Source organism: Marinospirillum alkalitolerans (assembly GCF_045055655.1).
Lineage (GTDB): Bacteria > Pseudomonadota > Gammaproteobacteria > Pseudomonadales > Halomonadaceae > Marinospirillum > Marinospirillum alkalitolerans.
Genome location: NZ_JBANFI010000004.1, coordinates 1 through 57671, shown reverse-complemented (window position 1 = coordinate 57671; position 57671 = coordinate 1). Strand labels below are relative to the sequence as shown.

At 52.6% G+C, this 57671-nt stretch carries 54 protein-coding genes, 1 tRNA gene and 1 pseudogene (1 of these 56 running past the window's edge); 17 read left to right on the top strand and 39 right to left on the bottom strand.

The features are described from left to right. Window positions 1-822, top strand: partial view of a tyrosine-type recombinase/integrase gene (locus V6U78_RS07135; RefSeq protein ID WP_405338882.1) — the 3' portion only. It extends 405 nt beyond the left edge of the window; only the last 822 of its 1227 coding nucleotides appear in the window; its start codon lies off the left edge, out of view; the stop codon is at window positions 820-822. 76 nt (window positions 823-898) lie between these two features. Here V6U78_RS07135 and V6U78_RS07130 read toward each other — a convergent pair whose 3' ends face one another. Further along, window positions 899-3100, bottom strand: a complete 2202-nt coding sequence (locus V6U78_RS07130) for an OsmC domain/YcaO domain-containing protein (protein WP_405338880.1) — start codon at window positions 3098-3100, stop codon at window positions 899-901. Window positions 3101-3267: 167 nt separating this feature from the next. On the opposite strand from V6U78_RS07130, the gene V6U78_RS07125 reads away from it, so the two are divergent. After that, window positions 3268-3690 carry a hypothetical protein gene (locus tag V6U78_RS07125; RefSeq protein ID WP_405338878.1) on the top strand — a complete coding sequence of 141 codons (423 nt, stop codon included), beginning with the start codon at window positions 3268-3270 and terminating at the stop codon, window positions 3688-3690. A gap of 114 nt (window positions 3691-3804) precedes the next feature. Next, window positions 3805-4170, top strand: a complete 366-nt coding sequence (locus tag V6U78_RS07120) for a SufE family protein (protein WP_405339509.1) — start codon at window positions 3805-3807, stop codon at window positions 4168-4170. Here the strand turns inward: V6U78_RS07120 and yidD are convergent. The 8 genes from yidD to V6U78_RS07080 form a co-directional block, all read right to left on the bottom strand. Beyond that, the gene (gene yidD / locus V6U78_RS07115) at window positions 4132-4503 is read right to left on the bottom strand and encodes a membrane protein insertion efficiency factor YidD (protein ID WP_405338876.1); all 372 of its coding nucleotides are present in this window, start codon (window positions 4501-4503) and stop codon (window positions 4132-4134) included. The two genes, V6U78_RS07120 and yidD, sit on opposite strands and share 39 nt — an antisense overlap. Window positions 4504-4507: 4 nt before the next feature. Further along, window positions 4508-4954, bottom strand: coding sequence for a phosphoribosyl-AMP cyclohydrolase (gene hisI / locus V6U78_RS07110; protein WP_405338874.1), 447 nt, complete (start codon window positions 4952-4954; stop codon window positions 4508-4510). Window positions 4955-5044: 90 nt separating this feature from the next. After that, on the bottom strand, window positions 5045-6379 hold the full coding sequence (locus V6U78_RS07105) for a dihydroorotase (protein WP_405338872.1): 1335 nt from the start codon (window positions 6377-6379) through the stop codon (window positions 5045-5047). Window positions 6380-6440: 61 nt separating this feature from the next. Further along, complete coding sequence (locus V6U78_RS07100; RefSeq protein WP_405338870.1) at window positions 6441-6908, bottom strand: transcriptional repressor; 468 nt, start codon at window positions 6906-6908, stop codon at window positions 6441-6443. A 54-nt stretch (window positions 6909-6962) separates the two neighbouring features. Continuing rightward, window positions 6963-8036: an alpha-L-glutamate ligase-like protein gene (locus tag V6U78_RS07095; RefSeq protein ID WP_405338868.1), complete on the bottom strand. Its 1074-nt coding sequence runs from the start codon at window positions 8034-8036 to the stop codon at window positions 6963-6965. Window positions 8037-8039: 3 nt separating this feature from the next. Beyond that, a complete protein-coding gene (locus tag V6U78_RS07090; protein WP_405338866.1) occupies window positions 8040-9575 on the bottom strand; it encodes a UUP1 family membrane protein in 1536 nt (511 codons plus the stop codon). Then, on the bottom strand, window positions 9572-10498 hold the full coding sequence (locus V6U78_RS07085) for an ATP-dependent zinc protease family protein (RefSeq protein ID WP_405338864.1): 927 nt from the start codon (window positions 10496-10498) through the stop codon (window positions 9572-9574). Before V6U78_RS07085 ends, V6U78_RS07090 begins: the two co-directional genes overlap by 4 nt. 63 nt (window positions 10499-10561) lie before the next feature. Further along, window positions 10562-11359 carry a DUF599 domain-containing protein gene (locus V6U78_RS07080; protein ID WP_405338862.1) on the bottom strand — a complete coding sequence of 266 codons (798 nt, stop codon included), beginning with the start codon at window positions 11357-11359 and terminating at the stop codon, window positions 10562-10564. Window positions 11360-11570: 211 nt separating this feature from the next. Between V6U78_RS07080 and V6U78_RS07075 the strand changes: the two genes are divergently transcribed. The 3 genes from V6U78_RS07075 to V6U78_RS07065 all read left to right on the top strand — a co-directional run bounded on the left by V6U78_RS07075 (window position 11571) and on the right by V6U78_RS07065 (window position 14534). Then, window positions 11571-12185 carry a TetR/AcrR family transcriptional regulator gene (locus tag V6U78_RS07075; RefSeq protein ID WP_405338860.1) on the top strand — a complete coding sequence of 205 codons (615 nt, stop codon included), beginning with the start codon at window positions 11571-11573 and terminating at the stop codon, window positions 12183-12185. Window positions 12186-12269: 84 nt separating this feature from the next. Then, window positions 12270-12359, top strand: a tRNA-Ser gene (locus V6U78_RS07070). Between the two features lie 267 nt (window positions 12360-12626). Further along, window positions 12627-14534, top strand: a complete 1908-nt coding sequence (locus V6U78_RS07065; RefSeq protein ID WP_405338858.1) for a methyl-accepting chemotaxis protein — start codon at window positions 12627-12629, stop codon at window positions 14532-14534. Window positions 14535-14720: 186 nt separating this feature from the next. Here the strand turns inward: V6U78_RS07065 and V6U78_RS07060 are convergent, their stop codons facing one another. Next, window positions 14721-15302, bottom strand: coding sequence for a DUF4303 domain-containing protein (locus V6U78_RS07060; RefSeq protein ID WP_405338856.1), 582 nt, complete (start codon window positions 15300-15302; stop codon window positions 14721-14723). Window positions 15303-15559: 257 nt separating this feature from the next. Between V6U78_RS07060 and V6U78_RS07055 the strand changes: the two genes are divergently transcribed. From V6U78_RS07055 to V6U78_RS07045, 3 genes are all read left to right on the top strand, one after another. Further along, the gene (locus V6U78_RS07055; protein ID WP_405338854.1) at window positions 15560-16015 is read left to right on the top strand and encodes a hypothetical protein; all 456 of its coding nucleotides are present in this window, start codon (window positions 15560-15562) and stop codon (window positions 16013-16015) included. A 197-nt stretch (window positions 16016-16212) separates the two neighbouring features. Continuing rightward, window positions 16213-16761 carry a glutathione peroxidase gene (locus tag V6U78_RS07050; RefSeq protein WP_405338852.1) on the top strand — a complete coding sequence of 183 codons (549 nt, stop codon included), beginning with the start codon at window positions 16213-16215 and terminating at the stop codon, window positions 16759-16761. A 1-nt stretch (window position 16762) separates the two neighbouring features. Continuing rightward, on the top strand, window positions 16763-17848 hold the full coding sequence (locus tag V6U78_RS07045) for a DUF3080 family protein (protein ID WP_405338850.1): 1086 nt from the start codon (window positions 16763-16765) through the stop codon (window positions 17846-17848). Here V6U78_RS07045 and V6U78_RS07040 read toward each other — a convergent pair. Then, a complete protein-coding gene (locus V6U78_RS07040; RefSeq protein WP_405338848.1) occupies window positions 17845-18243 on the bottom strand; it encodes a hypothetical protein in 399 nt (132 codons plus the stop codon). The two genes, V6U78_RS07045 and V6U78_RS07040, sit on opposite strands and share 4 nt — an antisense overlap. A 45-nt stretch (window positions 18244-18288) precedes the next feature. Then, the gene (locus V6U78_RS07035; RefSeq protein WP_405338846.1) at window positions 18289-19863 is read right to left on the bottom strand and encodes a methyl-accepting chemotaxis protein; all 1575 of its coding nucleotides are present in this window, start codon (window positions 19861-19863) and stop codon (window positions 18289-18291) included. A gap of 260 nt (window positions 19864-20123) precedes the next feature. On the opposite strand from V6U78_RS07035, the gene V6U78_RS07030 reads away from it, so the two are divergent. Next, a complete protein-coding gene (locus tag V6U78_RS07030) occupies window positions 20124-20561 on the top strand; it encodes a YchJ family protein (protein ID WP_405338844.1) in 438 nt (145 codons plus the stop codon). Window positions 20562-20625: 64 nt separating this feature from the next. Here the strand turns inward: V6U78_RS07030 and V6U78_RS07025 are convergent, their stop codons facing one another. From V6U78_RS07025 to V6U78_RS07010, 4 genes are read right to left on the bottom strand one after another with little or no spacing between them, the layout of a single operon-like run. Further along, window positions 20626-21897, bottom strand: a complete 1272-nt coding sequence (locus V6U78_RS07025) for a class I SAM-dependent methyltransferase (RefSeq protein WP_405338842.1) — start codon at window positions 21895-21897, stop codon at window positions 20626-20628. 60 nt (window positions 21898-21957) lie between these two features. Then, window positions 21958-22710 carry a DUF1365 domain-containing protein gene (locus V6U78_RS07020; RefSeq protein WP_405338840.1) on the bottom strand — a complete coding sequence of 251 codons (753 nt, stop codon included), beginning with the start codon at window positions 22708-22710 and terminating at the stop codon, window positions 21958-21960. Continuing rightward, the gene (locus V6U78_RS07015; protein WP_405338838.1) at window positions 22710-24014 is read right to left on the bottom strand and encodes an NAD(P)/FAD-dependent oxidoreductase; all 1305 of its coding nucleotides are present in this window, start codon (window positions 24012-24014) and stop codon (window positions 22710-22712) included. The genes V6U78_RS07020 and V6U78_RS07015 overlap by 1 nt, the downstream gene beginning before the upstream one ends. A 23-nt stretch (window positions 24015-24037) precedes the next feature. Then, window positions 24038-24469, bottom strand: a complete 432-nt coding sequence (locus V6U78_RS07010) for a nuclear transport factor 2 family protein (protein ID WP_405338836.1) — start codon at window positions 24467-24469, stop codon at window positions 24038-24040. Window positions 24470-24727: 258 nt separating this feature from the next. Here V6U78_RS07010 and V6U78_RS07005 point away from each other — a divergent pair, with 258 nt between their 5' ends. Genes V6U78_RS07005 through V6U78_RS06990 form a run of 4 tightly spaced genes read left to right on the top strand, consistent with a single transcriptional unit; the run spans window position 24728 to window position 32962 of the window. Then, entirely contained in the window at window positions 24728-25246 is a 519-nt protein-coding gene (locus V6U78_RS07005; protein ID WP_405338834.1) for a hypothetical protein, read from the top strand. Window positions 25247-25279: 33 nt separating this feature from the next. Then, on the top strand, window positions 25280-29038 hold the full coding sequence (locus V6U78_RS07000) for a hypothetical protein (RefSeq protein WP_405338832.1): 3759 nt from the start codon (window positions 25280-25282) through the stop codon (window positions 29036-29038). A gap of 15 nt (window positions 29039-29053) precedes the next feature. Further along, on the top strand, window positions 29054-29374 hold the full coding sequence (locus V6U78_RS06995) for a hypothetical protein (protein WP_405338830.1): 321 nt from the start codon (window positions 29054-29056) through the stop codon (window positions 29372-29374). A gap of 9 nt (window positions 29375-29383) precedes the next feature. Next, window positions 29384-32962, top strand: coding sequence for a hypothetical protein (locus tag V6U78_RS06990; protein WP_405338828.1), 3579 nt, complete (start codon window positions 29384-29386; stop codon window positions 32960-32962). A gap of 1 nt (window position 32963) precedes the next feature. Here V6U78_RS06990 and V6U78_RS06985 read toward each other — a convergent pair whose 3' ends face one another. From V6U78_RS06985 to V6U78_RS06925, 13 genes are all read right to left on the bottom strand, one after another. Next, complete coding sequence (locus tag V6U78_RS06985) at window positions 32964-33482, bottom strand: hypothetical protein (RefSeq protein ID WP_405338826.1); 519 nt, start codon at window positions 33480-33482, stop codon at window positions 32964-32966. After that, on the bottom strand, window positions 33479-34030 hold the full coding sequence (locus V6U78_RS06980) for a chemotaxis protein CheW (RefSeq protein ID WP_405338824.1): 552 nt from the start codon (window positions 34028-34030) through the stop codon (window positions 33479-33481). Before V6U78_RS06980 ends, V6U78_RS06985 begins: the two co-directional genes overlap by 4 nt. Continuing rightward, window positions 34014-35714: a diguanylate cyclase gene (locus V6U78_RS06975; protein ID WP_405338823.1), complete on the bottom strand. Its 1701-nt coding sequence runs from the start codon at window positions 35712-35714 to the stop codon at window positions 34014-34016. The genes V6U78_RS06980 and V6U78_RS06975 overlap by 17 nt, the downstream gene beginning before the upstream one ends. 21 nt (window positions 35715-35735) lie before the next feature. Continuing rightward, window positions 35736-36086: a response regulator gene (locus V6U78_RS06970; RefSeq protein ID WP_405338821.1), complete on the bottom strand. Its 351-nt coding sequence runs from the start codon at window positions 36084-36086 to the stop codon at window positions 35736-35738. A 2-nt stretch (window positions 36087-36088) separates the two neighbouring features. Beyond that, a complete protein-coding gene (locus tag V6U78_RS06965) occupies window positions 36089-38338 on the bottom strand; it encodes a hybrid sensor histidine kinase/response regulator (RefSeq protein ID WP_405338819.1) in 2250 nt (749 codons plus the stop codon). Next, entirely contained in the window at window positions 38338-39882 is a 1545-nt protein-coding gene (locus tag V6U78_RS06960; protein ID WP_405338817.1) for a CheR family methyltransferase, read from the bottom strand. The genes V6U78_RS06965 and V6U78_RS06960 overlap by 1 nt, the downstream gene beginning before the upstream one ends. Before the next feature lies 1 nt (window position 39883). Beyond that, on the bottom strand, window positions 39884-40960 hold the full coding sequence (gene cheB, locus V6U78_RS06955; protein WP_405338815.1) for a chemotaxis-specific protein-glutamate methyltransferase CheB: 1077 nt from the start codon (window positions 40958-40960) through the stop codon (window positions 39884-39886). Beyond that, complete coding sequence (locus tag V6U78_RS06950) at window positions 40957-43020, bottom strand: methyl-accepting chemotaxis protein (RefSeq protein ID WP_405338813.1); 2064 nt, start codon at window positions 43018-43020, stop codon at window positions 40957-40959. The genes cheB and V6U78_RS06950 overlap by 4 nt, the downstream gene beginning before the upstream one ends. A gap of 131 nt (window positions 43021-43151) precedes the next feature. Continuing rightward, the gene (locus V6U78_RS06945; protein WP_405338811.1) at window positions 43152-44066 is read right to left on the bottom strand and encodes a cation diffusion facilitator family transporter; all 915 of its coding nucleotides are present in this window, start codon (window positions 44064-44066) and stop codon (window positions 43152-43154) included. A gap of 93 nt (window positions 44067-44159) precedes the next feature. Next, window positions 44160-44582, bottom strand: coding sequence for a VOC family protein (locus tag V6U78_RS06940; protein ID WP_405338809.1), 423 nt, complete (start codon window positions 44580-44582; stop codon window positions 44160-44162). A gap of 118 nt (window positions 44583-44700) precedes the next feature. Continuing rightward, entirely contained in the window at window positions 44701-46167 is a 1467-nt protein-coding gene (locus tag V6U78_RS06935; RefSeq protein WP_405338807.1) for a DASS family sodium-coupled anion symporter, read from the bottom strand. A 99-nt stretch (window positions 46168-46266) separates the two neighbouring features. Then, a complete protein-coding gene (locus tag V6U78_RS06930; protein ID WP_405338805.1) occupies window positions 46267-47193 on the bottom strand; it encodes an alpha/beta fold hydrolase in 927 nt (308 codons plus the stop codon). A gap of 11 nt (window positions 47194-47204) precedes the next feature. Beyond that, window positions 47205-47783 (bottom strand): TetR/AcrR family transcriptional regulator, encoded by a 579-nt coding sequence (locus tag V6U78_RS06925; protein ID WP_405338803.1) that lies wholly within the window; start codon window positions 47781-47783, stop codon window positions 47205-47207. A gap of 100 nt (window positions 47784-47883) precedes the next feature. On the opposite strand from V6U78_RS06925, the gene V6U78_RS06920 reads away from it, so the two are divergent. Beyond that, window positions 47884-48369 carry an HPP family protein gene (locus tag V6U78_RS06920; protein ID WP_405338801.1) on the top strand — a complete coding sequence of 162 codons (486 nt, stop codon included), beginning with the start codon at window positions 47884-47886 and terminating at the stop codon, window positions 48367-48369. Here the strand turns inward: V6U78_RS06920 and V6U78_RS06915 are convergent. The 9 genes and pseudogenes from V6U78_RS06915 to V6U78_RS06875 form a co-directional block, all read right to left on the bottom strand. Next, window positions 48366-48941 (bottom strand): O-methyltransferase, encoded by a 576-nt coding sequence (locus V6U78_RS06915; protein ID WP_405338799.1) that lies wholly within the window; start codon window positions 48939-48941, stop codon window positions 48366-48368. The genes V6U78_RS06920 and V6U78_RS06915 overlap by 4 nt on opposite strands. A 271-nt stretch (window positions 48942-49212) precedes the next feature. After that, entirely contained in the window at window positions 49213-49701 is a 489-nt protein-coding gene (locus V6U78_RS06910; RefSeq protein ID WP_405338797.1) for a DoxX family protein, read from the bottom strand. Between the two features lie 186 nt (window positions 49702-49887). Continuing rightward, window positions 49888-50502 (bottom strand): DNA-3-methyladenine glycosylase I, encoded by a 615-nt coding sequence (locus tag V6U78_RS06905; RefSeq protein ID WP_405338795.1) that lies wholly within the window; start codon window positions 50500-50502, stop codon window positions 49888-49890. A 182-nt stretch (window positions 50503-50684) separates the two neighbouring features. Continuing rightward, the gene (locus V6U78_RS06900) at window positions 50685-50897 is read right to left on the bottom strand and encodes an IS3 family transposase (protein ID WP_405339507.1); all 213 of its coding nucleotides are present in this window, start codon (window positions 50895-50897) and stop codon (window positions 50685-50687) included. A gap of 67 nt (window positions 50898-50964) precedes the next feature. Beyond that, a complete protein-coding gene (locus V6U78_RS06895) occupies window positions 50965-51384 on the bottom strand; it encodes a GFA family protein (RefSeq protein WP_405338793.1) in 420 nt (139 codons plus the stop codon). 102 nt (window positions 51385-51486) lie between these two features. Further along, window positions 51487-51891, bottom strand: a complete 405-nt coding sequence (locus tag V6U78_RS06890; RefSeq protein WP_405339505.1) for a pPIWI-associating nuclease domain-containing protein — start codon at window positions 51889-51891, stop codon at window positions 51487-51489. Next, window positions 51877-52227: pseudogene (locus V6U78_RS06885) on the bottom strand (pPIWI-associating nuclease domain-containing protein); the annotation flags it as partial. The gene V6U78_RS06890 and the pseudogene V6U78_RS06885, both read right to left, overlap by 15 nt. A gap of 198 nt (window positions 52228-52425) precedes the next feature. Continuing rightward, window positions 52426-52884, bottom strand: a complete 459-nt coding sequence (locus V6U78_RS06880; protein WP_405338791.1) for a hypothetical protein — start codon at window positions 52882-52884, stop codon at window positions 52426-52428. 113 nt (window positions 52885-52997) lie between these two features. Continuing rightward, on the bottom strand, window positions 52998-54230 hold the full coding sequence (locus tag V6U78_RS06875; RefSeq protein WP_405338789.1) for an NADH:flavin oxidoreductase/NADH oxidase family protein: 1233 nt from the start codon (window positions 54228-54230) through the stop codon (window positions 52998-53000). 149 nt (window positions 54231-54379) lie between these two features. Here V6U78_RS06875 and V6U78_RS06870 point away from each other — a divergent pair, with 149 nt between their 5' ends. Together V6U78_RS06870 and V6U78_RS06865 are read left to right on the top strand one after the other, a co-directional pair. Continuing rightward, entirely contained in the window at window positions 54380-55393 is a 1014-nt protein-coding gene (locus V6U78_RS06870; RefSeq protein ID WP_405338787.1) for a hypothetical protein, read from the top strand. A 15-nt stretch (window positions 55394-55408) separates the two neighbouring features. Beyond that, the gene (locus V6U78_RS06865; RefSeq protein WP_405338785.1) at window positions 55409-56848 is read left to right on the top strand and encodes a coniferyl aldehyde dehydrogenase; all 1440 of its coding nucleotides are present in this window, start codon (window positions 55409-55411) and stop codon (window positions 56846-56848) included. A gap of 37 nt (window positions 56849-56885) precedes the next feature. Here V6U78_RS06865 and V6U78_RS06860 read toward each other — a convergent pair whose 3' ends face one another. Further along, window positions 56886-57302 (bottom strand): MerR family transcriptional regulator, encoded by a 417-nt coding sequence (locus V6U78_RS06860; protein ID WP_405338783.1) that lies wholly within the window; start codon window positions 57300-57302, stop codon window positions 56886-56888. Between the last annotated feature and the right edge of the window lie 369 nt (window positions 57303-57671).

Genomic DNA, 57671 nt, shown 5'->3' with positions numbered 1-57671 from the left:
GCTTGGCGGCCTTTTCAAGGGCCGTTGAGTCCTGCCAGCCAGCAGCATGCGCTGCGTATTTTGAAAGGCTTATTCCAGTATTTGCATGATGCGGGCTATTTGCTGGGTAATCCGCTGGCTTTGATGCGCCACAAGGGCTCGCGCCAAGAAGCCAAGAGTGTGCGCGAAAGATATTTAGAGCAAGAAACCTGGCAGGTGCTGGTCGATTATCTGGTGCGCCTAGGTCAGGAGCAAGAGGCCGAACCCGCGCGCCAAGCCCAGATCGCCCGCTGGCATTTTCTGCTGCACTTTTTGTATCTGCTCGCTCCGCGCGTGCATGAGGTGGCGCAGGCCAAAATGCAGGATTTCTTTTATCGGCGTGGCTATTGGTGGTGGGCTGTCGAAGGCAAGGGAGGCAAGTATGCTGAGATCCCAGCTCAGCCAAAGCTGATTGATGCCTTAAAGGTCTATCGTCAGCATCTGGGGTTATCGGCGACGGAATGGATGCAGGATGCTTCACCGCTCGTGCGCAACCTACGCGGGACGGAGGGCATCAGTGCCAATATGATTTATCGAACGATGAAGGATCTCACGGCTGAGGCCGCCGCGTTTATTGAGGATCAAGCACCAGAGATGGCGGCCACCTTACGCCAGGCCAGCACCCACTGGTTTCGTCATACTTCGATCACCCATCAGGCCGATGCCGGCGTGGAGCTGCGTTATTTGGCACGCAATGCACGCCACTCTAGCTTGGCAACTACGCGCCTTTATCTTCATGAAGAAGATGGCGCTTGGCAGGAGCAAACAGGACGTCATGGGTTGAAGCCACTGACCCCTGAATAGGTTTTGACATCCTCCCCGCACTCAAAGTACGGGGTTTGTCGCGCATTTTGGTCATCCCCTGCCAAGCCGATCTAGGCTAGGACGCCTCGCCCTGCTGCGCGGCAAAACGGGCACGGGCACGATGGAGTTTTTGATAGCTGGTCAGCAGTCGCTGATGGCGATCCAAGCCAGTCAGTTGCAAGTTGGTGGGCGTCAAGCCGTAAAAGCGCACCTGCCCTGCGACTGAACCCAAAGCTGCCTCGGCGCGTTCAACACCATAGAGCCGAGTGAGGCTCTCGCTAAAATGATCCACTTCCAGCTCTTCATCCAGTGTGATATTCAGCACCGCACTGACGGCTTGATAAAACAGGCCGCGTTCGTGGGTGTTGGTATTGTACTGGAGAAATTGCTCGACCCGCTCAAGCGCCTCTTCATGCTGCCCCAACGCCAGATGAATCAATAGCTTCAGTTCAAGCACATTCAGCTGTCCCCACGGGGTAGGATCATCAAATTCGATACCAATCAGCGTGATGATATCCATATACTCATCAAGCTGACTTTCTTCGAGCCGATCAAGCAGCGCTTGGAGTTGTTCGTCATTCAGTTGATGCAGGTTTAAAATATCGGCACGAAAAGCCAAGGCTTTGTTGGTGTTATCCCAGATCAAATCTTCGACGGGATAGATCTCAGAAAAACCGGGGACAAGAATACGACAAGTGGGCAGCCCTAAATCCTGATGCACCGAAATATAGGCTTCATAGCCCTGCTCTTGTAACAAATCAAAAAGCTGGGCTGCTTCTTCTTCGGTGGTGCCAGAAAAATCCCACGGACTAAACTCATAATCCGCCTGACTGCTGAAGAAACGCCAAGACACCACGCCGCTGGAATCAATAAAGTGCTCGACAAAGTTATTCGGCTCTTGCACTGCCATTGAATTAAAGGTTGGCAAGGGAAAGTCATTCACCCCCTCAAAGCTACGGCCTTGTAAAAGCTCGGTCAGACTCCGTTCTAAGGCGATGGAAAAACGTGGATGGGCACCAAAAGAGGTGAACACCCCGCCTGTCTTCGGATTCATCATTGCGACACAAGCCACCGGAAACTGCCCACCTAAGGAGGCATCCTTGACATAGATAGGATAGCCTTGGGCTTCTAGCGCCTGAATACCTTCGACCAGATGTGGATACTGCGCCAGATAAGCCGCAGGCACCTCTGGCAGTACCAGCTCTTCTTCAATAATGTGTTTTTTGACGGCCCGCTCAAAAATCTCAGACAAACACTGCACCTGCGCTTCGGCCAGCGTATTACCGGCGCTCATACCGTTGCTGAGATAGAGGTTCTCAAGCAGATTGGATGGAAAATAGACCGTCTGCTGATCTGAATGGCGTGTAAAAGGCAGCGCACAAATGCCGCGATCGGGTCGGCCTGAATTAGTGTCGTAAAGATGTGACGCACGCAGCTCCCCTTCTGGATTATAAAAAGCCAGAGTTGCGGCATCTAAAAGACCTTCAGGAAGCTGATCGTCAGGTCCAGGCAAGAACCAGCGCTCATTCGGGTAGTGAACAAACTCACTGTCGCCGATTTGCTCGCCAAAGAACTGGTCGTTGTAGAAGAAATTGCAGCTTAAACGCTCAATAAACTCACCAAGGGCTGAGCAGAGCGCGCTTTCTTTGGTCGCGCCCTTGCCATTGGTAAAGCACATTGGAGAATCGGCATCTCTTAAATGCAAGGACCACACATGAGGGACCAGATTGCGCCATGAGGCGACTTCAATTTTCATGCCCAGATCAGCCAGAATCTGAGTCATTCTGGCGATACTGGCTTCAACTGGAGCATCCTTGCCTTCGATATAGGTTGCCGTGCCTTGATCCAAGCTATTGATTAACAGCGCTTGAGCATCATCAGCGAGGCTCTCGACCACCTCAATCTGAAACTCGGGGCCAGCTTGTACCACCTTTTTGACGGTGCAACGCTCAATCGAGCGCAGAATCCCCTGCCGGTCCTTCTCGCTGATGTCCTCAGGCAGCTCAACCTGAATTTTAAAAATCTGCTGGTAGCGATTTTCAGGATCAACAATATTGTTTTGTGCCAAACGAATGTTATCGGTTGGAATATTGCGCGCAAGGCAGTAAACACGCACAAAATAGGCCGCACATAAGGCTGAGGAGGCAAGGAAGTAATCAAAGGGGCTGGGTGCACTGCCATCACCTTTATAGCGGATGGGTTGATCAGTGATCACCGTAAAATCATCAAACTGCGCTTGAAGGCGAAGATTATCGAGAAACTCAACCTGAATTTGCATCACTCACATCCATCAAAAAAGAGAAAAGCCTTAAGCAAGGCATAAACGGGCATTATCGCTTTTTTTGCGCTCGGCTGCTGGCTTTTTGGCTTGAAAGTGTGTTTTTTTCGCATTACAAGACAAAAAAAGCTACCCTTGGCGCTTTCAGCTGGGTTGAAGAGGATTCCATGCTAGGTAAGCTTTTGGTGGCATTACTGGTCTTTGCCAGTCTTTATGGATTGTGGCTCAAACAGCAGGCCAGTTTGAAACAGCGGCAAGCAGCAGAGCGCAGAACAACAGGGCCTCTTGCTGATGACACTCTTACTGATAACACCAAAGCCGCAGCCCTGGGGCAAGGTAAAAAAATGAGCCCTTTGATTCCGGCGCTGATTTTTGCCTTGTTGATTGGCTCAGGTTATGGCCTTTACCACTGGCGCGATCAGTATCAGCTGCTTGAGGTGCGCGTGATTCAACCTTTAAGCGGAGCAGAAGAGGTCTTTTGGGTTTACAAAAAAGACCTGTATGAAGGTGGATTTACCACGCGTGAAGGACAAAGAGTGCGTTTAGCGGCCAGTGATCGCCTACAGGTGCGTCGCGCAGATCAGCCGTGAGCTCACGCTGCTGATGGGCATTCTGGTAGAATGATGGGTTATTAATCAATACTGAGGAGAAAGCCGGTGACCCCTGCCCAACAGGCTCAACAAGAGCTGCTTGATGAATTTGCCATGTTTGATAACTGGATGGATCGTTATCAGTACATTATCGATCTGGGTAAGGCCCTGCCGACCTATCCCGATGAGTGGAAGATAGCCGATTATAAAATCGAAGGCTGCCAGTCTCAGGTGTGGATTCGTCCAGAGGTAAAAGAAGGAACAATCCATTTTGCGGCGATCAGCGATGCGGCCATCGTTTCCGGCTTGATTGCGCTGCTGGTCCGTATTTACAGTGATCGTACTGCGGCAGAGATACTGGCGACACCACCGGATTTTCTGGCTGCTTTGGGTTTGGATAAGCACCTGAGCCCGACGCGCAGCAATGGGTTACACGCCATGCTAGAGCGCATCTTTGCCGTTGCTCGCGCGGCGAGTTGATTCAGGCGTTTCTTCTTGGCTGGTTGAGGTCACGGATGTGGCCTCATGATGGGCACAGGCGGAGTCACGGCAAGTCGAGTGCGGCGGCACCAGATCCACCCCGCCTGGATGCAAGGGATGGCATTTACCTAAGCGCTTGATGCCCAGCCAAAATCCTTTCAATGGACCATGAACCTGAATCGCCTCGATCATATAGCTGGAGCAGGTGGGATAGAAGCGACAGCTGGGAGGCTTGAGCGGACTGATAAAGAGTTGATAAAACCTGACCAGCGCGATCAGCGCCCGCCCAAGTAGGCGAGCACACCACCGATAGCCGCGCTGTATCCAGAGCATCTGGCTAGGCCTGATAAAGATCTTTGGGATCAATCAACGGCGCACTGGTGACTTCAAGCTGCTCGCTGTTCAGATCAAAATAAAAGCAGCTTTTGCGGCCAGTGTGGCAGGCAGGCCCCAATTGATCCACCTGGAGCAGCAGCGCATCACCATCACAATCCAACTTGATGCTTTTGAGCCACTGCACTTGCCCAGAGCTTTCGCCCTTGCGCCACAGTTGCTGCCGTGAGCGCGACCAGTAGCAGGCCCGCCCCTCACGCAGGGTGATTTCTAGAGATTCTCGGTTCATCCAGGCCAGCATCAATACTTCGCCGGTATCGGCCTGCTGCGCAACAGCGGTGATTAACCCCTGCTCATTAAACTGAATCTGGTCCAAGACTTGTGACCAGGGGATTTGGGTGCCCACTGGGCTGTTTTCTAAATCTCGCCAAAAACTACTGCTTGAAGCCATGCTTTTCTCTTTTTTACTGGTGGATCAATAGGGCTGATCTGGTCGTGATCCAGATCAGCCTCATGCGTTAGGAATCAGTGATGCTCACCGTTAACGATTAAAGGTCAGGCGCTGCCCATAGACGGCTTCGGCGACCTGCCCTTGCTGATAGGCGGGCTGCCCATTGACAAAGGTGGCCTCGATGCGGCTTTGGAAGGTATGACCTGTAAAAGGCGACCAGCCACACTTATAGAGCAGGCTTTCAGGGGTGACTTCACTGGTCGCGTTTAAATCCACCAGCACTAAATCTGCAAAATAGCCTTCACGCAGATAGCCCCGATCCTTGACTTGATAACGCTCAGCCGGATTATGGCAGACCTTTTGCACGATGGTTTCCAATGAGAAACGCCCCGCATGATAATGATCTAAAAGGCTTGGCAAGGCGTGTTGCACCAAGGGTAAACCGGCTGGCGCTTTAAAATAAGTGCCCTGCTTCTCTTCCCAGGTATGGGGGGCGTGATCCGTTGCAATCACATCAATACGGCCCTCATTCACCGCGGCCAGAATGGCATCACGATCCGCCAGACGCTTCACGGCAGGGTTGCATTTGATTTGGGCACCCAGGCGTGGGTAGTCTTCTTCGCTGAACCAGAGGTGATGCACACAGGCTTCAGCGGTAATCTGCTTGCCCTGCATCGGCCCAGGTTGAAAGAGTGCCAGCTCTTGTGCGCTGGTGATATGCAACACATGCAATTGCGTACCATGTTTTTGTGCCAAAGCGACCGCATAGGAAGAAGACTTATAGCAGGCCTCGGCCGAGCGAATAGATGGATGCTCAGTAAAGGGAACATCCTCGCCAAAGCGGGCTCGCGCGGCCTCTTCATTGGCGTGGATCATTGGCGTGTCTTCGCAATGGGTCACGACCAAAATGGGCGCATGAGCAAAGATGCCTTCGAGGATTTCAGGTCGATCCACCAGCATATTGCCGGTCGAGGCGCCCATAAAAACCTTAATGCCACAGGCAGCCTGCGGATCGAGGTTTTTGATCTCCTCGAGGTTGTCGTTACTGGCCCCCAGATAAAAGGCAAAATTGGCGCGTGAACGGCCCGTTGCGCGGGTGTACTTGTCTTCTAGTGCTTGAGCGTTAATGGTCAGCGGGTCGACGTTCGGCATTTCCATATAGGTGGTGATACCACCGGCCACGGCTGCAGCGGATTCAGTGGCGATATCACCCTTATGCGTTAAGCCCGGCTCACGAAAATGCACCTGATCATCAATCATACCGGGTAGCAGATGCAGGCCCTGCGCATCGCTCACCTCTTTGGCGGCCAATGCAGAGAGGTCTGCGCCAATTTTGGCGATGCGCTCGCCTTGAATGGCCACATCAGCCTGTTGAACCTGTCCTTCATTCACCAGTGTGGCATTCAGAATTAAGCGGTCATACATAGGTATTCTCCCGGTAGCATTAAAAGGCCCGACTTCATCAACAGCCTCGATTGAGGCCAGCTCAAGCCTGCGCTGTCTCTGCTGCAGGCTGACCTGTCTGACAGTTTTGGCACAAACCATGCACTTCAATGGTTTTTTTCTCGACGCAAAAACCTTGCAGCCTGGCCGCTTCATTAAGCTGAGTATCCAGACTTTCTTCATGAAGTTCAATGACTTCACCGCACTGGCGGCAGATCAGCAGCTGATAAGCCTGATGATGCTCAGGACAGATACAGCTGACATAGGCATTTAAAGACTCAATGCGATGAATCAGGCCGTGGCTCATTAAAAAATCGATGGCACGATAGATGGTGGGTGGACGGGCTGAGGCATTTTCAGCCGTCAAACTATCGAGCAGATCGTAGGCCTTGGCCCCGCCCTGACTTTGGGCAATCATTTCCAGCACGCGCCGTCGGGTAGGTGTCAAGCGCACGCCCTTGCGTGCACAGAGTGCATCGGCTTGGGCGAGAATATCGTGTGTTAGGTTCATCATCTCGTTCTTTTTAAAGTATTCTGCTGTGTCAGCCATCAGCTGTTGGCGTGATCAGCGTGTCTGCCTAACGGCAAAGAGTTTTTGTGCCACCCCGACCCGCTGCGTAAAGGTTTCTTCTGGGCCGCGCAGTTGTTGTCGATGGGCTTGAATTGCCTGAACGCGAGGCGCCAATCCAAGCCCATTGGCCATCTGAATCGCCAAGCCAGGCCGAGCGTTAAGCTCTAATAAAAGCGGCCCCTGCTCCTTGTCCAGCACCAGATCGGCACCAAGATAACCCAGATGGGTCATATCATAGCAGCGTGAGGCGAGTTCGAGCAGATAGGTCCAGTTATCGATCACCAGTTCATTTAACGGACGCCCTGTATCTGGGTGATGTGTGACAGGGCGATCATGCTGCACCGCTTGCAGGGCACGCCCTGTATTCAGGTCGATTCCGACACCCAGCGCGCCTTGGTGCAGGTTCGCCTTGCCATCAGAGGCATGGGTGGATAAACGCATCATCGCCATAATGGGATAGCCATAATAGAGAATGACACGAATATCCGGCACACCTTCAAAACTAAAGTCGGCAACATCAGGGGCACAGCGGATCAGACTTTCAACCAAAGCGATATCGGGATGCCCGCCTAGGCTATACAGCCCCGACAGAAGATTGGAAAGGTGGCGCTCGATATCCAGATGCGTGATCCATTCACCAGAGGCCTTTTGGTAACGCTGGCCATCCGATTGCAGGATCACCAGTATCCCCTTGCCGCCACTACCCTTGGCTGGTTTGATCGCAAAGCCAACCTGCTGTGGGATCAACTGCTCAAAGCCCTTGACCTGCCCTTGATGCTCAATGACCGCCAGCAAACTGGGCGTGGCAAGTTGATAGTCTTCAGCCAAACGCTTGGTCTTGAGCTTGTCATCCACCAGCGGAAAAAAACGTCGTGGATTGGCAGCACTGATGCAGTCAAGATTACGCGCATTCATACCCAGCACCCCCGCTTGGCGCAGGGCACTGGGTGTGGCTAACCAGTTTTTCCAATGCCAGGCAGGACGGCCAGTTTGTTGCGCTGCTGTGTATTGTTTGACCCAGCTATGCCAGTAGCTGCGGCTACGACTGAGCCACTTTTGTTCTGCCATGGCTTAATCCTCTTTGGATTTTGAGGGTTGCAAGTCCATCAAGGGTTTAAAGCGCCAGAGTTCAAATAAGCGATAGCCGGTATAGCTGCCCAGCAGTAGGATCAAAGCCAACACCACCAGCTGTAAACCAAGGAAGTTAAACATCCAATAGCGCATCAGGGCGAGATCCATCAGGCTAAAGGCCAGTACCGCGGTGATCAAGCTTCCCGCTCCCTGGATAATCACTTCCTTTGCCCCCTCTTCTTCCCAGAGAATCGACATCCGCTCAATCGTCCACGCCAGAATGATCATGGGGAAGAGCGTCACCTGCATGCCTGTGGTCAGGCCTGTATGAAAAGAGATCACTGTAAAGAGCGCGATCAAGCCAATCACGCAGACAATGACGGCGGCAACACGGGCCACCAGCAATAAATTTAATGAAGCCAGCAGCTGGCGCAGAACCAAGCCGATCCCCACAATCACTAAAAAGCTGATTAATCCGGTGACCAGAGACATCTCTAAAAATGCCAAGGCAATCAGAACTGGCATAAAGGTGCCTGAGGTTTTGAATCCAACCAGAACGCGCAGTAAAACCACCACCAGCGCGCCAAGAGGCAGCAGCAGCAAGGTACGAAATAGGTTTTGTTCTGCCAAGGGTAAACTATGAATCGACAGATTCAAAACAGCATCGCTGATTTGGGTACTGCTGACGCTGCTGCTGGGTTCGGTGGATTCAATCATCGAGAAGGTGACGCGTGAATTGGTGCCACCAACCACCTCAAGAATAGGGCCAGCATTGAGCTGCCAAAGAAGATACTGTGCCTGCTGCTCGCCATTGATGGCACTGCCTTCGGCATCAAAAACCTGCCACTTCTGGCCCTGAAAGACTTGTACCAGAGGTTGCAGTGCTTGACGGCGGCGGCCATCTTCGAGCTTTAAGCCATACAGCCGCCGTGCAGGCACTTCGGCCTCATTGAGCAGACGAACCAAGACTTCATCCGCACTGAGTTCACTGAGCAATAAACGACTATTTTGATTGTGTGGATCATTTAAGTAGCGACTGATCGCTCGGGCAAGGCTCCAGGCATCCGAGGATTCCAGCCAGGCTCGTTCGAGCAGGCCAGCCGCTGCTGTCTGTAAGGATTCCGACCAAGCCACATGGGTCAAGGCTGGGGGGGGAACCTGCAACTCAGTGTTAGCCTCAGGTGAGACTAAAAATTGAGCGCGATAATAGAGCCATTGCGTGCCACTGGCCTGACGTGTGCTCCATTCTGCCAAGCGCTGTTGGCCTTGATGATGAAAATGTAGGCCAAAACCAGGCGAGGCTGTGTGTTCATCCAGAAGAATGTAACCCGGCTGCGTTTGCGGCAAAGCCAAGCGTACACTCAACGGCTCGCCACGGGCCTCAAGCTCAACGCGGGCTTCAAGGTTCCAGTAGCTCTGCTCGCTGCCTGGGAGCAAGGGCACCTGATGCACCAGATGCCGCCACGCTGTGTGCAGCCCCCCGACCAAGATCAACAGCAGCGCGACCCACAATAAAGACGAGCGAGCCAGCTTCATTCTGCTTCTCCTTGCGCCGTTTGTTCTGTGGTGGTTTCTGCTGCGGCCTCTTCTTCTGGTTCAGCTGTTTCTGGTTCTGCGATGGCTGGCAGCTCAGGTCGGCCCTGCACATATTCACGCGCGACATCAATCACGGCCAAATCCATCATATAACGACGACCAAGCAGGACAGGAAAGGTCATTTCTCCACGATCAGTCAGGGTGAATTCGACTGATTCCGTGCGATTGGCAAGACGCATTGGCAGGCGGATCACTGGGCGTGATTCTGAACCACTGGCTTGGCGTATTCTGACTTGGCGCACCAGTGGCGCTTCAATCGGGATGACGCGTACATCTTCACTCTCTTGTGATTGATAGTGGGTTTCAAAACGCAGCCAGGTTTCACCATCGCGCTCAAATTCTTGTAGATTCACGGCATGTAAAGAAGACGTGTTGGCACCGGAATCAATTCTGGCTGGCAGAATCAGTCGCTGCTCAGGAAAGGCCACCCACTCCTGGCGACCCAGTAACAGCTTGCCATCCACCTCCACCGCTAGGGCTTGCTGAGCTGGCGCACGTAATCTCTGTCCCTGAGGGTCGGCTATCTGCTGTTGGGCCAGCTGACGCTCTAAAGCGACCAAACGCTGATCAAAGCGCAAATCCAGATGACGCAGACTGGATTGCAAGTGCTGTTGTCCCGTTTGTTGCTGATCAAAGCCCGTCTCTAACTGACGCTGCCAAACTTGTTGCTGTCGGGTGTCCTGCTGTTCAAGCTGGGTGGCGATCCACATCTGCTGGTTGGCAAGATCTTCTTTGGTGGCAAGATGCGCAGGCGTAAGCGCCTGACACCCTGCTAAAACAAGAGGCAGGCTCAGCGCAGCCAAGCCCTGTAAGCGCACAGGCAGTGAGAAGTGATCAAAATTGCGAGTCTGAGAAAATGCCATGCTGTGCAATATCCTAGCTGAAAAGTGAAAGGCACCCATTAAGGTGCACCATTTGGAAGCATTTTAGCCTTCTTTATGATCCTGTCCTAGGGCAGAAGGTTCAGCTGGAAAATCTTCGCGTTGTAGTATCCCTTTGAATTTCAACTGCATATCCTTTCCTGAAGCCAGTGCTTTCAAGGTTTTGGAGTGGAATTCACGCCGATACAAGATACTGACCACCAGCAAGGTGCTGCCCATAAAAATCAGCGGATCCAAAAACCAACCCAGCAGAGCCAGCCCAAAATAATAGGCGCGCAAACCATAGTTAAACTGGTTCGCGGCCAGATCAATCACATTCGCGGCCTGAATCGCAAACATCTTCTTGGCCCCTGCTGTGGTTTTCGGATCACTGGGTAAGGGCGCGCTGCCGATCAAAATCGCGCAAAAGTTATACTGGCGCATGGACCAGGTAAAAGTGAAAAAAGCATAGATAAATAAAGCAATTAACAATAAGAGCTTGGCCTCAAAACCAATCGAGGTCATCTGCTGTCCGGTAAAGCTCAGCTCACTCAAAATACCCATTGCCCGATCTGTCGAACCTAATAGACCGAACAAGGCGGCCAGAATCAGCAAGGAGCTCGACGCAAAAAAAGCGCCATTGCGTTCAAGATGGGTCATGATGGTGGCATCCGCTATACGCGCATCCCGTTCCAGCAAACGTGTCATCCAGTCATAACGATACATATGCATGACACCGGCGAGGCAACGACGATTGCGCTGATTACGGCGGCTATACTCGTAGTACCAGGCCCAACAGAGGACGTACCAGCCAAAGGCCAGCCAATCCAGCCAGGAAAAAGCCTCAAGAAGTAAGCTTGGCAAGATCTGCTCCCGATTCATCAAGTGGTTGAGAGGCGCAATTCTACTCTAGTGATGCCATCTCCGCCTAGGGACAGTCAGGCATCCCCAGAGAGACGCTCAAGACTGGCTCTCGCTTTGGCTCTTACGGCAGCATCGCAGGGCCGAACTCACCTTTTGCTCACAAATTTGTTAAGATGGCAAGTTGAAAGTTCTTTTTGCTTGCGGATCGACTATGACTAAATCTGTACCAACAGAAAAACAAAACCAGATTCTGAAAGCGGCGGCAGATGCCTTTTTAGAGAATGGCTACCAAAACACCAGCATGGATCATATCGCCGCGCGGGCCGGAGTCGCCAAGCAAACGCTTTATAATTATTTTGGTAACAAAGACACCTTGTTTGTCGCTGTCGCTGGCCAAATGTGCGAGTGTGAAGATGCCTTTATGGCTTCAGCCGCTGTCGTGGGACAGGATGTCGAGAAGGTATTGCAAATCTATGCGCAGCGTAAGCTGGCTGATTTGAGTTCAACAGAAAACTCGGCTGTTTTTCGGATGATGATCGCGGAAGCCCTACGCTTCCCCTCTTTGGGACGCATGTTTTTTGAAGCAGGAATGGAAAAAGACCGCCAGCTTCTGGTGACTTTTTTGCAGCGTCAAGATGCGGCAGGTAATTTACAAGTCGATGATGCCGAGCAAGCAGCCCTTTTCTTTCAAGGTGCCCTCAATGCCTACTTCCGACCGAAGTACATTATGACTGGCGAAAACTCAGCGAGTGAAGCCATCCAAAAGCACATCGACTACTGCATTCAGAAGTTTCTGCTGCTCTATCGCCCAGCCTCAACTCGCTAATGCACGCTAAGCTCGCAAAAAGATTAAAAAATTTTAAAAAAGTGTTGACGCCTCAGAAAATCCTGATAATATACGCGCCGAGTTGGAGGGTTGGCTGAGCGGTCGAAAGCATCGGTCTTGAAAACCGACGAGGGTGTGAGCCCTCCCAGGGTTCGAATCCCTGGCCCTCCACCACAAACATATAAATCAAGCGCCCTACGGGGCGCTTTTTTTTGTTTGGTGCTATATGCCGTGTCATCATGGCGCATGGTGTATCGTCTTTAATGTGGGTTTTTATGTGGGTCTTTGGCGATCAGCCCCGCTTTAGAATCACCGCTCCTTGATGGACACCCCTCAGATCTCAGTGTTGAAACACGCTTAGCTGGCGGCTATAAGCTAGGGTGAGCGAATCAACTTGCTGTTCACCCCTTCTCTTTTATTTTATTGGCGCGGAACATCTGCATGAGTCTTCAAAAAAGAATTGCCTTAGTCCTGCTGGCGCTGACACTCAGTATTACGCTGGTGCTGGCTGTGTTGCAGTGGAAATCCTTTCATCGCCTTGCTCAAGAAGTGGCGGCAGATCGTTTGCATCAGGCCCATCGCCTACTCTCATTGACTGATAATCTGATGCAAGAACAGGTTGCTAGCAGTATGCGCTTGTTGATGCAGCGCAGTTTGGCTCTAGGCACGCCTAGTTTGGGTCGCCCCATTCAGCTGGGCGCTGGTGTTGCGCCTGATCTGTTGCTTGGAGAGCAACCTCAGGCATTGCACTTTGAGCTGGTCGATGGCGTCACTGAAATCATGGGCGGTACGGCCACCCTTTTTACGCGTGATCAGCAGGATTTTGTTCGTATCGCAACCAATGTGACCAATGCACAAGGGCAACGTGCGGTGGGCACCCGCCTCGACCCCAATGGTGCCGCAATTCGACACCTGAACCAAGGCGAAGCTTTTTACGGTCAAGTGGATATACTTGGCCAACCTTTTTTAACCGGTTATGAGCCGATTCAAAATCAACAAGGTGAAGTCATCGGCATTTGGTATGTTGGCTATTCAGCTGATCTTGCCCCTCTCGCTGATATGCTCGAAAGCGCGCGCATCATGCAACAAGGCTTTGTGGCCTTGCTGGATGCGGATCAACGCTTACGCATGCACTCTGATCATCTCACTAGCCAGCAGATTACGGCTATTCTGAGTGCCGAAACAGATGAATGGACACTTAAGCAACTCTCTTTCGCGCCTTGGGGCTATACGCTCGTCGCTGGCTATTCGACGTCAGAGGTGCAGCAACAGGTCTTAGATCGCTCTGCTTATATTGCGACTGGGGTGGCACTGATTGGTTTGCTGCTGGCCGTGATCCTTATCCTGCCCTCCATCCAGCTGACCAAGCGTATCGCCATTTTGCATCAAGCGGCTAGCCGGATACATCTCACCAAGGATTTAACCATCCGCACGCAAGTGCAAGGTGAGGATGAAATTGGAGCGCTTGGGCAAGCATTTGATGAATTGATTGATGATTTTCAACAAGCACTCACCGAAGTCGCAGCATCATCTCGTTACCTAGCTCGCTCTGCTGAGGATCTGTCAGCCATTAATCTTAAAAGCCACCAAGGTATCGCGATACAGCACCAAGAAAGCGAGCAGCTGGCAGCGGCTATGAATCAAATGGTGGCTACCGTGCAAGAAGTGGCCGCCAGTGCAGGCAAGGCGGCTGATTCAGCGCGCAGTGCCGATCAGGATGCCCATCAAAGTGCGCAGGTCGTACAGCATGCCATTACCAGAATCGGCACGATGGCAACCAATATCGAAGCCACTGGAGCCGTGATTTCTGCGCTGGGTGATCAGGTGCAGAAGATTCATACTGTGTTGGAAGTGATACAAACCATTGCCGAGCAAACGAATCTTCTCGCCCTGAATGCCGCGATTGAAGCCGCACGCGCAGGTGAAGCCGGGCGTGGGTTTGCCGTTGTGGCTGATGAAGTGCGCTCTCTGGCTCGTCGTACGCAAGAATCCACCGGAGAAATAGAACGCATCATTGCTGATTTACAAGCACGAGCCAGTCAAGCAATGGATGCGATGCAGACAAGTCAACAGGATGCCGAGCAGGTCATACAGAGCGCAGAACATGCCTCTTCTGCACTCGGTGGGATTATTGGTGCCGTCAGCCATATTAGCAGCATGAACGAGCAGATAGCCTCGGCTGCTGAGCAGCAAACTGCTGTGGCGGGTGAGATTCACCATAACATCAACAAAATCAATCAGATTGCGGAGCAAAATCAGCTCGGAGCGCAAGAAACGCTGCATGCCAGCGAATCTCTGGCGACTCTGGCTTCTCAGCTTCAAAATCTGGTGGCCCGCTTCAAGCTTTAAAGATACGCCGCCAAGGAACCTCTGATCAACGCAACATCAGCAAGCGCCATAGTGAGTCAGAGGTTTCTTCACTGGTGGGCCCCTGCGACTTGCATTGATGTGAGTCGCCAGGCGAAGCGAAAACATGCTGGCACTGATATCCAGCCAGCTTGCGGATACCCATCACTATTTTGTTTGAAAGAAGGTCTACAAATCTGCGTGATCAAGCACAAACTGCGCCGCCAGATCAGGTGAATTCAGCGCTTTAACAAAACGGATTCTGTCTTCAGTACTTTGATCTCCCATCATAATCCCTAACGTGATCTGCGCTCTTTCTGCAGGGGTACCAAAAACACCAGCCGCATCCAACTCTTTCATCGCCTGTATCAGACAGTTTTCAATTTGATGGACAAATGCATCGACTTCTTTCTCATCAGGCTTGCCGCTATACAACCGGTCTAGCTCTTCATCAATAAAAAGAAGCTCAGCATCTAACTCTTCAAAGTAATCTTCACCTTCGGTATGTAAAGGACTATCGCAAGGGGACCATTTGAGGCTCTTGACTAGTTCGTCTTTTGGCATGGCCGCAAAGTAAGCCTCTTTTTGATAAGCCTCAACCACTGCTTGTAACCCCTGATAGGTTGAACAGGTTGGAGTCACATAGCTATAACTCCCAGAGGTATACAAACCAAAAAAATAAAACTGCTCGTCAGGATGCTGGGCACGAATGGCGGGGAAAGCTATTTTACCGGCAGCAACGATCTTTTGCTGTAATTTCTGAAAACTCATTTTATCTCTCTCAAGTGACTTCAAGCTTCGTATTCTGATCTATCCAACAAGCATTAAACAAGCAGACGTTTCTTGAAAAAGGATCTGCATCACTTATTTATTCATATCATGATCTACTCGGCTCAATAATCCGTATCTTTTCGATTATACTGCGCCTTTAAATTCATTGGCTTTGCTTCTCGGTCTCATCATTGATGACAAGACAAGAAGCCTAGGGAGGTTCCCTAGAAAAGCCGCTCTAAAAAGGATCCCCATTGATGACAAGCAGCTTACCACCTTTAACAGAAGAGATTCAGGATGCCTGCAAATTGGTTTCTCTAGAGAAAGTAGACTCTGTCGAGCCCAAGATCACCATAGCCGACGCGTATTTTTTAATTGGTGAATCTGATGGTTATGTTGAGATTTCTGTCATCCTTGAATATGACTTGATCAGCGATGGGCAAGCCTATCGGGCTAAAACGCATACTCGGTTTTATGATTGGCGTGGCACAGCAGCTTTTGAGGCCAGACTCAATAGCGTCTCGGGGAGCTATTTTAATGATTTAGCACACTACCCTCAAAAGGTGACTGAGGCGATGTCCTTTTCTCTTGTTCAAATCAGTCATCAACTAGGACGTCCGCTAGAGACTTTACCACCTTTTGCAGAACAGGCTCAGCAGGCTCTGGCTTTAAGCCAGAAAGCAGGGGCGAGTCACGAGATAGATTATTGTTGATCAGCTACGGGAGGCAGACCAGCATTGAGCTTGCCCCCTCGTGAGGCAGAAGCCCTGTGATGTGGCGTGATCTGAGCAAGGTCACGCCCGTCTGAAAATCGAGGCAAAGGGCAAACAAAAGCTATACAAAACTTGATTAAGCATTGATTTTGGTCAACACTCACCTGAATTCAAACCGCTGAACTGAGGTGATCACTATGACCCTGCGCCTATTCCTTTTTGCCCTATTCCTCAGTGGCTTCAGCCTGACCAGCCAAGCCGAACCTTTGCAATGCCCACCTATCCTGCAATCCACCCAACCTCTGCTGCATTCGACTGAAACCCAGAATTTATGCGATTTTGCGGGTCAGCCGCTGTTGATCGTCAACACGGCCAGTTACTGTGGCTTTACCAGCCAGTTTGGCGGCTTAGAAGACCTCTATCAAACCTATCGTGATCGTGGACTGGTGGTCTTAGGCTTTCCTTCCAACGATTTCATGCAAGAAGCGCGTGATGCAAGTCGTACCGCTGAGGTGTGCTTTATCAACTATGGCGTCACCTTCCCGATGATGGCGGCCAGCTCAGTGACCAGGGGGCAGCTCAATCCTGTTTTTGCTGAATTACAGCGCCAGGGTGCAGCCCTACCACGCTGGAATTTTCATAAGTATCTTGTTAATGCCGAAGGCGAGCTGGTGGGCTTCTTTGGTAGTCGGGTTGCGCCTGATGCGCCACAACTACAGGGTTTGATTGAGCAGATGCTGAATTAAGATGCGCTTTGTTTGGACGATCTGCCTGCTGGTATGGCTCAGTGGCTGCCAGCCACTGACGACAGAAGATGCACTAACGCGCTATCTCGAGCGCTTAAACCGTGCACTCGAACTGCCGACCGAGCCGGCTGATCTTGAGATCAGGACCCTAGCTGCATGGCCCCCCGCTTCGATGAGTCAGCTGCCTCTTACGGAGATCCGCCTTGGTGTGTTTGAAACCTATGCGCTGCGCTCCTGCCCTGATCTGCTCAGCCTGATTGCACAGCGTAATAATCAGCTTGGCCGTGTGATGCCCTTGGCGTTGCGCTTAGAATATGAGCTTGAACTCAGTCAGCGACTTCATGTCTGTTATCGGCAGGCGATTCAGATGGAGCAAGAAGATCTCGCCGAACAACTCCGGCCGCTGATCGAGCAGGTCGATCAACGTCTTCCAGCCATTTTTTGGAATTTTCTGGTTGCCAGTGAAGAAATGCGTGGTTTGATGCGCTTGAGTCGCGGCCCTCTGCCCCTCGCCGCTCAGCCTTTAGAGCAGGAGGCCCAAGCTTTACTGGAGACACTCCTAACCTTGCAGCAAGAGTTGAGCTTGGATCAACAGTGGCGCCATACTGAAGAACAAGTCACGCTCCTCCACCTTGGCCCTTATTTGCAGCCTTTACAGGATCAGGCCTCGGTTGGGCAGCTACTTCAAAGCCTGATCCTGGCCGAAGCCACACTCAAAGCAGCCCAAAGGCAACTAGATGCTCGCCTCACCGGCCCACCACTTTGCCCGCAGCCTACACCCAGCTTGCCGCGCGCCCAAACCAGCCAACGTGTTCTATTGCAGACTTTTATTGGTGAGATCCAGCCTTGGATGGCCCAGTTAGAGCGCCAGTCACACATCTGGCTGCCTGCGCTGAATCAACTTCTGGATCAGCCAGATGCCCCTGAGGTGATTCAAGCCTGGCGGCAAAACTGGATTGATCCAGCCGAGCCTGCTACCCCTTGGCGGCGCTTTCAGCAAGCACATCGTGAACATGCCCGCTTATGGGAAGCCTTGCTGCATCAATGTGGTCTTCGGGTTGGGCTAGAAGTGGTGCAAACGGATTAACGCTGCATCTGACGCACCCAATAATCGGCATCCTGACACAAGGCGGTGTTTTTGAGTCGATCACTCAAGGCTGTTTCAAAGCTGAGTCCAGCACACTGACCTATCTGCTCACCCCAGCGCTGTCCATCACGCGGTTGCTGCAATACGGCAGGTAAGCGGCCTTCATACTGGCTTAAGCAGTTACGCGTGGCCACGCGCGCGGTATCCACACAAAGGTCGGCACTAATATCAAAGCATTGGCGAAAATATTGGCGCGAATCACAAAAAGCAGAAGGCAAAATGGTGAGCATAAAATCCATCCACTCTTGGCGTTCAGTCTGCTGAGCGTGGACCGTGTTGCTGGCCAGCAGTAAAGCGCCCGCGAATCCAATTCCTCTTATCATGCCGATGTGCATGGCTCTGTTCCTTTTTACTGTGAAGATGATTGACAATGCTTGTCCTTAGGAGGCGACACCGGAGACTTTAAATGCACCGACATGGAAGTCAAGTTTTCTTGCTAGCTCGGCCAAATCTTGGCTTGAATCTTCAAGGCGATGGCTATCTTCTAAGCCCGCTTGCACAGAGACATTAACAGTTTCCATATTCTGATTGATTTCATTGGCAACCGATGATTGCTCTTCTGTTGCTGCGGCCACATGGGTATTCAAATCAACGATCTGGCCGACCTGCTGGGTAATCCCCTGCAAAACAGATAAGGCTTGACCGGTTGCACTTGTGCCCCGTTGCGTCAGCTGACGACTGCGCTGCATCGCTTGGACTGCATTCTCGGCTTCTTGCTGTAATTGATTGATCGTGACTTGAATTTCATGGGTTGAGTGGGCTGTTTTTGTCGCTAAACCACGGACTTCATCGGCAACGATTGCGAACCCCCGACCGGCTTCACCCGCTCGTGCCGCTTCTATTGCTGCATTCAAGGCTAAAAGATTCGTTTGCTCTGAAATAGCACGGATCACATCCAGAACTGAAGCGATAGAGTCGGTGCGCTCAGCCAAGGCATGGATAGTGTGCGTTGCCTGCTCCATCTCATCATTGAGCTGATCGATGGTCCGACTGGCTTCTTGCAGCGTTTGCTGTCCAATCTGCGCCTCCTGATCGGCACGTGTCGCCGCCTGCTCTGCCTGGGCAGCATGGCGCGAGATTTCATGAATACTGGCGATCATTTGATTCATGGCTGTTGCAACCTGGATGGCCTGCCCACTCTGCTCTTGACCACGCTTTAAAGAAACCTTCGACTGACCTTCTAAACTGCTTGCCGACCCAGCAAGAGCCACCCCTGTTTGAACAACCTGACTAATAATCTGATCCAGCTTTTCTACAAAAGTATTAAAGGCAACAGAGATATTGCGTATTTCGTGCTGGCCAATGACGGGTAAGCGATGGGTTAAATCACCATCACCTTGAGAGATATTAGTTAAAGCCAACTCAAGACTTTTGAGAGGAGAAAACAAACGGCCAAGTAACCAAAAAAGAAGGCTAATACAGAGCAAAAAGATCAAGCTGATGGCCAGCAGCTGGGTCAAAAGAATGCCTCGAGCGGCGGTATCTACCTCCGTAATGGGAATACCTAGATCCAAGGCTCCCCAAAGGGCACCATGAACATAAACAGGCACCATAAGATCGTAAGCCCAGACATCCTGTAAATCCGCAAACCATCTTGAATATTGACTCTGACCATCACGTGCACCCGCGATCGTATAGTCATCGTTATAAGTTCGCCCAATACGTTCGGCATCACTATGTGCTACAGCCATAACATCGCGATTGATCAAAATGGCATAGCTAATATCAGGGCGTGCACCAAGCGTTTCGAGCCAGCTTTGCAAATCTTCTTCTGGCTGTGCGGCATTTTCAAGAATATAAACGGCCTGTTGAGCCAGCATTTCAGCCTGTGCTTGCGAGCGTTTTAAAATAATACGATCTATTTCATGATGAGAAATCATCGCAGTCGCCACCATACTTGCAACAGCAGCCAAAGCAAACATGCCGCATAAGATCAGAAGGAGCAGCTTTTTCATCTATTATCCATGCCTAAATGAGGGGGTATCAATATGAGATGCATCAGTGCCAAATCACGATTGCCAGTGAATTGAAACAAAGCCGCCACCCTATAGTGAGAAGAGAGTGTCATACAAGATAAAATCAGTAACATTGAGATAAAAAAAGTATGTCTGACTTATCAATAAATAAAGTGGGGTTTTAGTCTTTTTATAAATCTAATAAGAAAACGGTATAAATCATCTTCCCTCTTCAGAAGGCCTTAACTAGGGAGGTCACCATGCTAGAATTGGCCTTCTTTCATCATAAGGCAGAGAAGATGTCGAAGTGCTACTGTGGGCAAGCGCGCCCTTTTGAGACCTGCTGCGCGCCTCTGATTCGAGGTGAACGGATTGCAGCGACACCTGAGCTGTTGATGCGCTCGCGCTTTACTGCTTATCACCTTGGTGAGGCCGCTTATCTATTGGCAACCTGGCATCCAGAGACTCGCCCGAGTGAGCTGGATCTCAGCGATAGCCCAGCATGGCACAGCTTAAGAATCATCAGCAGCAAAACCAAAAAAGAGCGCGGGCAGGTGAAGTTTCGGGCTTTTTACGCCCAGGCTTCGTCTGCAGAATCGGCTCGCTCCCTAGGCTATTTGCAAGAAGAATCCCTGTTTCTCAAGGAGGCTGGGCGCTGGCTTTACCATTCGGCGTTGAGCCTTGAATCCTCACACTAGCCGATGCTTTCATCGCGCCTCTGCTCAACGCCGTATCAGCAAGCGCAGGAGTGCATCAGCGCGTTCATGCACCGCCATTCCAAGCCGCCGCGCGGTTTTGTGGGCCAGCCAGCAACAGCTGGGCGGTGCCAATACTGCGCTCACGAAAGCCAGCTTCACAATAAACCAGATAGTAGGTCCACATGCGTATAAAGTGCTCGTCATACCCTAGCGCGCGCACTTGATCCAGCTGCGCATCAAAACGCTCGCGCCAATCCGCCAGCGTTCGCGCATAATGCAAGCCGATTTCATCCAGATCGATCACATTAAGTTGGGTATGATCGGTCAACTGCACCATCAGTTCGGTGAGACTGGGTAAAAAGCCGCCTGGAAAGATAAACTTCTTGATAAAATCCATCCGTTTCACGCCCTGATGATAGCGCTGATCGCGTATCGTAATCGCCTGAATCAAGGCCAAGCCCTCAGGTTTTAACCGCGCGGCCAGGGTTTTCAGGTAAACAGGCAGAAAATCATGGCCCACGGCTTCGATCATCTCGATAGAGACCAGCTTGTCATACTGGCCGGTCAGATCACGATAATCCTCAAACAGCAGCTCGATGCGGTCCTCCAGTCCTGCGGCAGCAATCTTCTGCTGCGCATGCAGATACTGCTCTCGCGAGATGGTCGTGGTGGTCACCTTGCAGCCATAATGCTGCGCGGCGTAGATCGCCATGCCACCCCAGCCTGTTCCGATCTCCAGAAGATGATCCTCAGGCTGCAAATCCAGCTTGCGGGCAATCATCTCTAGCTTATAGGTCGAGGCGGTTTCGAGATCAGCTTCAGCATGAGGGTAGATCGCACTCGAATACATCTTGTGCTGACGATCAAGAAATAACCGAAAAAAATCATTGCCAAGATCATAGTGGGCCTGAATATTACGCCGTGATCCGGTTTTGGTATTGCGATTCACCCAGTGGGCCAACCGATGCATTGGCGTCAACCAGCGCTTGAGGGGATGATCTAACCCCTGCTGCAAGGCCTCAACCTGCGCGGCCAAAGCACGCAGTAAACCCAGCAGGTCCTCACAGCACCAGTGACCTTGAACATAGCCCTCGCCAACGGCCAAACTGCCACCCAGCAACAGTTCGCGCCACAAGCGCACTTCCTTGAGCTGCACCACAAAGCGTTGTTCAGGCTGAGCCTGCGCATCGCCCAAACGCCACTCCCCATCTTGATCCTGCACGCTGATCTGGATGTTTTTTAAACGGCTCAGGCTCTTGATCACCAGTTGGCGGGCCAAACGCACTGTCCAAGAGGTCGATTGATCCACGATTAAACAGGGCTCTTGTACTTTCATTGTTCGCTCTCCATCTCTCAAATCAAATGCGGGATCAGCGGTTGAATCCAGCTGGATGCCTTAGGTTTTGGCCTTTTTACGCGGATGCGGATAAATCGGGTTTTTCTTGAGCGCCAAGCGCAGAGCTTCAAAATGGATGCCGGCAATGACTTTGAGGCTCATCCAAGGGTGGCGCAGAAGATAACGGTATATTGAGCCTTTTAAATCGCCTTGATAGTGTAAGGTCAAGGTGGCATCAAAGGGCCGCGAACCATCAGGATCGATATTATCCATCTGCATCGTCAGCTGCTGTTGCGGCGAGTTAAAGCGCCAGCGATAGGTCTGCTCCATCGGATTAAAAGGCGAAACATGCTGCTGCTTGGTCAAGGTGGCTTGATGCTGCTGATCAGGATCACAGGCGGTGACATACACCTGCCGCTCCTGCCAAGGGATATTCGACACCTCTCCCAGCAAGGCCGCCAAACTGCCATCTGGGTGATAGCAGTAATAAAGACTAATCGGGTTAAAACACAGTCCGCCATAACGGAGATGCGTGAGCTGCATCACCGCGCCTTGAGGCCGAAAGCCCAGATGGGCCTCAACCTGCTGCAACACCGCTTCTTTAATCGGCAGATGATGCGGCGCCAGATAATCCTCGCGCCGCCATTGTACCCAGCGCCAGCGACGGCTGGGTTGCGCCCAAGGCTGCTGCGCAATCTGATCCAGATTCAGCCAAAACAAGGTCACTTGATAAGAAAAAGCATGCGCGCGCGGGGCAAAGCGTCGATGCCGCAGCTCGCCTTGATAGACGCCTGATTGCCAATGCGCCAACATCACCAGTCCACTCCCAACCGGCGTACGACATCCAGCGCACTGACCACGCCATCCTCATGAAACCCCTGTCCGCACCAAGCGCCACAGAACCAGGTTTGGCGTGCGCCATTGTGTTCGCGTATTGCCTGCTGAGCCGCAATGCCCGCACGGGTAAAGACAGGATGAGCAAAGGTATAGTGTCCCAGCACACGCTCTGGATCGATCGCCGAAGCATCATTCAGTGTCACACAGAAGGTGGTGCCCTGCTCGCGTAGGACAGGATCGTCTTCTAATCCCTGAAGACGATTCATGTTATAGGTCAGGCTGACCAGCGCTTGATCATCCGCCCCCGCGCTGAGTCGGCGCGGATCGCGGCGACGATAGTTCCAGCTGGCCCAAGCGCGCGACTGATTGGGCAGTAAACGCGTATCTGTATGCAAAAACACATCATTGCGTTGATAAGGCAAGGCACTCAGCGCCTGCACCTCCAGATCACTGGCATCCTTAAGCAGTGCCAAGGCCTGATCACTATGACAGGCCAGCACCACCTCATCATAACGCTCAATGCCCTGCGCAGAGATCACCTCGACTCCACCTGCCACGCGCCGAATGGATTCAACGGGACAGGCCAGGCGCAGCTGCTCGTGCACTGGGGCGAGTAGCGCCGGAATATAGCTTTGGCTGCCACCTTGAATGACGCGCCATTGAGGACGATTTTTCACACTCAACAAGCCGTGATTCTTGAAAAAGCGCACAAAAAAGACCAGTGGAAAGTCCTGCATGGCTTGTAGCCCCGAGGACCAGATGGCTGCCCCCATCGGGACCAGATAATCCTGCATAAAGCGCGCTGAATAGCCCTTACGCTGCAAATACTGGCCCAGCGTTTCATCGGCACTGAGTTGGCCGGCCGCCAGCTCTGCTGGGGCTTCACGATTAAAACGCAGAATATCGCGCAGCATCAGTAAAAAACTGGGGCGCAGCAGATTGCGCCGCTGAGCAAAGAGCGTATTCAGATTATGGCCATTGTATTCCAAGCCAGACACTTCACAGCTCACTGAGAAGCTCATCTCTGTTGGCTGCGAGGCAACACCCAGTTGATCCAACAGACGAATAAAATTCGGGTAGGTCCAGTCGTTAAACACGATAAATCCGGTATCGATCTGCCATGACTGGCCATGCAAGTGCACTTCACGCGTGGCCGTATGACCACCGGGGCGGTCTTCTGCTTCAAAGAGCGTGACACGATGGCGTCGCGCCAGCAGATGGGCTGCGGTCATGCCTGCTATTCCTGCCCCGATCACCGCTATCAAACGGCCACTTTCCATGCACTTCTCCTTTGAAACTCAGTTTAAACGGCCATACGTTGCTTGAGTTGTTTGATGGCCCAGCCCATCAGCGGAAGATGCTGATACAACAGCTGCCCAGCATCAAAATAATCACGATGATGCAAGACTTGATCATCCTGCCAGTCAAGACGACTCGCCCCTTCTACCTCAATCGGCTGGCCTTTTTGCAAACGCCGATGCTGGTACACCATACGCCAGTCCACCCAGACTCGATCCGCTTGTATCACAGGCGCAGCAAAGTGAAATTGGATGGATTCCACCCCAGCATAAAGACCATCAAAATAACGCACCAAAGCTGGCACACCGACAATGCGATGCAGAGGGTCCTCAAATATGGCGTCCTGATGATAAAAATCAGCCAAGCGCGGCGTCGAATTTTTGTCTAACTCTTGATAAAAGTCAAAGAATTCTTGAACACGAGTGTGACAAGGCATACGTAGCTCCATCGATTGATATTGCGTTGTTTGATGGAGACTAGCCTAAAAAAGTTCATCAGACCAGCGAGATAAAACTTTGACTGTCTAGTTTTTGTATAGCCTAATCCCATCCGCAGAGGCCTCTCCAAGGCTGCTTTTGTTCACCCTCAGCCTAGTCCCACTCTTCTTTTCTGAGCAAGATCGCTATACTAGGCGTCATTGATACTCCTCACTGCCCTGCCCACTGCGGCAGGCTGAACAATAAGGAATCCAGCCATGCTTCGGATCACTCGCTTTGCAAAAATTTTGGGATTCAGCGCCAGCCTTGGTGTGCTGGCACTGATGTCAGGTTGTAGTGATGATGACGATCAGGGGTCAACACCCACGGCTTCTGGTTCAGCTGATTTAAGTGTGATTTTTGCCCACCATGCTGTCACTTTAAAGGGCTGTGCAACCTGCCATAGCCCACCAGCAGGCAGCGAAGCAGCAGGCCCAGATCTCAGCACAGCAGCCACTTTTCACCGTGATCTCGTCAGTAAAGACTATGCCTCTTTTCCAAATTGGGGGGGCTTAGATCGCACGGCCAACTGTGCAGAAGATCATCTGTTCGTCGATCCAGCAGGAACAGCAACCAGTTTTTCAACACTGCTGGCGGCTCTAGCATCGAACCATCAAATCCCTGGCTGCACGAGCTCACTCAGCGTTCATGCCACTCAAGTCAGGGCTGATCGTCGCGCCGTACTGGTCGAGGACTTAGTGTTGTGGATTAACGCTGGTGCTCCAGCACCACGCTAAACCCGCTGCCATAGAACAACAAGGAGTGATGTGATGACCGAGCCGCGCCCTGCTGCTGATCAACCTGCTGCCTCAAAGCCGACGCCACGTCGGCGGCGCTGGCATCCTTGGCGCTGGCTGGCAGCCTTGATCCTGCTGCCGTTGCTGCTGGTCTTGGTCAGCTATCTGACGCTGCGCTCCCCCTTGATGGAAAAGTGGTTGTGGCCACTGGCGCAAAAACGACTCGCTGATCACACTGGCCTGCAGATCGATCTCGCTCGGCTGCGCATTGATCTGCTCGGCCAGATCCAGCTGGAAGGCGTGCGCATCACACCTGTTGCCCCCACCGCCGACTGCGCCGATTTTGATCTGCGCTTGCAGAGTCTGACGCTGGATTGGCAACTCAAGCCGCTGTTACAGCGCCATCTGGTCATCAATCAGTTTGCCCTGCGCCAGCTGGATGCGCGTGGCTGTTTATCCTTACAGCTGGATGCTGAACCCGTGGTACCGCCTCCAGCCCAGCCTAGCCCCACACCTGAAGCCCAGTTTGCCGATCTCTGGCAGACTCTGACCCAGCTACCGCTGACCTTCTCTATCGAGCAGCTTCTGCTGGAAGATCTGCAAGCCGATGTCGATCTGCGCTTGCCCGAACAAGGTCTGCAACTTCGCTGGACTGGGCACTGGGAGCTAGCGAGCCAATTGAGTTGGCAAGGGCAGCAGTTACGCGGCCAGCTGCAAAGCCAGTTGGATTCTGCTGCGCCGCTACAACTCATTCAACAGCAGCTCAGCCAACATTCACTCAACCAACAGCCACTTAACCAACAACAGCCAGAACACCAGCTTGAGCTGACTCTGCATCCGAGTTTTGATCTGGATCTGAACTGGCAACTCCATGCCGCCGGTGCCGAGATCAACATCCGTCAGCTGGCGCTGCAAAGCGGTGCGATGGATCTACACCAACAGCAAGCGGAGCAGCAACTTGTTTGGCAGAGCGAGGGGTATCAACTGCGTGTCAGGGCACCTGAGCCCTTGCGGCTAACACCTACACCGCAACTGGCGCTCGCACTCCAGCTTGAAGTTTTAAGTCAGCTTGGTCGCAGCGAGCTACACTGGCAAATCGCCCAACATCAGCTAACGACGCAGCTCGCCCATCAACTTCAGCTGCGTGCGCAGGGTGAACTACAGCTGGATGCGCTCGATCCTGCCGCTTGGCACCTTTATCTGGCGCAAGAGCTCGAAGTGAACCAACTGGCCCTCACTCTCCCTGAGGGCGAGCTGGCACTAGAGCAGTTCACTCTCAGGCTGGATCTCGAACAGCCTCGCGCCAGCGGTCAGCTCCACGCCAGTTTGGATCAACAGCTGCAACAGCTCAGCACCAGCTGGAGTGCGCCTTTAGAGCAGCAGTCTTTCCAACTCAGCAGTTTTGTTGACTGGCATCAGCTGCTTGGCCAGCTGGATCTGGCGCTGCACCTCAATCACACTCCCTTCTGGACACTCGAGACGCAGCTGATTCCTGAGCAGCAGGCGTGGCAGCACCAGCTCACCAGCCACCTGCAACTGGATACAGCCCTGCTTGAATGGATCGATGCCAGCCAAGCGCGCGCCACACGCGCACTCGAGGCAGCAGAAGAGCCGAGAAGGGTGGATGCAGGCGCTCTGCTTGATCTTGCCGCATGGGGGGGCTGGCATGCTCAGCTGGATCTTCAGCAACAACTGGCCTATCAAGACACCTTCAGCGTGAACCCGATCCAGCCAGAGCAGCTTCAAGCCTATCATGCCACGCTGGATTTCTCGCTGGTGTCCTCGACGACTCAGGATCGCCTCAGCCTAGCCCAGCCGCTGCGCCTTCAGCTGGCGCTGGATCTGCCTTTGACCCACTTCGCGCCCCAACTGAACTGGCAGTTTGATCTGCCAGCGCTGAAAAGTGAAGGACTGACCATGCCGCTCCAGCTTGCAGCTCAGAGCACTCTTGCCGCTGATTTTGGTCAGCTGTCTTGGCTCGATCTAGCAGAGCGGCCTATCGAATCTCAGCTGAGTGGATTACAACACCTGGAGATCACCAGCCAGATTCATGCCCAGCAGCATCCTTTACTGGATTTGGCCCTGAGCCTGCAGCAGCAGCCCCATCAACTGGGCTGGCAACACCAGCTCACGCTCGGCTGGCATCCACGCTGGCTAGATCTTCTAGCAGAAGCCGATCGCCTTGCCCTGTGGAACGAGCTGGAGCTACCTACCAGCCTGTGGGATCAACTCAGCGCACTCAGCCCTGTCACGCTGGAGCATCAGCTACAACTGGCGCTGGATCTGCCTTGGCCTCATGTCTTGACTGAGGCCGCCCAAGCTTGGCTGAGCGATCCCCAATGGCCGCAACAGGCCGGACTGACACTGGACGAACAACTGATCATTCATCCAGTAAGCGGACTAGACTGGCAGCTGGCGGCCCCCAGCGGCTGGCAACACCAGCTCGCTTGGCAACCCGAAGCCGCGCACTGGCAAGGCGAATATCAACTCGGCGCGCTGAACCTTGATCAGCAACTACAAGGCGAAGCCCTGGCCGTCCAGCTCAACCTGCACACGCAAGCGCAAGCCGGACACCCCCCGCATGCCCTGCAGCTGAATCTGCAAGGCCGAGGTGACACCCTCGCAGCCTATCTGCCGCACATCTTGGCCGCAGCCGACAGCAGAGCGACAGACACCCCATCAGCCAGTCCCTGGCTGGCCCTGCATCCCCTGCTCTTTCCTCTGGAGCTGAACCTCGATGCCCAATGGGATGCCGCACTCACTCAACTTCAGATCCATGATTTCAGCCAGAGTCTGGGCCGCGGCTGGCTGAGCCATCAGCTCGAAGGTGAATTACAGCTTGATGGACAGGCTGCGGATCTGCGTGGTGATCTACGCCTGAGTCCGCGCGCTGGCCTGGCGGATCAGCTGCTGGCACTGGAAGGATCAGGAGAATTACGCCTGCCTTGGTCCTTGATCAGTCAGGATCAACAGCTGTTTTCTTTACAGGCTCAGCTGGTTTTTGATCAGCTACATCTGCAACTCGGTGATTGGGCTTTGGATGATCTACACGGCCATCTGCAACTCGATCAAGAGCTGCGCCTCTTACCGGATCAACGCTTGGCCTTTGCTTATCTGCTGACGCCTGAGCCTTTCCAACGTGTTGATTTCCAACAAGTGGAGCCCTTCCTCGGTCAGCGTCCACAGGTGCGTTTTGCACAGCTGCGCTCCCCACATCTGCCACCTATCGGCCCCCTTCAGGCTCGCCTGCCCATCCAGCAGAACTTATTGCGCCTGCAGGATTTCAGTCTTGGACTGCTCGGCGGCCAGATGGCCGGACACTTTTATCTGGATACCCGCCCCGGTGCTTGGCGCATTGGGCTGTTGAGCCGTATCGCTCAGGTCGATCTGCGGCCGCTGCTGCCCAATACCCAGCTCAGTGGACAAGCCCCCATCAGCGCCCGCACCGCTATTGAACTGGATTTAGCGCAACGCCTGCTGGAAGGCCGGATCGATGTGACGGATATCACCCGCACTCAGCTGTTACAACTGCTGGAATTGATTGATCCTGACTATCAGGAAGACCAGATCAACAGCGCCCGCTCGGCACTGCGCCTGGCCCACCCGCAAAGAGTGACGCTAGCGATGCGCTATGGTCTGCTCGATATGGATCTTCAGTTATCGCTCTTCAATGAGCCCTTGCGCCTGCGCGGATTACCGCTGACTGGCTTAATTGAACGCTTTGCCGAAGAGGCACTGATGCTACCCGATCAGCTGCCACTCGAAGCGCCCCCTGCCCCTGAATTCTTGTAAGTTGGAGTATTGCTGATGCTGAAATCTCTGCTGTTCTTGTCGACTCCTGAGCGCCACTGGCGGCGACTGCGCAGTGCTATGGCGCTGCTGCTCCTGCTCCAGCTGACTGGCTGCGCCAACTTCCTCAGCAACCTGGTGCCGGATGTGTATCTGGTGGATCGGCATACGGTGATGGAAGCCGATGCGGCGGGTGCCTGGCCAGATTTAGAAGCCCGCCTGCTCTATGGTGATTTGGCGACGGGGCCGCTGCCCTTGGTTGAGCAGGGCGAAGGACTGGAGCAGCATCCAGATCTACAACTGCTGAATGCTGAGTTTCCTCAGTCCACCCCGCGCTAGGAGAAGATCATGGCCTCTTGGATAGGTCGCGGTTATCTGATCGCCGCGCTGAGCTTGACCCCGCTGGCTTCTGCGCTGGCACAGGAAGTAGATTGGCGCCACAACCGCCTTTTGAGCCTCGAAAAAATTACCGTCGGACCGGCTGATAACTACCAGTCACAGCTGGATGGACAGCGCTTATTTTTTACTCGCCATGCCAACCTGCTGCCTCAGCTGATGGAACAGCAGCGCGCCGATGGCCGCCTGCGTCAGCTGCTGCCCGATGAGTATGACAGCAAGGACCCTGCACTTTCACCTGATGGGCGCTGGCTGGCCTTAACCAGCTTTCGCCGCTCCGCCTTGGGTGATATCTGCCTGATTGATCCCAACAGGCCGCGCTCAAGCTTTCGTTGTCTGACCTCTGCTGATCAGCGCCAACGCCACCCCTTCTGGCTGGATGCGAACACCCTGGGCTTTGTACAAACACAAGGAGATCAGCAACAAATCTGGGCTTATCACCTGCCTTCTGATCAGCAAGAACTGCTGCTGGCTGGGCAGTTTGCCGCCGTCAACGCCAGCCCAGATGGACGCTATCTGATCTACCAGCAACGCAGCGCCAGCCCAGCTCGAAGCACCAGCACAGAAAACGCGGCGGGCCTGTTTCTCTATGATCGTCAGCAGCAGCGAGAATACGGGCCTTTGCAGCTCGATCTACCCGGTTTAACTGGCTATATGCTGATGGATGCGGATCAGCAATGGCTCTATTTCAGTCATTATTTAAACGACACCAGCGGCGATCAGCAGATCGATGCCGAAGACCATAGTGTGATTTTTCGCCTGCCCGTCAGCGCCTTCTGGTCTAACTCCACTCAGCGCTGGCATCCAGAGCAGCTGACCTCAGTGGCGCAGAACTGTAACTTTCCCAGTCTGGCCGACACCTGGCTTTATGTGACCTGCGCTTTTGAGGGGTCGCTGGATATCTATCGCCTGCCGATCAGTGGTTTGGTGCCCACCCACTGGGGTCGAGCAGAACTCGAGCAGGCCCATCAGCAAGCGAGCCGTTATGAAGACCGTCTGCTGTTGCTCAATCGCCTGCGCGCTCTGGCCAGCACCGCCGAGGCCCCGTGGCTGCTCGAGCGCCAGCTGAGTAACCACCTCGCGCTCGATGAGTTTACGGCAGCGGACTACTATTTGGCCCAACTGCAAAGCCTGAGCCAACAGCAGCATCCCGCCAATGAGGTTCAGTTTTTTGGACAGCTGAGAGACTGGCTGGCCCTTCAAGCCGAAGCCCGCCAGCAGCCCCAGGGTCAGCTCAGCGCGCAATTTCGTCGCCGCCTCCGCGAGGCCGAGGCCAGGCTACAAGCCGATCAGCCAGATCAGGCTTTTTTTGCCGCTGGCATCAGCCTGCTGCGTGGTGACAGAGCCACCAGTCTGACACAGCTCCACAACTGGGGATTGGATCAGGCCCAGCATCCACTTCAGGTGTATCTGGCACTGGAGTGGGTCCAGCGTCTGCAAGTTGAACCTGATGAGCAGCTTGCATGGCTGATTGCGGCCGCCCGACATCCACTCATTGATGAACAGGCGCAGCTGTTTTATACCTATCAAGCCCTGAGACATCTTCAGGCCAGTGCCGCACGCAGAGGTGAGACACAGGCCTTAGCACCCTTGATCGCGCTAGAAGCTGAACTGACCCATCCTCAATTACAAGCGCTGGTCGCCAACGAGCAGGACCTGTTGCGCCTGATCCAGAGCGACGTCAGCGAACAGCGGGTCATCTATCGGCGCATCAGCCAGCGCCTTGCGGCTTGGCAACACCAGCCAGCTTGGCGACGTGCTGGCCATCTGCGCGCGATTCAACGTATGGGGCTGGCGCAGGAATATGATCTGATGGAGCTGATGTCGCGCCACTGGCTCACACAAACCCAGCTTGATGATGTCGGCTTTGCGGCCACCGCCGATCAATATGCACTGATCAATCTTGAACGCGGTTATGCTGCTTGGCAGGCGGGGCACTCAGCTGCCGCGCTGAATACCTTTTATGCTGTCAGCCGCCAGACGAATGATCTTGAAGCCCTCTATAATCTGGTCAATCTGGGCGAGCAGGTTCCGGCCCTCAATGCGCGCTTAGAACTGCTGCTGAATCAGCTGGAGGCTGAGCAGCTGATTGGTCACCATCTTGTCTTTGTGGAGGCCTTAAGACGCCTGAATCAGCTGCCCCCGCTGGCTGAGCTGAATGAAGCGCAAGCCCGAGAAGCGCGCCGTACCTTGGAAGCAGTAATCACACAACTCAGTGATTTTCGCGCCCAAGGGCGAGATCAGGGGGTAGCGGATCTGCTGCTGGCCAGCAGTTATCAACGTCTACTGCTGCTGAATCAGCAAGGCTATCGCTTTGATCGCGATCTATTCCAGCTGGCCCACTATCATTCAATGCTGGCTCTCGATCTTGCTTGGCAGCATCCTCGGCTTGAGGCCGCGCTGCTGAATAACCTTGGCCAGCTGCATATGAGCGTGCGCAACTATGGCTTGGCAGCCGATTTTTTTGCTCAGCGGGCTCAGCTGCCCTTTTTGCTACCCGAGGATGAAATCTGGCTGCGTTGGCGGCTGGCACGCGCCTACTTCTATACCAATCGCTTTCAGGCGGCGGCCAACGAAGCAGAACAGGCTTATCAACTTGCCCAAACCCTGCTGCCAGCAGCAGAACAGCGTCCCCTACAAGAACGGGCTGCTTTTTATCAGCTTCAAGCCCATAACTGGGATGCAGCCACACCTGCCTATCGCGAACTCCTTCAAGCCGCTGATTTACCAGCTGAACTTCAGGCTCAAGCTTGGGTCAATCTGGGCTACAGCCAGTTCAAACAAGGCGAGGGTGCCGCAGCACAGCGCAGCCTGTTGACGGCGCTGGATCACTTGGCAAAGCTGCCCCCACGCGCGCCTGTGGCAGGACAGCTTGCTGGTTTTGAGCCGCTGCGTCTGACTTGGCAGGTGTATGGTCTACTCGCGCAAACACCCGCCAGCCCCGAGCAGCGCCAAGCCTGGTTGGAGGCACGCTTGGCCGCGCTGCAGCAAGCGCCACAGCTGGATTTTGCCGGACTTGATGCACGCGGACAGCTTGAAATGCAAGTCTTCACCCGCGTACAGCTGCTGGTGCTGCAGGCAGATCAAGCTGATGCTGACGGGGTGCAGAGGCGACTGAACGAAATCCACAGTGATCTAGGTCGCTGGTTAAGCAGCGGTGCCCCCGCCGGCAGCCCAGTGATGCTCAATAGTCTGCATCAGGCGCTGAGCCTGCTGAGCCTCGCACCGGATCTGACCCATCAGCATCTTGCGCCCTTCGCTTCATTGGTGGAGCAGGTGATTGAACAGCTGACCCTGACGCCAGTCACACCGAGCGTACAAGTGGCACAGCAGGCCCGCCTGCGGCTACTGCTGGATCTAGCGCGGCAGCGTCAGGGGTTGATGTCGTTAGAGGAATTGGAGGCGGCCTATCAAGCCCAACGACACCAGCCCAGTTGGCAGCAGCTGCAAAACGAGCGGCCAGATCTTGCTGCAGAGCTGAGCGCCCGTCAGCAAGGCTTACTGGCTTGGGCACAAGGCCAATCACGCTAGCCTATTGATGGCCACCCTGACGAAACAAAACCTCAGCCAAGGCCAAGGGCAGCGCCGATGAGGTGCTGTACCCAATCCACCAAGGCTGAGTGGCGGTGGCGCGCAGTAGCCAAGGCAAGGGGAGAACCTGCTGATCATCCAGTGTTTGCGGAGGACAGGGACAGATCAGCCAAGCACTATAAGTCGGCGTTGATGGCCGATCTGCCTTGGTGATCTGGGCGGCCTGCGCCCCCAAGGCTGGATCAAGGATCAGTTCGATGAGCTGAGTCTGCGCAGCAACAGGCTGCGTGAGCCAGGTCTTCCAATCTGGTTGCCAGCGGGCCAGCTCGGCAGCAGACATAAAAAAAGCCGCACAAGGCAGCAGACGACCCGAGACAAACAGCTGCTGCGCTCGCGAGCAGCCATCTTGCTCCTGCGCCAGCCACGGCAGCACATCCTGCCAAGGATAGCTATGGCGCACCTGACTGGCGGCCAGCAGCAGTGGCTGAGAAGGCTCAGCCAGGAGGCGCACCAGCTTCATGCTGTTTGCGCTCCAGCACGGCGCTGCCACCAATCCTGCATCAAGGCATGAAGATCCAAGAGCGTGACACCCTGCCCTTGCCACTCAAACACCGCTTCAGCCTGCGCACCTAAGGTCGAGATCAGGCTCGAAGAAGGCGGCTGCAAGCGGTCCTCACTGAGGTCGATCACATCCATCAAGGACCCAACGCGCAGGACAACGGCCTGCTGCTGTTCATCGACCCGCGCCTGACACAAGAGCAAGGCCGCTTGAAAAGCCCCTTCTCCTGGTGAAGACGTCACAGACAGCCCAAGCAAGGACTCGGCCTGCCAGACAGGGTAAAGCTGCCCTCTGAGCGTTAAAACGCCTTCTACCGACTGATCCTGACCGGGCAGGGCAAAAACGGCCTGCTGGGCTGATAGCACCTCTTTGACTTGACCACCGCGCAGCGCAAAGACATCGCCACCCAAGGTAAACACCACAAGCTGCACTTGTGGCTGATCGACTTCAACCACCTGCGTCTGCTCGCGCTGGGCCAAAAAGGCGGCTAAATCAGCTTCCGGTGTCATGGCGCACCTCCAGCAAAACAGTATTGCGTCCACGTTTCTTCGCTTCATACAACTGCTGATCCGCAGCAATTCTCAAGCCTTCGGCGCTCTGATGACCAGGATAACAGCTGATCCCTGCACTGAATGTCACGCGAAAACGGGCCTGCTCCGCACTGAACTCCAGCTGAGAAAAATCTTCTCGCAGTTGATTCACCAGCCCCTCAGCCACACTCGGGGTCACCTCTTTTAAAACCAGTGCAAACTCTTCACCACCAAAGCGACCAATAATATCGTTTTCGCGCAGTCGGTGTTTCAGCACCCGCGCCAGCGCTACCAAAACCTGATCACCCGCCAGATGTCCATAGGTATCATTAACCTTTTTAAAGTGATCCAGATCGAGCATCACCATCGCCAGACGAGTCTGCTGACGTTTGGCCTGCGCCAGTGCCTGCTCTAGTAGCTCACTGGTGGTGGTGTGGTTATAGAGGCCTGTGAGGCTGTCCTTGACCATCAGCGCACGCAGTGTGCGCATTCTTTCTGCACGTAACACCACTGCCTGCACCAGATCTTCAGGTACGACTGGCTTGGTGATAAACCCCTCGACACCGGCCCGCATGGCTGAAAACTGTTTACGCCGATTGGTTTCGGATGACAGATAAACAATCGGTAGACCAATAAACTCAGGGAACTGACGAATCACCGCGGTCAACTGCTCGCCATTGCAATGGGGCATGTAATAGTCGACCAGCACCAGATCCGGCATAAACTGGCGCAGCATCTCTAGAATCTGCTGTGGCTGGCTAATCTGCTGCACCTGCATACCGGCTTCTTCAAGGAGCAAGGCGTGATAATTGGCCACTTCTGGCTCATCATCGACAATCAGGATGCGCAGTGGCTCTGCCAGCTGCTTCTCGACCAACAAATCCAGCGCAGCGGCGATCTCAAGTGGACGCGCGGGTTTAAGAAAGTAAGACGAGCACCCTGCCTTGACCGCACTCAAGCGTGCCTCAAAATCTCCCTTGCCGGAGAGCACGATCGCGGGCAAGGGGCGCCCGATCTGCTCGGCCAGTTCACGCAAGGTATCCGTGCCGGCTGTCCGCCCTTGTGGAAACTGCACATCCATAATCACCGCATTGGGTGGTTGACGCTCAACGGCCTGTTTAAAATCCTGAATTTCGGTAAAGCTATGCACGCGATAGCCCAAACAGCTGAGTTGATAGGCCAGATAACGCATGGCCTCTGGCTCATCATCACACAGATACACCAGCGGCGGCCCTTGCGGCGTCTTCTCTTCAGGCAGGGTTTCCAAATCCAAAAAAGGCACCTGCGCTGGATGTTCATTACGCAGATCGGTATAAATCAAAATTTGTGCTTGCGCGATCAACTGATGAATCAAGGCTTCAATATTCACCAAGGCCGTCTGCGCCAAGGGTTGTGTTTCAGGCAGATCGAGTAGCTGCTGCGCATAGTCTTCTGCCTCTCCAGCGACGACAGCCAACTCATTAAAACCAAAGGAGTCTCCGGTGCCTTTTAAGCTATGAAAAGCGCGGTGCAGCTCGACTAGCGCAATACGGTTTTGTTCACTATCTAAACTGAGCTGCTGAAACTGGGCCTGAGCCGTTTCAAGACGCTGCGGAAGCTGGCCAACAAAGGTGGCCCGCAAACGGGCAATTTTCTCTTGAAGGCTCGATTTAGGGCGGGTCATAAACACTCCTCGGCTCGGTCACTAGCCTAAGCGGGCCAGAATCTGCGGTAGGCTGGTCTCTAGAGCAAAGTCTTTGATTAAACAGGCGCTTAAGGCTGGTTCTTGTGCCTTGAGTGCTTCGGGATCATCGCCACTGAGCAGAATAAACGGCCGTGTCGAGCCTTGATCACGCAGCTCACGAAAGAGCTCGATGCCATTCATCAACGGCATTTGTAAATCACTGATAATCAACTCAATACTAGGCTGCTGCTGCAGCGCCTCTAAGGCCGCCAGTGCATCGCTGGCCTGCACCACCTGATGCTCTTGGTCTTCAAGTATGGCCACCAGCATTTCTGCTGCCAAAGCATCGTCATCCACCACAAGAATATGCATATTCACCTCTGAGGTACGAGCGGCGTTTCAGCGCCGGTCGCATCACCTAATAAAAGTTGTAAGGTATCAATGAGACTCGACTGATCAAAACTGCCTTTAACGAGATAGGCATCGGCACCCACCTCTAAGCCTCGGCGCTTGTCTTCTTCTTTTTCGCGCGAGGTCAAAATAAGAATCGGGCAATGCTGATAAGCCTCCAGCTGGCGCAAGGCTGCAGTCAAGCTAAAGCCATCCATGATCGGCATTTCCACATCAGTAATCACAGCATCAAAAACCTGCTGCTGCGCTTTTTCGAGACCTTCAGCCCCCTGCTCGGCCAGCACCACCTGATATCCCCAAGCTTGAAGAAGATCACGTTCAATCTCACGCGTGCTGAGAGAATCATCCACCACCAAAATACGCTTGGCGCTTGTGGGCGCTTCAGCGCGAGGTCTGGGAGTTTGGCGCTGCTGCCGAAAAGTCGCCATCAAGCGTGGCGGGTGCAGTAAGGACACCAATTCATCCTTCCCATAGTGCACTAAGCCCGTCACCAATTTCTCACCCGCACGGAGCAAGGGAGGGAGCGGTTCAATCAACAAATCCTTCTCATCGACGAGTGCATCGATTTCAAGTGCCAACTTGCTATGTTGCAACTTGATAATCAACAAGAGTAAAGATGAGCTCGTCCGCTTGGGCTGGCCCAGACCAAGCAATTGACTGAGCGGGATACAAGGAACAAACTCGTTATGCACAACCACCGCAGGGCCTTGCGCAAAATCCAATAAGTCTTCTGAACGCGTCCGTAACAGCTCAACAACATACTGGGCACCAAAACCAAACAAGCGCCCCTGACACGCCACCAAAAGCACGCGCATACGCGCCAGAGAAAGCGGCAGGCGCAGCGTAAAGCAGGTGCCTTGGCCGACCTGACTGGTGATCTGTAGCGTGCCTTTTAAGTCATCTTGCACCTTGCGCCGCACGACATCCAATCCCACGCCACGGCCTGAGAATTCGGTAATCAGCTCACTAGTCGAGAAGCCTGGCGTAAAGATCAGCTGCATCATCTCGGCCTCACTCATGGTGGCCAGTTCTTCTGCTGTGACCAGTTTTTTGTGCCGAGCCTTTTCCGCCACCCGTTGAGGATCAATGCCGGCACCATCATCACTTAAGCGGATCACGGCCCAGTGCCCATCCTGCTGAGCTTCTAGCTGAATATGCCCCTGCGCTGGTTTGCCCGCAGCCAGACGCACTTCAGGTGTTTCTATCCCATGATCCAAAGCATTACTCAACAGATGTACGAGCGGATCGGCCAGCTGATCGATCAACTGGCGATCCAGTTCCAGCTGCGCGCCTTCAATATGACACTGAGCCTGCTTGCCCAGTGCGCGGGCCTGCTCTCGGACTAAACGCGCGGCAGGATCAAACACCTGACTCAAGGGCAGCATGCGCAGCTGCAAGAGCTGATCATAGAGATCTTCCATTAGTTGACTTTGTGCGGCCACACGATCACGCCATTCACGCTGATGCTGAACCCAAGCCTGGCTCAGCTCTGGTGGCAATGCAGCTAGGGTCTGCTGCTGTAAGGGCTTCATCTGACGCAGCATCACCGGAAAAGCCGCCTGACACTGCACCACTTCTCCAAGCTTTTGCAAGAGTTCATCAAGCCGCTCTAGACTGACCCGTACGCTGGTCGAGGTCTGTAGCTCAGGTCGCACCTCATCGATCACCGCTGCTGCTTGTTGCCTTGGCTGGGGCATCGTTGGGCTGGGCTGGCTCGCCGTGAGAGACGCCAGCGCTTGAGCAGGGGCGAAAGCCTCAGCTTCAGCGACCGCCTCTGGAGCAACGGCCTCTGAACTCATCTCTGCGCCCTGACGCTGCACCGCTTGTGCGGCCTCAGTCAAAGCCCTACACAGGGCTTCATCGGCCTCTGGCAAGAGACTGGGATCTGGCTCTTGCGCCAACTGCTCAACGAGCTGTTGCAGGCCATCATGCACCTGATAGAGCAGATCCAAGGCTTGGGCATCCAGCACGGCATCTGGCTCACGCAAGGCGCTGAGCAGATCTTCACCACTGTGGGCCAGATGGGTCAGCGGCAGCAGCTTGAGCATCCGTGATGAGCCTTTCAAGGTATGCAGAGCGCGAAACAAACGATGGATCTGCTCGCTGTCCACAGCGCCTGGCTGAAGCTGATCTAATCCCTGATTGACCTGCTGCAATTGATCGCGCGCTTCTTCTATAAAGCGCTGAATAAAGCGTTGAATATCCAGCGGCATCAGTCACCCCTTGCAGTAGAGGACAGCTGATTGAGCTGCGCCTGACTTAAACGCAACACATCCCCTGCTGGCAAAGCTGGCGGGAGCCAACTGAAGCCACCAAGATGCGCAGGATCGGCCTTCAGTAAACGCACCACGCAGTGCAGCGCACGACGTGCCGCCGGCCACTGCTGCCGCTGGCGATAGACTTCGGCTAGATAATACTGTGCTGGCCAGCATTCAGGCTGGATATAAACCAGCTGCTTTAATTGCTGCTCAGCCTCTGCTGTACGTTCTTGCCAGCGATAGACCAGTGCCTGAATAAATAAGCCATCGACTGACCAAGGTTGCTGCTCTAACACCTGATCGAGCCAGGTTTGTGCGGCATCCCAGTGCTGATTCTGTGCTTCTAACCAGGCCGCCAGTACCGCAACACCGAGATCCTGACATGGCTCGATGCTGATCAACTCTTGTAAGCACTGACGCGCCAGCCCCCAGGCCTCTTGTTGAATCGCTTCTCGTAGCGCGTGACGGCCTGTCTTTAAATCCACAGTGCAAGAATAAGGCGCAGCAGGGCTCGGCTCCATCTTAGCAATAGGAGGCCGGATGGGTTGAGATTGGGGTTGAGATTGAGGCTGAGCCAAGGTGATGACCCCAAGCGCAGCTGCATCCAAGTGGGCGGATGACACGCGGGTGGGAAGCTGCGTTTGAGCTGGTGCGGTGATGGCCGCAGTCGTCAGGGCTGGTCGCAACGCTTGGCCCTGCACAAAGTAATAGAGCCCCTGCTCTTCAACCAGAGAGAAGACGCCCAGATCATTGCCGAGGGTTTCTGACGATCCCATAATCAGTAGGCTGTTGGGTGCCATCATTTGACTTAAGTGGCGCAGGATTTTATGCCGTGTTGGCGCATCAAAGTAGATCGAAACATTGCGAAAAAAGACCACATCATAGGGCTGAGTAATCTGTGGCGGGGCCACCAGATTCAGCTCGAAAAAGACCACCTGCTGCTTTAGCTGATCCAGCAGCTGCCAATAGCTCCCCTGAGGCTGGAAATAACGCTGCTGAACAGCAGCACTAACCCCACGAAAGGAAAAGGGGGCATAGCGTGCCTGGCGCGCCTTGGCCAGCACCTGCTGATCGATATCACCACCCGCCACATGAAAAAGCGATCGAGCCGAACCCGGATAGGCCTCATGCAAGGCCAGCAGCAAACTATAGGCCTCTTCTCCTGAAGAACAACCTGCACTCAGAATCCGCAACGGGCGATGCTCAGCCTGCGCCAGCACACGTGGTATCAGCTGATCGATGAACAGCCGAATATATTCGACTTCACGGAAAAAATAGGTCTCATTGACGGTCAGCTGGCTAATCAACTCCTGCAATAAGTCTGGCTCTTGCTGCAAACGTCGCCAGTAGTCCCCTCGCCCGCAGGCATGCTGCTGACGCAGACGCTGCACCGCAGTAGACAGCCGGGCCGCGGCCAAACCTTCCAGCAGTAAACCTGCATGCTGATAGATCAGCGTCTTGATGGCTTCAAGCTCCTGATGCGCTGCGGCATTTGACATACTATCCACCCTGACAGGCCATCAAGCGATAGAGGGCGGGAGTCTGGCGCACGGCAACTTGCAGCGCTTCAGCTAGCGCCGTCACTGGTAGCACTTGATCCACGCCACCGCGCTCAATCGCCTGCTGGTTCATGCCAAAAATCACCGAGCTGGCTTCATCCTGCGCCAGTGTTAGGCCTCCAGCTTGATGCACAGCCAGCAGGCCTGCCGCGCCATCCTGCCCCATCCCAGTCAGGATGACGCCGATTGCACGCTGTTGAAAAACCTCCGCCACCGACAGCAGCAGTGCATCACAGCTGGGGCGATAAATATCCTTCTGCTGACGAGCCAGCAGCGCCAAATGCCCTTGCTGACTGACAACCAGATGCGATTCAGAAGGCGACAGATAGACCTGACCTGCACAAGGCAGCTGGCCATCCTCGGCCACACTGACATGCAAAGGTGTATGGCTATTCAGCCACAGCGCCAAGCCCTCCACAAAGCCATCGCTCATATGTTGGGCAATCAGAATCGGTGCTGGAAAATCCGCGGGGAGCTGGCGCAGAATTAAGGCCAGCGCTTGCGGTCCGCCAGTCGAAGAGGCGATCACGACTAAACGCTGCGTTTGAGGCTGTGAGGAGGGCAACAGAGCAACAGAGTGGGCAACAGGAAGCGGTGCAGCAGATGCGCGGCGCGTTCGGGTAATCATCGGTATGCCCGCCAGTAAACGCACCTGACGAATAAACTCTTCGGCTTCTGCGGTGCTCACCTCAGGCTTGGGAATCACCTCCAGCGCACCCAGCTCCAAAGCTTGATAAGCACGCTGTGCATCGGCTTCACTGCTGACCACCAAAATCGGCAGGGCTTTGGTGTGCATCAAGGTGGCGATAGTCTGCAAACCATCCATGACCGGCATATTCAGATCGAGTGTCAACAAATCCGGCTGATGACGCCGCACCAGCTCGATCGCCTGCTGGCCATCTGCAGCCTCGCCCACGACCTCAATACCGCCCGCCTGCTCCAGTAAAGCGACGAGCAACTGGCGCGCCAAGGCTGAATCATCAGCCACAACAAGACGCAGAGGGCGGTTTTTGATCATGCCAGCGACTTCTCTTTTTGGGAGTGCGATGGGTGGTCATGAACAGACTGTTGCGCATGAAAAACATGTACCAAATTGGATAAAGTGGCAGCCATTTGCAGCATTTCTTCGCTGATTTCAGTGATCTGACGCACTGATTGCGCATTATGCGTGCTGGCAGCGGCAATATCACGCAAGGCCACCACCACCTGACTACTGGCCGTCTTTTGCTGACGTGTCGATAGTGAAATTTGCTGGGCGGCATGACTGGTTTGTGCAGCCGCCGCCACCAGCCCTTCCAAATCAGCCGCAGTCTTTGAGCTGACTCGCCGGCCTTGCTGAATCGATAAGGCCCCCTTCTCTGAAGTCATCACCAGACGCTGAATCGAATCCTGTATTTCTTGGGTGCGCTGTTCAATTTCGCGCGTGGAGTCGGTCACACTATCGGCCAGACGTCGTATCTCAGCGGCGACCACAGAGAAGCGTTTACCTGATTCTCCTGCACTGGAGGCCTCAAGAGCCGCATTAAAGGCAATCAGCTTAGTCTGATCTGCCAGCGTATTGATCAAATCCATCACACGACTGATTTCTTTCGACTTGGCACCCAATGCCATAATTTCAGCCAGGCTTTGCTGGTTTTCTTCATCGATCAGCGCCATGCGCTGCTCCAGATCCTGCATTGCCTGCGCCCCTTCCTGACTGCTTTGCAAAGTCACATTGGCCACATCGACCACGGATTGGGAATGATCGGCAATTTGCGTGGAGGAGGTCGACAGCTCTTCCATCGTTGAAGTGATTTCAGCGACAGAAGAAGACATCTCCTCTATCGCGGCGGCCATGGTTTGACTCATCGCCTGTTGGATATCTTGCTGGTGATGCACCAGACCCGCAGTATGGGCCAGTCGGTGCGCTGATTGGGACAACTCACCCGCGCTTTGCATGACCTGAGTGATCACCTGATCAAGGCGCGTAAAGAGCTGATTACTCTGCTCAGCCAGCTGGCCGATCTCAGCACGGTCTTGAACCTGAATCGGCTGCTTCAAATCCAGGCTCTGCGTCATGCTGATCAATTGACGCTGAAAGGCCATCAAAGGCCCAATCAAGCTGTTAGAGAGGGGCAACAGGACCAGCAGGCTGATCAACAAGAGCCCGAGTGTCAGTAGTAGCGCATCCCGCCACTGCTGCTGAATCGGCGCGATCAAGGCATCGCGCTCAACCTCCACCACTACAAAACGCTGTATTTCTTCCAGCCAATAGCTGGCCACAAAAAAAGGCTGCCCGTGATCGACCTCTGATCGGGTGATCTCGCGCACTTGAATCGCCTCTGGATGGAGCAAATCAGACCAGAGAGGCTGTTCAGCGACCCAAGGCAGGCGACTGGTTTCGTGGCTGATTTCTATCTGCCCATTAGGGTGAACCAAGGAGGCACGCCCTAAACCGGCCAAACGATAATGACTGATCATCTCACCAAGGGCGCGAGCATCAAGGCTCACACCAGCAACCAGCAGCGGCTGGTTCACGCGCGCATCCTTGGCTCGGCTGGAATAGTTGACAAACATCCGCAGCCGCCCTTCGGCATAAGCATTGGTATCAAGATTCAGCTCATAAGGCACCTGCCGTGCCAGATAGCGATAGTACCAGCCATCTGAAGCCGCCTCAGGATCAAAAATGCGCTGATGAATTTGATCCCCCTGAAAATAGAAGTAGTGCACTTCACCCGCCACCGAAGCCGCTAAAAAAGCGCCCGAGGCATTCACCTCATCACGGACTTGGCGCAAAGCCACTTCGGCATCAGCTCGCCCAGCTTCAGGCAGTCCTGCCTCGATCCAACGGTGTAAAAAGGGATTCTGTGCCAGACTGCGCGACAGCTGAATACTGGGGGCAAGATCGAGTGCCATCTGTGCGCCGAGATGCTCAAGACTTTGCGGCAACTCCTGCTCGAGAAGATGCTCGACTCGGTTGGTGACAAAGTGGCGTGATTGCAGAGTCAAGGCGACTAGCAGCATCACCCCCAGTGCAAAAGCAAAAGCCAAAAACAAACGCCAACGCAGGGGACAGCGATACCAAAGACGAGCGAGCATAGGACAGGATCCACAGTCAGGGGTTAACTAGAACACTTGCTTAGTTACATTTAGTAACTTTAATGCTCGCGCCAGCCGAATGCAAGGCCAGAAGGCCGCACCCATCCGGAACGCCTAGGATCAAAGACAGACTAGAGCCATTTTTCTTGCGCCGTGAAAGACACAGTCAACCAAACCTCGACACCGCGCTGCTTGAGCCGATTCCAGATATAGTTGCGCAGCTCATCCTGCTCCTTCATCGTCTCAAAAGTGCCCTGCGCAACCAGGAAGTTGATCTCCAGATCATAGCGCCGCCCAGTTTTGGCCAGATACCACTCGCTTTCTTGAATTGGATAGTTCGCCTCAATTTCCGTGACCAACTCATCCACTCGCTGCTGATAGGAGTCTTCAGGGGCTCTGAGCAGCACTTCTGAGATATTGGCGCGCAGCACTCGAAGCGGCAGCATGACCGCAAAAAGCGAGATCAGACTGGTGAGCGCAGGATCGATATAGGGCGTCCATTGATCATACCCCTGATGTTCCAACCAGGCGCCGATTAAGAAACCACACAGAATACCCAGACTCAGCAAACCATCGACCAGCCATTCCTGCATATCCACTCGCAGAATACTGGAATGACAGCGCTGTGCCAGATAACGCTCAATACCATAGAGACTAAAGCAAAAGAGCGTCATGGCGCTGGTGTAGTAGAGCGCAGACGACATCTCCACCTGATGCCCACCTGCAAAAATGACCGTGACACCTTGGTAAAAGGCAAAACAACAGATACTGAGAATAAACAGACCGTTGACCACATTCACCATAGGCTCAAGATGGCCATAACCATAGTGAAAGCGTTCATCATCCGGGCGCGTCAGTAATGCGGCCACATAGATATTGAGGCCAGTCATCCCCATGCTGAGCAAGGAGAAAATACCATCTAGCAAGATCGCATTGGATCCCAGATGAATCCCAAAATAAAAACCAGCGGCTGCGGCCACTAAAGTGCCAGCCAGAGAAACACGGAGCGCCGTTTGCTCAATACGTGCACGACGATTGCGATGCATAACTACCTAGTGTGCAATAAAATGAAAGAAATCAGGGGTCAAGTAGAGGCTAGCCCACTCTACTCAAGTGGGCCAGAGAAAGAGGACACTGGATTACCAGTGCCCTTGATTTTCCATGCTGATCCACGGCTCCTGTGGCGCTAAAGGCTCCCCCTTTTGCAACAGCTCAATCGAGATATGATCTGGTGAGCGGACAAAAGCCATACGCCCATCTCGCGGCGGCCGATTAATCAGGATGCCGGCCTGTTGCAAGCGCGTACAGGTGGCGTAGATATCCTCAACCTCATAGGCCAGATGCCCAAAATGGCGGCTATCAGAGGGCAGACCATCATCCCCATCCCAATTATAGGTTAACTCCACTGGACACTCTGGCTGACCAGGCGGTGCCATAAACACCAGAGTAAACCGTCCTTGCTCGCTGTCATGACGGCGAATTTCTTCTAATCCGAGATGCTGATAAAAAGCCATGGAGGCCTCAAGATTTTGCACTCGGACCATAGTATGTAAATAACGCATTCTCTTCTCCACATCCTGCAATCGATGATTCAAAGACGAGGTGATATGACCCCGTCTCCGTTGGCTGACCCGTCGCTGAGCCCGAAGTTCACAAGTGGCTTAGAAGTTCACCAGCGGCTTAGTAGTGACCCAGCAGCTTCCACCACAGAGCCCCGACCACCACCCAGATCAGCAGGTTAGCAACGCTCATCACAAAACCCGCTTTCCACCACTCACCTAAGGTGACATAGCCCGAACCAAAAATCACTGGCGAGGTGCCCGTGGCATAGTGTGTCAACGTCATCATAATCGATGAAGTAGCCGCCATAATCAGCACAAAGGGCATCGCCGGTGCGCCCAAGCTTAAACCAACAGTCAAAAACGCTGCCATCATCGCGGTAATGTGGGCCGTGGTACTGGCAAAAAAGTAATGGGTATACAAGAACACCAGCACCAGTAACGCCGCAGCGCCTGGCCAACCTATGCCAAGCAGCCCGATCCACTGTTCCATATTGGCCGAAAACCAGCTGATCAAACCACTCTCATTCAGCTGACCCGCCATCATAATCAACGCACCAAACCAAAGCAGTGTATCCCAAGCATTCTTCTCTTTGAGCACATCCACCCAAGTCAGCACCCCAGTGAGCAGCAAGAGGCTCAAGCCAATAAAAGCGGTCGTCGTGGTATGAAAGCTCCAGCCCGCGCCCAGCAACAAGGCAGGCAGATCCGCCCACAAGAGCAACAGCACTAAAAAGACCGAGAGCATGATGCCTTCATGGCGGCTCAAGGGGCCTAATTCAGTGAGTTGATCCCGCGCGACCTGCCTGGCATTCGGTGTTTCTTTAATCTCAGGTGGGTACAGCTTATAGAGGATGTAGGGCATGGCCAGAATCGCGACCATTCCAGGCAGCAGCATTGCTAAAGCCCAAGTCAGCCAGCTCAGCTGAATCTCAGCCCCTGTCGCAGAAGCAATCAACTCCACCGTTAAGGGGTTCGGGGCTGTGGCCGTGATAAACATCGCTGAAGTGATGGGGTTACTGTGATAATTCACCAACGCCAAGTATTTGCCGATCCGATTGGATGTTCCCTGCTCAGGGCAAGACTGATAGCCCTGCGCAATCGAGCGCATAATCGGATGGATAATGCCGCCACCACGCGCCGTATTACTAGGCGTGACAGGCGCGATAGAAAGCTCTGCCAAAGCCAGGCCATAACCTATGCCTAGCGTTCGCTTGCCGAGCAGTGAAATAAAATAATAGCCAATGCGCGCGCCCAGACCGGTTTTGATCAAGCCGCGTGAAATCATAATCGCGACAGCAATCAACCAAATTAAGGGGTTGGCATAGCTACTGAGTGCAGTATTGATTGCCTGACCTGGGGTATCCCCCGTCACACCTGTTGCGGCCACCAAAGCAATAGCAATCACAGAAATCGCGCCGATCGACATAGCTTTGCCGATGATCGCGATAATCGTTCCAATAAACAGCGCTAGCATCAGCCAGGCTTGTTCCGTTAACCCTTCGGGCAAGGGAAGAAGCAACCACATACCAAGAGTAACCAGCACAGCCATGGCGGTCGGCCAAGGCTTAAAAGCAAGAGAAGCCATAAACAATAAGATCCTGCAGAGGCAATGAATGTAGACTTTAGTCTAGCATATCTATCATGACCTACAGAGATCTCGGCTGATCTATTCAGCCACACTTGTTTACTCTTGGCTTGCTTCTAAGCTGGCTAACCAGGCCTGATAGCGCCTTGCTGCTGCAGCGGGTGCCTCCATCATCGGAAGATGACCCATCTGTGGCATGAGTTCATGCTGCCCATCAGGCAAGTTTTCACGCAATGTCTCCAAGCCTGAGGCATCAAAGACCCGATCCTGCTCGCCCCATAAGGTGAAAACTGGCATGCTAAGTTCGGCCAAATGCTGTTGCAAATAAAAGGGATCTTGCTGCTGTTGCTGCCATAGACGCACATTGCTTTCAGCGCGCTGGATCGCTTGATCAGCAGCTTGCTTATAAAGTGGACGCGGCCACCAAGGCCGTTTGACAAACAGCAAATCCAGTAAAGCAACGAATTCATCCTGATCACGAGCAATCAACGGGATTTCTCCCTGTGCAACACGGCGTTGCATCTCACTGGCAACGGCCGTCTTGACACCATGAGGACCACCAATAAGTGCCAAGGAAGCAACACGCTGCGGATGATCCAGCGCATAGCGTGCCGCGAGCGTCCCTCCCATCGAGTTGCCGGCAAGATGGAAGGTCTCCACCTCTAGCAACTGTAAAAAAGCATGTAAACGCTCTGCCTGAGTCTGATAATCATAGCTGGCGTCATCTAAACGCGAACTGGCCCCAAAACCTGGCAGATCGGGAATCAATATCCGAAAATCCGTGCGCAAAGGGCGCACAAACTCAACCCAGTGATCCTTATCGGCAAAAATCCCATGCAATAACACCAGCACCTGCTGGCCTTCGCCCCCAGCAAGATAATGTACCTGATGATCACCCACCTCGATTTGGTGCGCAGTTAAGCCAGACAACTGTCGATTGAGCTTGAAAAGCGGATCAACGAACACGTTGGGCAGCAACCAATAACAGCCTACCAAGAATAAGCCAAGAGCAAGCAGTAATCGCATCCCTCTTCCTCTTAAAGAGCATCGCTATTAATAAAAAGATGCTCAAGCACCTTTTTAGCTTCTAAAGCCGCATTGAGATTTCCTTGAACATGCGCTATTGAGATTGCTCCCTCTTTCAACAAAGCAACGAGGTTTGTGGCATTCTCAGCGACTCCTTTTGGAAGGAGCAAGATATCAACATGTTTATGAATCAGCTCCACTATACTGGCTTTGTGCTCAGCGCAGGCTCGATGAATGGCATGATCGCGATCACCAAATTCAGCGCTGGCATTAATAAAGAAGCAACCATTAAATGATTCAACATCAGCGACTCGACTATGAAACCAATCATCTAAAGCATTAAATAACTCTAGCAATGCGGGTTTTCCTGCTGAAACAGAGTCAAGTCTTGATGTCAACCAAACACGGTAATGAAGGTCACGATAACGGATCGTCGCTTCGATTAAATGCTCTTTGCTAGGAAAATAATGATAAAGCGTTTTCTTGGCTACACCAGACTCTGCCAACACACGATTGATACCCACAGCGTGAATGCCATGAGTGTAAAATAGTTTAAAAGCGGTACGAACCAGTAATTCTTGCTTATCCATTACAGCCTCCACATCAGACGAGAGAAATCAATCTTGACACCAGCAGACCAACTTGTCTACCCTAAAGGAGACCAATCTGTCTACATATAAGGACTCACCTATGGATAAGCGTTCGATCACCAACTCACACCATTTTGTCTCTCTGCTTGCGGGACTCGGGGCCATGTTATGTATTACTGCACTGAGCAGTCTGGATAGACTAGCTCCATCATCTGTCTGGTTAATGGCCCCCTTTGGTGCAACCATGGTGATTCTCTTCGGATTACCCGAAAGCCCGCTTGCACAACCTAGGAATATCCTTGCCGGACATCTTTTAACGACCTTGATAGGGCTTGCCATGGCAGCCTTGGTAGGTGTCACACCTTGGTCGATGGGATTAGCTGTAGGTTTAGCAGTCAGTGTGATGCTACTCACCAGCACAACTCACCCACCAGCAGGGGCCAATCCACTGGTTGTTATGCTCGCAGGCGAACACTGGGATTTCTTATTGATGCCAGTCGCAGCTGGTGCCCTAGTGATCATCGCATTCGGCGTGATCTATCATCGGTTTATTTCTAGGCAACCTTACCCAAAACGCTGGTTTTAAAAGCTCCTACAGGCAACAAACTCACCTTTCCCTACAGGCAAAGTTGTGCTGGTAAACTCACCTTTTGCATGCAGCGCGCCAATAAATTCTTCCAGCTCTTCTGCATGCGAAATGGCATTATCGCAAACAAGCAGTCCACCAGGCCGAACCAGAGAGACGATTTGATCTGCAAATCGGTTATAGCTGGATCGATCAGCATCCAAGAAAACCAAATCAAAGGGCTGATTCATAGCTCCGAAGAACACTGCACAGTCAGCTTCAACAAGATTGATCTTGTGGTCAAGATGAGCTTGTTTAAAATTGCTTCTGGCTTGGCTAGCTTTGAATGAAGAGATTTCAATCGTTGTCACTTGCCCATCCTCTGGTAAGGCAGAAGCTATCCATAAAGTAGAATAACCATTTGATGTCCCAATTTCTAATACACGCTTTGCGGCACTCGCTTTGATCAGTACAGCTAGAAACTCGCCTGTATCCCTTGTGATATTGAGATACTTGCGATCTCTTTGCTCTATCAATGCATCATTTTCCTTACCTAAGCGCTCGAGTTCTTCAAGAAGGTACTTAAGCTGCATGTCTAGACTCCCATCTTGGCTTCACTGTAACACCTTGCTCTCGTCATTCATGGTGGAAACAACAATCACCAATGAACCCAGAAAGCAAACTATTGAGTCTTATTCAGATCCCCTAGTCATAGAAATGATTGCAACAGCGAGCAACGGCTTTGTAGGTTTATTTTTGCCTTTGTCCATACACCAGTTTCACCACAAGGAGCATACGGATAAAGATTCGCTTTAATCTGATGACTCACTTCACCTCCTGGTTAGTGAGGGCATAACTCTTCAATCAGCTAACATGTTGCCGGTCGACTGTATTGACTTGAAGTTTTAGGCACATATAGTATGCCCATGCGATTAACGCCAATTGGAGCGGCATCCTTATCAACAAGTAAACAGCACCCCATTGATGTCCCCCTATACCCACACTGTTCAGCGCAGCATAAATATTTGCAGGAAAGAACACCACAAATACCAAGATAGCTATTTTTGCAGCAATCCGTTGGTATTTAGGAATAAAAAGTGCGACTCCAATCAGAAGTTCAAGCACTCCAGTAAAATAGACAAGCTCCAAGCGCATTGGCAACCAAACCGGCAGCATATCTACCATTTCATCTGTTTTAACAAAATGACCAATAAAAAAGTATATAAAAGCAACACCAAGCCCCCAGCAAGAAAGCTTGTGAATATCCAACTTACGCCTGGTGACCCTTGACATGACAAAAGCCACTAACAGAGGAAAAACCAAAATCGATAAAATGATGATTGGCGTCAACATAAAACCCTCGTGGTTTAATAATCCTTATTTCACCTAGAACCCTGAAGCGCGTGGAATATTTTTTAGAAAAACTTACATCAGTCACCAAGAATAACCGACATCACAAAGCCGAGTAAGACGAATTATGGTCTTGCCCCACTAGAACGGGGCAAGCACAATGTTCGTCAGCCTGCACTTGCTAGGGCACTATACACGCCCTGGACGCATGAAGTGACTGCGTTCCTGCTCGACTATCTCCCTGAACGCGCATCTTTCAGAATGATCATTTATCAGGCCCGTTGCCTGCATAAAGGCATAGGCGGTTGTGGGGCCAACGAATTTCCAGCCCTGTTTTTTCAGAGCTTTCGACAATGCAATGGACTCTTCTGAAGTTGATGCCGTCTGCGGCTCAGGCAAACTATTCTCATCTGGTTCGAATCGCCAAAAGTAAGCAGCTAGTGACCCTTCTTGCTCCACAAGCTCTATCGCCTTTTTTGCATTATTGATCACTGCTTCTATCTTTCCACGGTGCCTGACAATTCCTTTATCCTTTAATAATCGTTCAATATCAGCGTCATTGTACTTTGCCACCACATTAAAATCGAAACTTGAGAAGGCAGCACGAAAATTCTCTCGTTTAGCGAGAATCATTCGCCAGCTCAAGCCAGATTGAAAGCTTTCGAGGCACAACTTTTCAAACAGCCTGATATCGCCATCAACCGGATAACCCCACTCATTATCGTGGTATTTAAAGAACTCCGGAGCAACCGAGCACCAGCTGCAACGCAACTCTCCATCAGGACCTCGAACAGTAGTGTTCATCGCTCCCCCCCTCATTCAGCTAGAAGAAAGATCAAACGCTCATCTGCTTTCTTTAGCTCAATTTCAAGTATTTCAGCCATAACGACATTCTCAACCACACATAGATCTTGATTAACTCGGTTTTCAAGGGATTCTTGACTCAGCAAGAGCAGATCCTCCAAGACCGGGTTGAAGACTGTCAGCTACCAAGAAAACCTTACTCTCAAACTCTCGCTTGATACATTGATTGTGGTCTTCCCCAGCAGAAGGTTCTGATGTTTGGCATAAAAACGGGTGATGCCTGGTGTTCTTCGGCAGATCCGAGCCACTCGAGCCTTAAGACCCATCTCACGCATCAGGCGGGCCACCCGCTTGCGGGCAATGTTGATACCCTTTTGGCGCAGTTGCTGATGAATCGTGGGGCTCCGTAGCGTCCTTTACTGGCTGAAGGCGTCCGGTGTAGGGCCGGAGGCCCGGAACGTACTACAACAATTTGTTAAGTGATTCCAAGCTCTCAGGGCCGCCCTCCAATCGAACGCACTCAGCGGATTCTTGCTCCCATGGCGCGGCGGATGCTGTGTGGAGGTGAACAGAAACCCTTGATACGTCAAGTTCATCGAGCAAACCGGCTGGAACCCAAACCATCCCGGTGCCCCGCAGGCTATTTGGAACCGGACTCCCACAACTTGAGCAAAAATCGCTCCGGAAACCACTTGGCTTTTGGTACGACCGGATCTCGCTTTGACCTGAGACCCAACGAAAACTAGAACCCTGCACAAATGTGGCAGCGTTAGCGGCAGCCCCTGTGGCTTTGCGGCACAGCGAGCAGTGACACTGATAGAGATTCCGTATCTCCCCATCAATTTCGAATTTCACGCTTCCGCAGAGACATTCACCTTGCATCGATCAGTCCTTTGGCACTTAACGCCCGCAGCACGCGCGGCTTTGTAGTGGAGGCGCAGCCGCAACGCAAAAACCGTCGCTGTGCCTGCGATTGTTAAGTTGCTATTCGTAGAATGCACTATTATCTAAATACATTCCCTGTTCGTAGAAATCAACTTTTCTCACATCATCTACTGGAGCGAAAGCTTTGAATGTGAATGGAACTGTATAATCTGTAGAAAAACTATCACTTTTTGAACCGTAATTTAATGTACACTCAACATAACCGAACCCATTGAATATCACCTGATTAGGCTCTATCACTTCGATGTTATAACCTTCAATAGCTACAAAATCCACTACAGTTTGCGAGGATATTTCTATTAAAGCCTCATGCGAATCAAAAGCAAGAGTATTGAATACTATATCGTGGACTTCTTCTTCGACAGCCTCAGTGACATGAGTCTTTATCTCATGAATTGAGTCCAGGATACCCGTGAATGAAGAAAGCAAACCTTTTAAAAACACGAAAGCTTCTTTGGGGTTAGCACCCATAGCTTTCTCATTAACATGAGTATATTTATTAAGCTTTTGATATAGGCCTAAGTACTCTTTAGTTACTTCTTCCGCCTCTTCTTTTACCCAATCAGGAACCGTAGCATCGGCAAAGTAACCTTGAGTACAATATTTCAGCTGCTGCTTACGATTTACTTCATATTTCTCAGACAAACGCTCATACCAACAAGCTAATTTAACATCTTCTACAGGCGCCAGACGGTTTGTAACTCTTGTAAGTAGCTCCCTGATAACGAAAGCGAAATTATTGAAACGTATTGAGTTTCCCATATCACAATAGTTTCGGAGAGCGGCGGTAAAACCTCCCGCTCAAATCCAGCATTAAGACGAGAATATAAACATACGACTTCAGGAATTTCTTTTAATCGCTTTAACTTCATACACCCTCGATAACCAACTACAACTTAACGCCCGCAGCACGCGCGCCTGCGGAATGGAGCCGAAGGCGCAATGTAGTAGGCGTCGCCGTGCCTGCGATTGTTAGCATTAGGCGCCTGGTGTTTTGACATTTCTGACGTCGATACTAAACAGTAGCTGGGATATATCCGAGGGATAAAGCTCCTTATCGCGCATACCTACAGACTCACGAATTTGGAGACACAATCTCGTGAACGATAGGATTTCTTGTTCAGTTTGCAACGTACCCCCAGCTCTCAAAAAATCAGCTAGATGATGAACAACACTAGCATGGCCATAAACACAAATTCGCGATTTGGCGTCCGCTAGATTTGAAAGCTCCTCGGTTACGACCGTTCGCTGATCTTTACGCTGAGCCACAGCTATTTTCGATACAGAATTCAGAAAATCAGAATAGGCTTTGTTTTGGAGCTCAGATAGATTGTTTGCCGCCTGATTCTTCCAGTTGAAAAAGCCCTGCAGCAAAGCACCAATGACCACGCCAAGAACACCGATTACCGGCACTATAGTTACGAGCCCATCTTTCACTCAACTACCTCTCGAAAATGCTAACGCCCGCATCACGCGCGGCTTTTTAGTGAAGGCAAAGCCGCAACGAAAAAGCCGTCGCCGTGCCTGCGATTGTTAGCAGGCTATACCGTTTATTCCGGAGATACAGATACGCTCCGACGGTAATTTCTGCTACGTATTGCATTATCAATCTGGTTAAGAATTAGCGCCCAGCACGGTGAGACCCTTGGGTTGGCCCGCTTCTGATTGCTGTGTTTGACTAGCTGATATTTAACCATAGCCATATACGCCAGCGAAGCCAGGGGTTTGTTGTTCCAGGTTATTGGTGCCAGCTCTGGAGTGCTCGGTTTCCCCTGCTTCCATTCATCTGGCAGGCTGGGGTTGATTGCCAGTCCAGTTGCAATACCGACCATTGCAACGCCATTTTGTAGCACTTGCTCGGCGATCGCTTGACGGCGGATTCCACCCGTTAGCATGACCGGCATTCTGGCAACTTGCTGAATGTCTTTGGCAAACTCCAAAAAGTACGCTTCGCGTGCCAGTGTCCGCCCATCGCGAGCCTTGCCATGCATCGCAGGTGCTTCGTAGCTGCCACCGGATAGCTCGATCATATCCACGCCAAGGTAGTTCAATAGCATAACGACTTCGCGAGCATCTTCTGGGCTAAAGCCACCGCGCTGAAAGTCTGCGGAATTAAGTTTTACGGCGACAGCAAATGTCGAGCTGACGGCCGCGCGAATACCACGCACAATATCCAGCAGCAGGCGCGCCCGGTTTTCAAGCGAGCCGCCCCATTGGTCGGTGCGATGATTGGTCAGCGGCGACAAGAATTGGCTGATTAAATAGCCATGAGCCGCATGAATTTCAACACCATCAAAGCCGGCTTGCTCGGCCAGCTCGGCCGTCGCAATAAAGCGCCCAATCACCTGCTTAATGATGTCCTCAGTCATTGGCTTAGGCTCTGAAAAATGCTTGGACAGCTTGCCAAGCTCAACAGCAACCGGCGATGGAGCCCAGGTTTTCTGACCGAGATTACCCGGCATTTGACGACCGGGATGATTAATTTGCATCCAGACCTTCGCTCCATTGCGTTGCCCCGCCTGCGCCCAACGGGCAAAACGGGACAACTGTGCTGCATCTTCCAACACCACGCCACCGGGGCCAGTCATTGCCCGACGGTCAACCATAACATTGCCGGTAATCAACAAACCGGCTCCACCTTCGGCCCAGCGTTGATACAGCTGAATCAACTTACCTGAAGGGGCAAATTGCTGATCTGCCATGTTTTCTTCCATCGCCGCTTTGGCGATCCGGTTTTTTATGGTCGTGCCGTTGGCGATTTGTAACGGGGTGAATACCAGCATTACTGTTCTCCTGTTTGAGTTATGTGGTAACTCTAACCTTAAAGTAAAGCTCAAGGTCAAGATCATTTCTCCGCTTGACCTTAAACTTAACTTTAATCTTAAGGTGTTAACCACGAGCAATGTTGCCCTGAACTGAGAGGAAAGAACCCATGAAACTCAATCACATGATTGTCATCGCTGGCTTAACCCTAAGCGCTACGACCATGGCCCTAGCCACTGTAGATGATTCAGAACTTCCATCGATGCAAACATCATCAAAAACACAAACCCGCATCATCGATATTGGTGGTCATGACGTACCAATACTAGCCGGTGGTCTATATGACCGTTATCGCTCCAACTCTCCACTGTCGGTCATTGCGGCGGAGTCTCCCGCTACAGATCTCAGCTGGTTTCACACATTAGAAAGAACCAAAGTAGATGTTGGTTTTGAGACGTGGTCGCCAATTTTTTACTATGAAAACACCAAAGTCACCGTTATTTACACAGCTAACTTGGATCGACTCAAAGAACTTATGCCCGACCAAGTACTGGAACATGTCCAACCGCTGCAGATCTGGCCGGGACGTGGCCTCGTCGCACTGACTGCCTATGCCTATCACTATGCTGATAGCGACAGTTACAACGAAATCTCTCTGGCCATAGTCACCAACAAACCTGGAGGTACTCGCATTGGCATTGCTAGCTTGCTGGGGCAGTCTTGGTCTGATGATTTTTGGGGCTATGTGCTAAAGCTTCCGGTAGATACAGAGTTGGCCAATGTTCGCGGTATCGTTGGCTATAACTTACCGAAATGGCTAACCAGCATACACTACGAAGCGAACGCAAATACCATACGCTTTGAGGTCATCGACCACCAAACTGGCGAGTTAGATTTTGTGCTGGAAACCGCCCGATTAGCTGATCCGTCGTACCAGCCTAAATTAGTGACCAATAATTTCGTCAATCTAGATCGACATGGCACCTTAACACATGGTTATGCCGTGTCTCGTCACCTTCGCCATGGCAATAGCCGCAACAGCGATGATGTCGAACTAACGCTGTATGACGGTAGCTTCGCAAACTTCATGAAGTCACTGCAACTGGGCAATATGGTGCGCTATGAATACGTTCCTGACTTTCAAAGTGCGCTCTACACCCCGAAGCCGCTTTCGGTGCGTTAAACGGAGAGCATGGTGATGACATTGAACACGCAACAGAACAACCTAAACGATGCGGAGCTGCTCCTTGCCCAACAACAACAAGCCTTTTTAGCGGCTCCGCCGCCAACGTTGAAAGAACGGCAAGCCAAACTGTTAACCCTACGCAATGCGGTGTTGACCCACCGCAGCGCCTTTGAGGCAGCGATTAGCCGTGACTTTGGCAATCGCTCAGCCTATGAGACTGCGTTATTGGAAATGACGGTCGTGATTCAAGCCATTGACTATCTGCGTAAGAATTTGCGCCGTTTTATGCGCGCGCAACCTCGGCATGTCAGCCTGCTCTATCAACCCGCCAAGGCCTATGTGCAATATCAACCTTTAGGGGTGGTGGGCATTATGGCCCCGTGGAACTATCCACTTGCGCTTACGCTCATTCCTTTGGCGACGGCTTTGGCCGCAGGTAACCGCGCCATGTTAAAGCCCTCGGAATTAACCCCAGGCACCAGTGAACTGCTGCAGCAAATGCTGGCAGACACTTTCGCGACGAACGAAGTGGCCGTGGTATTGGGCAATGCGGATGTCGGCGCAGCCTTTAGCCAACTGGCATTTGATCATTTGTTTTTTACTGGCAGCACTGAAGTTGGTCGCAAAGTGATGGCTGCTGCCAGCGCAAATTTGGTGCCAGTAACGCTGGAGCTTGGCGGTAAAAGCCCTGTGGTCGTGCAGCAAGGGCAGGTAAACCGTCGCACCATCGATAGCATAGTCTTTGGCAAGCTGGCGAACGCTGGGCAAACTTGCGTTGCACCGGATTACGCATTGGTACATCAAGACGATCTGGATAGTTTTATTGAGCAATATAGTGCAGCCGTTGGCCGCAACTATCCGCAAGGGCCTGCCAGTTCAGACTACACTTCGATTGTCAGCGAGCGTAACTATCAGCGTCTAGTAACACTGCTAAACGATGCCAAAAGCTTTGGCGCCAAGGTGATTGAAGTCGGTAATTCCCCGGAGCAAGCTACCAATCGACCGCGTACGCTGGCACCTACATTGGTGATTGATGCTACGGACAACAGCGCGATCATGACCGAGGAAATTTTTGGTCCGGTGCTGCCAATCCGTACCTACCAAACCATGGACGAAGTGATCAACTACATTAATGCGCGGCCACGACCACTGGCCCTGTATTACTTTGGTAATCACAATGCCACTCGTAACGCTCTGTTGAGCAGCACCACGTCCGGAAATGTCGGGATCAATAATACACTCCTGCACGTTGCCCAGGATGATTTACCTTTTGGCGGTGTTGGTGCCAGTGGCATAGGTGCCTATCACGGCATTGAGGGCTTTCGTGCGATGAGTCATGCAAAAGGTGTCTTTAGTTTGGGGCGATGGAACCTGTCTCGCCTGATTAAAGCGCCCTATAGCAAACTTGCCGACCTTGCCTTGGCCTTCATGCTGGGTCGAAAAACGAAATAGCGACGAGCTTACAAGCCCGGTGCGCAATGCGCCGGGCTTATTCACCTTCTCTCACCAACCCCAGTTGCGACAGCACCCGTTTCGCATTGTCACGACAATCCATGTCGTCAGGTTTGGCATTAATCTCAGCTAACAACTCAAGCAACTGAGCCTTGTTGGCTGCTAATCGACGTTCCAAGTCTTCAATATCCTGTACTTTTTGCTCAAGTGCACCCAGCAACGACGAGTGGTCCCAAGCCTCTAAGTCAGACGGTAACAGCGTACTAAGCTCTTCCAAACTAAAACCCGATTGTTGCGCAGTGATGATCAGCTTGAGCATCGTCAATGCTTCGGGCGGATACGATCGATACCCATTGGCTTGCCGTGCAACCGTTTTCAATAAGCCGATACGCTCATAGAAACGAATGCGGGAGGGAGCCACCCCTGTTAGGGCCGCGAGTTCACCTATCTTCATCGTCATTTATTCCAAATCAGCCTAAGCTTAAAGTTAAGTTTAGGATTTTGGCAGTAAAAAACAAGAGGTATTGCCGCTATGTACGTTTAAAACTGAACGCGCGCAGTTGCAGCAGCTCATCTATTGAAGGAACCTCTGAACAATCGACAAATTTTCGCTCCACGAGCCGATAACATGATCATATAAAAGCTGGGGACTACGTTTGTACACGCTTTTCGCCGGAACAAGGCCGATTCAACCGGCTTATCCGACCCTTTTGGCGCGTTTCAGATGCAACTTTCCCGCAGCCCTTTCCTCATAACCTGTTTGATAAGCACCTTCCCGGCCAACACCAGGTTCACCACGACGAATAGCTCCGTCTTTGGCTGC

Bases quoted from the DNA above. Each gene is read 5' to 3' on its own strand.
- V6U78_RS06990 (WP_405338828.1), top strand. From the start codon at position 29,384: ATGGCCTCTTGGATAGGTCGCGGTTATCTGATCGCCGCGCTGAGCTTG.
- V6U78_RS07050 (WP_405338852.1), top strand. From the start codon at position 16,213: ATGACCCTGCGCCTATTCCTTTTTGCCCTATTCCTCAGTGGCTTCAGC.
- V6U78_RS07085 (WP_405338864.1), bottom strand. From the start codon at position 10,498: ATGGCATTTTCTCAGACTCGCAATTTTGATCACTTCTCACTGCCTGTG.
- V6U78_RS06945 (WP_405338811.1), bottom strand. From the start codon at position 44,066: ATGCATCGCAATCGTCGTGCACGTATTGAGCAAACGGCGCTCCGTGTT.
- V6U78_RS07040 (WP_405338848.1), bottom strand. From the start codon at position 18,243: ATGCACATCGGCATGATAAGAGGAATTGGATTCGCGGGCGCTTTACTG.
- V6U78_RS07100 (WP_405338870.1), bottom strand. From the start codon at position 6,908: ATGAACCTAACACACGATATTCTCGCCCAAGCCGATGCACTCTGTGCA.
- V6U78_RS06915 (WP_405338799.1), bottom strand. From the start codon at position 48,941: ATGCAGCTTAAGTACCTTCTTGAAGAACTCGAGCGCTTAGGTAAGGAA.
- V6U78_RS07120 (WP_405339509.1), top strand. From the start codon at position 3,805: ATGTTTGATAACTGGATGGATCGTTATCAGTACATTATCGATCTGGGT.
- V6U78_RS07010 (WP_405338836.1), bottom strand. From the start codon at position 24,469: ATGCCTTGTCACACTCGTGTTCAAGAATTCTTTGACTTTTATCAAGAG.
- V6U78_RS06910 (WP_405338797.1), bottom strand. From the start codon at position 49,701: ATGTTGACGCCAATCATCATTTTATCGATTTTGGTTTTTCCTCTGTTA.
- V6U78_RS06980 (WP_405338824.1), bottom strand. From the start codon at position 34,030: ATGACACCGGAAGCTGATTTAGCCGCCTTTTTGGCCCAGCGCGAGCAG.
- cheB (WP_405338815.1), bottom strand. From the start codon at position 40,960: ATGATCAAAAACCGCCCTCTGCGTCTTGTTGTGGCTGATGATTCAGCC.
- V6U78_RS07035 (WP_405338846.1), bottom strand. From the start codon at position 19,863: ATGAAAAAGCTGCTCCTTCTGATCTTATGCGGCATGTTTGCTTTGGCT.
- V6U78_RS06935 (WP_405338807.1), bottom strand. From the start codon at position 46,167: ATGGCTTCTCTTGCTTTTAAGCCTTGGCCGACCGCCATGGCTGTGCTG.
- V6U78_RS07045 (WP_405338850.1), top strand. From the start codon at position 16,763: ATGCGCTTTGTTTGGACGATCTGCCTGCTGGTATGGCTCAGTGGCTGC.
- V6U78_RS07095 (WP_405338868.1), bottom strand. From the start codon at position 8,036: ATGGCAGAACAAAAGTGGCTCAGTCGTAGCCGCAGCTACTGGCATAGC.
- V6U78_RS06905 (WP_405338795.1), bottom strand. From the start codon at position 50,502: ATGAACACTACTGTTCGAGGTCCTGATGGAGAGTTGCGTTGCAGCTGG.
- V6U78_RS06985 (WP_405338826.1), bottom strand. From the start codon at position 33,482: ATGAAGCTGGTGCGCCTCCTGGCTGAGCCTTCTCAGCCACTGCTGCTG.
- V6U78_RS07125 (WP_405338878.1), top strand. From the start codon at position 3,268: ATGCTAGGTAAGCTTTTGGTGGCATTACTGGTCTTTGCCAGTCTTTAT.
- V6U78_RS07065 (WP_405338858.1), top strand. From the start codon at position 12,627: ATGAGTCTTCAAAAAAGAATTGCCTTAGTCCTGCTGGCGCTGACACTC.
- V6U78_RS06940 (WP_405338809.1), bottom strand. From the start codon at position 44,582: ATGCGTTATTTACATACTATGGTCCGAGTGCAAAATCTTGAGGCCTCC.
- V6U78_RS07025 (WP_405338842.1), bottom strand. From the start codon at position 21,897: ATGAAAGTACAAGAGCCCTGTTTAATCGTGGATCAATCGACCTCTTGG.
- V6U78_RS06975 (WP_405338823.1), bottom strand. From the start codon at position 35,714: ATGACCCGCCCTAAATCGAGCCTTCAAGAGAAAATTGCCCGTTTGCGG.
- V6U78_RS06865 (WP_405338785.1), top strand. From the start codon at position 55,409: ATGACATTGAACACGCAACAGAACAACCTAAACGATGCGGAGCTGCTC.
- V6U78_RS06950 (WP_405338813.1), bottom strand. From the start codon at position 43,020: ATGCTCGCTCGTCTTTGGTATCGCTGTCCCCTGCGTTGGCGTTTGTTT.
- V6U78_RS07030 (WP_405338844.1), top strand. From the start codon at position 20,124: ATGCTAGAATTGGCCTTCTTTCATCATAAGGCAGAGAAGATGTCGAAG.
- V6U78_RS06960 (WP_405338817.1), bottom strand. From the start codon at position 39,882: ATGTCAAATGCCGCAGCGCATCAGGAGCTTGAAGCCATCAAGACGCTG.
- V6U78_RS07015 (WP_405338838.1), bottom strand. From the start codon at position 24,014: ATGGAAAGTGGCCGTTTGATAGCGGTGATCGGGGCAGGAATAGCAGGC.
- V6U78_RS06930 (WP_405338805.1), bottom strand. From the start codon at position 47,193: ATGCGATTACTGCTTGCTCTTGGCTTATTCTTGGTAGGCTGTTATTGG.
- V6U78_RS07090 (WP_405338866.1), bottom strand. From the start codon at position 9,575: ATGAAGCTGGCTCGCTCGTCTTTATTGTGGGTCGCGCTGCTGTTGATC.
- V6U78_RS06925 (WP_405338803.1), bottom strand. From the start codon at position 47,783: ATGGATAAGCAAGAATTACTGGTTCGTACCGCTTTTAAACTATTTTAC.
- V6U78_RS06875 (WP_405338789.1), bottom strand. From the start codon at position 54,230: ATGCTGGTATTCACCCCGTTACAAATCGCCAACGGCACGACCATAAAA.
- V6U78_RS06995 (WP_405338830.1), top strand. From the start codon at position 29,054: ATGCTGAAATCTCTGCTGTTCTTGTCGACTCCTGAGCGCCACTGGCGG.
- V6U78_RS06920 (WP_405338801.1), top strand. From the start codon at position 47,884: ATGGATAAGCGTTCGATCACCAACTCACACCATTTTGTCTCTCTGCTT.
- V6U78_RS06860 (WP_405338783.1), bottom strand. From the start codon at position 57,302: ATGAAGATAGGTGAACTCGCGGCCCTAACAGGGGTGGCTCCCTCCCGC.
- V6U78_RS07020 (WP_405338840.1), bottom strand. From the start codon at position 22,710: ATGTTGGCGCATTGGCAATCAGGCGTCTATCAAGGCGAGCTGCGGCAT.
- V6U78_RS07000 (WP_405338832.1), top strand. From the start codon at position 25,280: ATGACCGAGCCGCGCCCTGCTGCTGATCAACCTGCTGCCTCAAAGCCG.
- V6U78_RS07105 (WP_405338872.1), bottom strand. From the start codon at position 6,379: ATGTATGACCGCTTAATTCTGAATGCCACACTGGTGAATGAAGGACAG.
- V6U78_RS07005 (WP_405338834.1), top strand. From the start codon at position 24,728: ATGCTTCGGATCACTCGCTTTGCAAAAATTTTGGGATTCAGCGCCAGC.
- V6U78_RS07130 (WP_405338880.1), bottom strand. From the start codon at position 3,100: ATGCAAATTCAGGTTGAGTTTCTCGATAATCTTCGCCTTCAAGCGCAG.
- V6U78_RS07055 (WP_405338854.1), top strand. From the start codon at position 15,560: ATGACAAGCAGCTTACCACCTTTAACAGAAGAGATTCAGGATGCCTGC.
- V6U78_RS06965 (WP_405338819.1), bottom strand. From the start codon at position 38,338: ATGCCGCTGGATATTCAACGCTTTATTCAGCGCTTTATAGAAGAAGCG.
- V6U78_RS06895 (WP_405338793.1), bottom strand. From the start codon at position 51,384: ATGCAAGGTGAATGTCTCTGCGGAAGCGTGAAATTCGAAATTGATGGG.
- V6U78_RS07075 (WP_405338860.1), top strand. From the start codon at position 11,571: ATGACTAAATCTGTACCAACAGAAAAACAAAACCAGATTCTGAAAGCG.
- V6U78_RS06870 (WP_405338787.1), top strand. From the start codon at position 54,380: ATGAAACTCAATCACATGATTGTCATCGCTGGCTTAACCCTAAGCGCT.
- hisI (WP_405338874.1), bottom strand. From the start codon at position 4,954: ATGGCTTCAAGCAGTAGTTTTTGGCGAGATTTAGAAAACAGCCCAGTG.
- V6U78_RS07060 (WP_405338856.1), bottom strand. From the start codon at position 15,302: ATGAGTTTTCAGAAATTACAGCAAAAGATCGTTGCTGCCGGTAAAATA.
- yidD (WP_405338876.1), bottom strand. From the start codon at position 4,503: ATGCTCTGGATACAGCGCGGCTATCGGTGGTGTGCTCGCCTACTTGGG.
- V6U78_RS06970 (WP_405338821.1), bottom strand. From the start codon at position 36,086: ATGCATATTCTTGTGGTGGATGACGATGCTTTGGCAGCAGAAATGCTG.